A 57,671-nucleotide genomic window follows, 5' to 3' on the forward strand; every position below is an offset into this window, starting at 1 on the left:
ATCCGGAGATTTCAAAGCTGCGCATTAAATTAATGGTGGGCCAGGTACTTGTCATAGTAGAGTCCACCGATAACCCGCCGACTACCATAACTACTGTCAAAAAGTATAATACCCAAGGGATGCTGATTCCCACTACCATGGCCTTTATGGCTTTTTCAGGGTACTGCAAGAAAGCGACCAGTGTCATGACGACTTCACATCCAGTGAAAACAAGGACAGTCGACTTTAGCCCCTTAACTACTGGAAGAATACCGTTACTCAATACAGGACGAAGATGGTCAATTTCAAAGATCCTTAGGCTAAGGACAAAACAGATGAGTAAAAAGAAGAGACTGATCGGGAGTACAATCTGGTATAACCGCGCAATGGGATTAATACCTCCAAAAACCAGATAACTTCCCACCCAGATGAATGGAATCACAATCGCCCATATGGGTGTCCCTTCAAGCAAAAAATAAATCGTCACTTCAGCTAAAACACGAATCTCAAAGCCAGCGATGATGATAAAGTATATGATTAATAATAGACTTAAAAATCCTCCTGGAATGATACCGACGATTCTCCTGGAGTATTGATACACAGTGTTTCCGGGAAATTGTTGGCTTAATTTTACCATGAGCAACACCACTAATATGACAATACATCCGCCAAGCAGGACAGAGAGCCATGCATCCGGAGTCTTTACCGTTTCAGTTACACCTCTTGGCAGTGTCAAAATCCCTGCGCCCAATACCGTATTGGTCAGGAATACTGCCGCCTGTTTGGATGTAATCTTATCATCAGAACGTCTAAACACAATCCTTCCTCCTTCCTCCGGGTGCTATGATTTGCGCTTGCTTTGCTGAGTTTTCATCATAACGGGTCTTCGTTTCATCAGAGATATAGGGGCTCGAATGTACACATCCTTCCAGTCGCTTGGACGCATAGGGGAGAAGGGAGTCACATACGGTACGCCAAAGCTTTTTAATTTCGTCAGATGGATACAAATTAACAGAAAGAACAATACGGTTCCAAACATGCCCAGGATTGCTGCAAATAGCATGCCAACGAAACGCAAAAGACGCAAGGTAATGCCCGCACTATATGTCGGTATCGAAAACGAAGAGATGGCAGTAACCGAAACCACAATCACCAGGAACGGGCTAACAATGCCCGCATTGACAGCAGCATCGCCGATGACTAAGCCTCCCACAATGCCCATGGCAGGACCGATAGGTTTGGGCAATCGTATGCCGGCTTCCCGCAGGATTTCGATAGAGATTTCCAGAATCATAACTTCTATGACAGATGGAAAAGGAACGCCTTGACGGGTCTCGATGATGCTAATAATCAGCTTGGTTGGAATCAAACCGGGATGAAACGATATGAAAGAGATATATAAAGCAGGACCCATAAGCGCTATAAAAGCTCCGCAAAATCGTAACACGCGTAAAAGTGTCCCTGGAATCCAGCGCTCATAATAGTCCTCGGGAGATTGGAGTAGCATACTGAAGGTCACCGGAACAATAAGTGCAAAGGGAGTACCATCCAGCAGAATCGCTACTCTTCCTTCCAACAAGGCACTCATGACACGGTCGGGGCGCTCAGTGTTGTGAGCCTGCTGGAACGGACTTAAATAATTGTCTTCAATAAGTTGCTCCACATAACCGGATTCAGCTAAAAAGTCCATGTCTATTTTTGAAATTCTGCTGTTTACTTCTTCGAGGAGATCCGGATTCACAATATCCTTGATGTACGCGACAACCAGATCTTTTTTGATTCGGCTTCCCACTTGGAATTTCTTCATTTCCAGACTTTTGTTTATGCCTTGGCGTCGAAGCATCGAAGTATTTTCACTTAATACCTCCGTAAAACCGATCCTGGGACCCCGAAGTAATGCTTCAGAGGTTGGTTCATTGACGGAGCGAATGGCGCCATTAGGCGAGCCTACCAGCAGTGCTCCCTTCATTCCTTCAATTAATAAGGCAGTATGCCCTAAAAGTATAGACTCTTGCAGGTCCTCCATATCAGCAACTTCACTAATTTGCGTAAGCGGCATCAAGCTTTCTTTTATAAAAGAGCTATTTATACTTTCCTGCTGTTCCTGTGGGGCCTGCTGGCCGTCAAACATCAAGACCTCCAATACCTGCTTGCTCATTAGCTTTTCATCCTGCATACCATCTATGAAGACTAAAACGGACCGTGCATGATATTTCTTTACTACAAACTCACGAAAATGCACATCACTATTTTCGCCTATAGCTTCTTGGATCGACTTTAAGTCGGAATCGTAATTCCCTGTAATTTTGGAGCTTGGTTCATGCTGCTGATCAGCGTGGCCTTCGTTATGTTCGTCGGAAAGCGGATGATCAGAAGAATGTTTGGATTTTGACCCTTTACTGCCGACAAACGAATAAATCGATGTGTTTATATAAAAAATTCCTAAAGGAATAATCAACGCGAGGCCTGCTTGAAAGAGTGTACTCCAGCTTGGAATATAAGAAATTATTTTAGACCACATGATGATCACCTCCATACGATTAATTCATTTTTCCTTAAGATACAAGTTGTTCCTAAAGTATTCCTTATAAAGGTTGTATTTACTCATTAAATGGTATGTTGACTTGTGGTCTCTTCGTATTTTGGCGGAAAACTCTTTCTATGCTAGTGTGTCAGTTGACACCCATATTAGGATTATGTTAATCTCCAATCAGGAAAACGTTTACTCAATATAATTATTTGAGGGAAATAATATGAAAAAAAATCAAGTGTCCATAAAGGATATTGCCAGGTTAAGTGGAGTTTCTGTAGCTACGGTTTCCCGTGTGATTAACGAGAATGGTCGCTTCTCTGAGGAAACACGGCAGAAGGTTGTTGAAGTAATCCAAAAGTACCAATATGAGACTAACAGCATCGCCAAAAGCCTGCGGATGAGTAAATCACAGACGATTGGCGTTTTGGTGCCGGATATTAATAATGAATTTTTTTCAGTCATTGTACAAAAAGTGGAAAGCTTCTTTTTTAAACAAGGATATTCTACCATTATATGTAATACTGCTAAAGATGCGGAGAAGGAACGAGAATATTTGAAAACTTTGGATGGAAAAATGGTAGATGGTCTGATCTGCATTTCGGGTCAGGAGGAGCTTTCTGCGGAATTGCTTAAACGTCCCATTCCGATTGTATGTATTGACCGACGACCAAAGATTAATACGAACGTAGCTTTTATTGAGTCCAATCATTATGAGGGTGGATTTTTGGCGACAGAGGAGCTGATTAACAAAGGCTGCAAGGAAATTTTGCTGTTGACCAAGCAAAACAATCTATCCTCTGTTAATGAGCGTCTGTACGGGTATAAAGATGCTCTGCAAAAGCATGGACTGCATCCATCCGAGGACCACTTGGTTGCAGTTCGCAATGATGGGCCTACTCTGGAGACCGCACAGGCTGCTATTAAACATGTCTTGGAAAAAGGACTGCGGTTTGACGGTATTTTTGCAACTAATGACTGGTTGGCTTTGGGCGGATTACTGGCGTTACAGAAATTCGGAGTACAGGTCCCCGGTGAAGTCAAGATAGTGGGTTTTGATAATGACACAATTTCCCAATATTGTAATCCACCATTGACTACAATTGAACAGGATAAAGAAACACTTGCAGATAAAGCTTCCAGTATGCTGCTTCGTATGCTGAGTGGAGACAAGATGGAACAAGAGCAGCATTATTCCATCCCAGTACGATTGATACAACGCAGTACCACCTAGTTTCGTGGTCAGATATCATCTTGCATTAGCCAAGGGAGAGGTGAGCATAGGTACTGTTTTACCTCTCCAGAGTAAGATGGTCGAGCTGTGCTCTATTATGCTGTAAACTTTCCCGTTTAATATCCAACAAAAAAATGGTTTGACAACAATATCAGAAAATGATAACTTTAATTATGTTAAATGTAATCGTTTACCCAAGAGAGTTCAGAATCCATATGATGTGTGAGAAACCAACAAGTGATGGAGTTCGAGCCATGAACTGTTGTTATTTTTTTCAATGGGTAAACGTTTTCTCTACTGATTTATTCAATACCAAAGGGCATAAAGATCAACTGCTGCTTTTTGGAAAATCGAAAACAGATTATGTCGTTTGAGTAATCGTTTACTCTATTTTAGAAGAAGGGTGATTATGAATGAGTATGCTATTATGTCCTTCCATGATGTGCGCTAATTTCAGCTCCTTGGAACATGAAGTAAACGCGCTGGAAGAAGCCAATGTGGATATTTATCATATTGATATTATGGATGGTAGATTTGTCCCTAATTTCGGAATGGGGCTTCAGGATTTGGAGTTTATCCGTAAACAAACCCAAAAAACAATGGATGTACATCTGATGATAGACAACCCTTCCGCCTATATTGATTTATTTGCCGATAAGGGTGCAGACATCATTTATTTTCACCCGGAGGCCGATATGCACCCGACGCGCACCATTGACCGAATTGTTGGAAGAGGGGTAAAAGCGGGAATCGCTCTTAATCCGGGGACAGCCATTGCTGCAGTAGAACCTTTACTTGGCATGGTTGACTATGTGTTGGTCATGACCGTAAATCCGGGTTTTGCAGGGCAAAAATATTTACCCTTCGTGAACGACAAGATTAAAGCGCTGCAAGCTTTTAAACACGAAAAGGCATTGAATTATACAATCGTGGTTGATGGGGCTATCTCCGAAGAGAAGATCAACGAATTGGCACACTACGGGGTTGAAGGATTCGTACTGGGGACATCCACTTTGTTTGGTAAAGAAGAATCTTACAAAACCATCATTAACAGATTAAAAAATATCTAATTCGGGGAGGAATAAAGCCATGAAAATTGCCATCGGTAGCGACCATGTGGCTGTAGAGCTTAAAACGACGATTTCAACTTATCTTAATGAACTGGGTCATGAGGTCATGGACTATGGACCGCAAACTTCAGAAAGAACCGACTATCCGAAGTATGGAAAGCTCGTTGCAGAGGCTGTGGTCGGAAAGCAGGCTGACGCAGGCATTCTGATTTGCGGCACAGGCGTGGGAATATCCATCTCGGCCAACAAAGTCAAGGGAATTCGGGCTGTAGTATGCAGCGAGCCTTATTCTGCACAGTTGTCCAAGCAGCACAACAATACAAATGTTCTTGCATTCGGTGCACGTGTCGTCGGAAGCGAATTGGCGAAAATGATAGTGAAATCATGGTTGGAGGCTGAGTTTGAAGGAGGACGCCATGGCGACCGCATCAAGATGATATCCGACATCGAGGAACAGCATTTGTGCTGACGAACGACCACTTAAAACATAAATGACTTGGAGGAGATTACATTGGCAAAAAGATTAATAGCAAGCACGAAAACGGATATTTTGAAATTTAGCGCAGCAGATCTAAAAGAATCCATTCTGGCTTCTGAAGGGCGCGTCATTATGGGACAGCATCATGTGATGCTGAATTCCGGCCTGGTCGATGGCGTTACCAATGCGGAGATCCAAGCAGCTTACGGCGCAGATATGGTTATGCTGAATGGCTTTGATATGATCAAGGAAGAATCCAATATCGGATTGCGTGAAATGAAGCATGGCAAGCTGGCTGATAAGCCGTATAGCCTGAAGCAAATCAAGGAATGGGCCGGTGTTCCGCTCGGTATTTATTTTGAGTGTCCAAGCCCGGATGCTCAGGTTGCGGGAGAACAATATGTGGAGGCCAAAGAAGGAAGAATCGCTTCCAGAGAGAACTTCCTGCGTGCCTTAGAGATTGGAGCTGACTTTATCGTATTGGGAGGAAATCCTTCCGCAGGTACAACCTTTGAACGGATCATTGAGGCTACCAAGCTGGCAAAAGAAACACTGGGAGACAAAATCCTGATCTGCGCCGGAAAATGGGAAGACGGAACCATTGAGAAAGTATTGGGTGATCCACTGAGCGAGAGACCTTCCAATGAAATTATTAAGGACTTGATCGATTCTGGTGCTGACGTTATTACGTTGCCTGCACCTGGCTCCAGACATGGTATTACAGTGGAGCACGTCAGACAATGTGTAGAATTTGTCCATTCATATAAACCCGGAACGCTTGCTCTTTCTTTCCTGAACAGCTCAGTTGAAGGGGCAGATGTTCAAACGATTGCCTGGATCGCACTCATGATGAAACAGACGGGCGCGGATATTCATGCCATTGGAGATGGTGGTTATGCAGGAACACCTCTTCCTGAGAACGTATACCAGCTTGCGCTGTCCATTAAAGGACGCAGACATACAATCAAGAGAATGGTAGGAAGAAGCCGGTAACGATTGACCCCGTGTAATTCAGAGACTCTATATTCTTTTCGTACTCCTTGGAGTGCGCGTAGAGTCTTTGAATTACCACCATCCATGTAAACGTTTACTTTTATAGAAAAATGCCAAATGAGGATTAAAGGAGCGAGCAGTATGTCCAATGAAAAACTGGCAAAAGACATTTTAGCGTCCGTTGGCGGAGAAGGAAATGTCTCTAGCTTGGTGCATTGTGCCACTCGGTTAAGATTTAAATTAAATAGCAGGGATCAGGCCGACAAGAACCAAACACAAAATATTCCCGGGGTTATTACAGTTGTTGAAAACGGTGGACAATATCAAGTGGTCATTGGAAATACGGTAGGGGACGTATATAAAGACATTTTAAAGATCAGTAGCCTTGGAGATGACGACAAATCGAATGCATCCGCTGCTCCTGAAGGCAACTGGTTCAACAAAACGGTGGACATTATTTCCGGTATTTTTACACCATTTTTGGGGGCACTGGCAGCTTCGGGGATTTTGAAAGGGCTTTTATTAATGCTCGTCTCGTTAGGATGGCTCACCAAAACAGGTGGTGTCTATTCGATCTGGTTCGCTGCCGCAGACAGTATCTTTTATTTCCTGCCGATCGCGATTGCTGTGACCTCTTCGAAGAAATTTGGAGCCAATACCTTTGTTGCGCTTGCGGTAGCAGGGGCTTTGGTGTATCCGAATATTATTACTTTGTATAACGATAAAACGGATATTTCGTTCTTCAATATTCCTGTTGTTCTTATGAGTTATACTTCTTCGGTTATTCCAGTGATTATCGCAATTTGGTTGCTATCCATTCTGGAGAAATTCCTGAATAGAGTAATTCATGATAGCGTGAAAAATTTTATAACGCCACTTATCTGTCTGATGGTCATTGTTCCCTTGACTCTGATTGCGGTTGGACCAATTGGAATATATGCGAGCTTGGGGCTGGCTAAGGGTTACACTTTCTTATACAATTTGAGTCCGATTGTAGCGGGAGTCATTGTAGGTGCCGGGTGGCAGATGTTAGTTGTTATGGGGCTCCACTGGGCGTTTATTCCTATCATGTACAATAACATTGCGGTATACGGTCATGATACTTTGAAACCATTATTTGCGCCTTCTAACTTTGCACAAGCAGGTGCGGCACTGGGTGTATTCCTTAAAACCAGAAATCCAAAAGTGAGAGCGATTGCCGGGCCTGCAGCGATAACAGGTTTGTTTGGCATCACGGAACCGATCATCTACGGGATTAGTATCCGCTACAAAAAACCGTTCGTATGGGCTATTATCGGGGGCGCTATCGCCGGGGCAATCACAGGTGCGGCGGGTTCCGTGGCAATTGCTCCAGGTATACCGGGCTTGGCATCCCTGCCGATATTCTTCGGCACAGGATTTGCCGGATTCGTAATTGCCATTATCGTAGCTTATATATTCACAGCCATTACCACGTATTTCTTTGGATTTAATGATTCCATGGAAACAGAAATGATTGCAGTCCATGAAGAGAAGAAAGAAGCTGCAACCCCAGCTCCTGCGCTAACGAACGAGAATATTTCCAGCCCGCTGACGGGTACTGTCAAACCGTTATCCGAGATATCTGATGAAGTGTTCTCTACTGGAGCCATGGGTAAAGGCGTTGCTATTGTGCCTGAGGATGGCAAACTGCTCTCTCCATTCAACGGAACTATAGCTAATGCCTTCCGTACAGGCCATGCGATTGGTATTGTATCGGATGGAGGAACGGAGATCTTGGTTCACATCGGTATGGACACCGTCAAGTTGAAAGGACAGCATTTTAAAACGCATATCTCAGAAGGGGATCGGGTTACCAAAGGTCAACTGCTGGTCGAGTTTGATATTGGAGCAATTAAAGCTCTGGGCTATGACATGACTACACCGATTATTGTGACGAATACAGCCGAATACTCTGACGTTAAGGTGCTGGGAAATAACCGAGTGTACACAGGAGATTCATTGCTGGAGGTCAAGCTATGAAGACTACGGAAAGACTAAATCAAATCAATGCACCTTTGGTCATTTATGAGGTAATGAGCGAAGCATTCCGCCCGTATGGAAGGCTGCTGCCTCATTTTAATACCACAGAGCTTATCAAGTATGCAAAAGAAACGACCAGCGTACCCGATCAGGGAAACCATTATGTACCTTCGGTCGCAGAACTCGAAGACTTCGGTGTAATTCACCGGATTCAAGATGAGGTGTACGGCCAACTTCCAATTCAGGCTGGTTTTTGCGCAGGTCAGAATACGGGTCTGACCGGGCTGGAATATCATCAGGGCAGCGAGGTGGTGATTGCCGCTACAGACTGTATTCATCTTGTCGGCAGAGTACAGGACATTGAGGACAATTCCTATGACAGTGCAAATGTTCAGGTGTTTTTTCAGCCTAAAAACACGGTTGTCGAGATATATTCAACGACACTTCATTATGCTCCCTGTAAAGTTGACAGTGAAGGATATTTGACGATTGTGATCCTTCCGGCAGGAACGAATATGCCACTTGAAGCGGGAGAAGGTAGCCGGGGGAACCTACTGCTGACTAAGAAAAATAAATTTCTTATGGTTCATAGTACACAGATGGAAAAAATCGCGGCTGGCGTCCATCCCGGGCTGCACGGGAAGTTGCTGAATATTTCTCCCATTTGAGTCAAAGTCCATCATTCATAAATTAAACTAAGGGACCAGCTAGCTGGTCCTTTTTTTTAACTCAATTTCAGCTGCTTACCTTTATCCCTTGAAGCAGAATAGGGAAATCCCTAAATATTTTTAATTTGAACTACATTGTGATTCTAATCACATATAGCTCTATCTGCTGCATTAAAATAGAAGCATAAGCAATATTCATAGGAACGTAGGAGATGTCGTCGGATAGGAAGCATCGTCGAATGAATGGAGGAACCGGTATATGATAAACAGTAAACAAAAACTTGTGGTTATAGGGAACGGGATGGCTGGTATCAATACGGTCGAACAAATTTTGAAATTAACGGATAAGTATGAAATTACGGTCCTGGGAAATGAGCCGCATCCGAACTATAACAGGATCATGCTCTCTTATGTGTTGGAAGGTAGTAAAACGATTGATGATATCATACTGAACGATTTGCAATGGTACGCGGATCAAGGGATTACTTTATATACAGGAAAAATGGTGAAAAGCATTGACGGTGAGAACAAGAAGATTCGCACCGAAGACGGACTGGAAATTGATTACGATGTAGCTTTGGTAGCTACTGGTTCACAATCATTTATTCTGCCTATTCCGGGTAAAGAATTACCGGGTGTCATCGGTTTCAGAGATATCGCCGATTGCTCGGCAATGCTTGAGGCAGCAAAGACCTTTAAAAAGGCAGCTGTCATTGGTGGAGGCCTATTGGGGCTGGAAGCAGCTAAAGGCTTGGTCAACCTGGGTATGGATGTTACGGTCGTTCATTTAATGGAGGATTTGATGGAACGCCAGCTGGACCGGGAAGCCTCTGCGATGCTGAAAACAGAACTAGAACGCCAGGGAATCAAGTTTGCTATGCAAATGCAAACTGCGGAGGTGTACGGTCAAGATCGGGTACAAGGACTGCGGTTTTCAGACGGAAGCGAGCTGGAAGCGGATTTGGTCGTTATGGCCGTCGGGATCAAACCTAATATTCAGGTGGCTGTGCAAAGTGGTATGGAAACGAACCGTGGTATTGTAGTCGATGATTTGATGAGAACCTCCGTGCCGGATGTATATGCTGTAGGGGAATGTGTTGAACACCGCGGAACCTGTTACGGCTTGGTAGCTCCGCTGTTTGAACAGGGGAGTGTAATTGCCAAACATTTGGCAGGTGCGGATACTGAAGGTTATATGGGATCGGTGGTTTCCACCAAGCTCAAAATTTCAGGGGTGGATGTTTTCTCAGCTGGCGAATTCATAACCCAGCCTGAACATACGGTGATTGTGGCAAAGGATGAGTGGAAGCGCACATACAAAAAAGTGCTGCTTCGTGAAAATAAGATTGTTGGAACTGTACTGTTTGGCGATGTGAGCGAATCTGCTAGCCTTCAAAAATATGTGCGTCAGCAAACATTGATGACAGATGAGATATATGGACAGATCATGGGTACTGGATGCAGCAAGGACGGGGCGAAATCATTATCCGCTGAAACGATGGCTGATGACGAAATTGTCTGTGGCTGTAACGGTGTAACCAAAAAGACGATTGTGGATGCGATTAATGATAATGGACTGACCACAGTCGATGAAATTAAGGCATGTACCGGAGCAACGCGTTCCTGTGGAGGGTGTAAGCCGGTTGTAGAGCAAATTCTGCAGTACGTTCTTGGAGACAGCTTCAAGACGTCAGCCAAGCAAGGAATATGTGGCTGCACAACTTTGAGTCGGGACGAGATTGTGGAAGCGATCAAAACCAAAGGGCTGACAACAACGCGTGAAGTTATGAATGTACTGGGTTGGCATAATGATGAAGGATGCTCCAAATGTCGGCCAGCGCTGAATTACTATCTGGGAATGATTAACCCGGATACCTATGAAAATGAGGGAGATTCCCGTTTTGTAAATGAGCGATTGCACGCGAACATTCAAAAGGATGGAACGTTTACAGTTGTTCCTAGAATGTACGGTGGTGTAACGACCCCAGAAGATTTGAAGAAGATAGCAGATGTTTCTCTTAAATACAACGTTAAGGTCGTTAAAGTAACAGGAGGACAGCGGCTTGATTTGATCGGTGTCCGTAAAGAGGATCTGCCTAAAGTATGGGAAGAACTCGATATGCCGTCGGGATATGCCTACGCGAAGTCACTTCGTACAGTTAAAACCTGTGTTGGATCACAATTTTGCCGGTTTGGCACACAGGACTCGATGGGAATGGGAGAAGTGTTGGAACGGAAATTCGAACGACTGGATTTCCCGGCAAAATTCAAATTAGCGGTTAATGGATGTCCACGCAACTGTGCGGAATCATGTACCAAAGATATCGGAATCGTAGGTAATGATGGGGGCTGGGAGATCTTTATCGGTGGTAATGGCGGTATTAAAGCGCGGTTGGCTGATTCACTCTGTAAAGTAAAAACCGACGCCGAGTTGATTGATATTGTAGGAAGCGTAATGCAACTCTACCGGGAAACAGGACAATACCTGGAACGTACTTCGGAGTGGGTGGAACGGATCGGTCTGGAGGAGATTCAGAAGGCTGTCGTTCATGATACAGATCATCGACAAGCTTTAGTAGAACGCATCGAATTTGCATTACAACAGGTCGAAGACCCTTGGAAAAAGATCATCAATGATGAGGATTCACGCAAAAATTTATTCGAGGTTGTCACCCCGTCTATTGTGTAATTGTATCTAAAATGCCTGAGGAAGGGAGCGATCAAACAAATGATCAAAAATGCCGAATGGCTTGTCGTCGGTCATAGTAAGGATTTTCCGATCAGAATAGGGCGTACCATCCATATCAAAGGTACTGAAATTGCTGTTTTCCGCACTTCGGAGAATGAGCTTTATGCCGTTGAAAATAGCAGTCCTCATCCCAAAGGAGGTCCTCTTACAGAGGCTATAGTATCTGGTCATTATATCTATGATCCTTTATATGACTGGAAAATTGATCTGCAGACGGGCATCGTTCAAGAGCCTGATCACGGACAAATTAAAACGTTCGCCGTTTGTGAAGAGGGAGAAGAAGTAAAAATATCGTTCGAAACGGTTTAGTTCGTCTGTTGGAATACAAATAAAAAGGGCTCGACAGGAACAATCCTGCTGGGCCCTTTTTTCTTTTTGGATCAGGTAATGGTGACGCCTGCACTTGCATAACCTACGATAGTGTTTACGAGGGAAATACCTGTAGCTGTGGCAGAGAAGACAAGGAGCAGACGAGTCTGTGCGGTTACGGGGATAGCCAAACCAGTAGTAATGCCGCTAGAGGTCGTTCCCAAAGCAACAATGCCATTCAGTGGAGGGGCCAATATAACGATAGCTCCCGGAACTGCTGTGAAAGTGTTATTAGGTGTTGGGGAACTAAACAGCTGGGCAGTAATTGTCGCAGTTGAACCCACGAGAGTTAATGCAGCTGTTGTACTGAAGTAACCAGCAATAGATGTAATTACGCCATCCCGTGGTACGGAAAAAGCAAAGTTAATCAGAGGTCCTACAAGTGTACCTGTCAGGTCTATGACCCCGCCTACGAGGCTAATACCTGTTGCTGAGCTCCCAAAGCCGATCAAACTTGTGGTTCCTACCACTCCGCCAAGAACAGTTGTCAGTATAGCAGGTCCTCCTGAAGCAAACGGGATGATGGCTCCCGAGCCGGTGGCTCCGGTAATCCCTGTAACGCCCGTAACACCCGTGGCTCCAGCAGGCCCTATGGCCCCGGCTGGCCCGACCAATCCATCCGCGCCCGTAGCGCCCGTGGCGCCTGTCACACCCCCGGCAGGGCCCGCAGCACCTGTAGCGCCGACAGGTCCGGCCGGGCCTTCCGGTCCAGCGGCCCCGATAGGCCCGGCGGCGCCAACAGGTCCAGCCGCTCCAATGGGCCCCGCAGGCCCCACGGGCCCGGCAGGGCCAACAGGTCCGGGTGCTCCGATAGGTCCAGCGGCGCCGATAGGTCCGGGAGGCCCTTGTGGCCCTGGTCCACCTGCGGGTCCAGGCGCACCGCCGGGTCCCACAGGTCCAGGAGGTCCTTGTGCACCGGACTCCCCTGACAAGTATGTTTCACCTAATACGTTGCTAACCGTCGTTCCAGCGATTCTGATCGCGCTGATTAAGCTGTCTTTAAGAGCAGGATCAAGGGATTCTTGTAAAACGATGGACAATAGGGCATCCAGCAATTGTTGCAGTGCAGTACCTACGCCGATCGGAGAGAAAGGTGTAGCTTCTAACGCAACAATAGCAAGCTCCAGCGCTGCCAGCAAGTCTGCCTTAACCCCGCCTCTAAGTCTTAAGCTTTTCGCCAGAGACAACAAACGTCTTAAAATCTGTTGCAAGGAAGATACATTAGCCGCAGAGGGGTTTGCGAATACGACGGGGATGATCGCGGTCAATTCATTAATCAGTCTGAGAAGAGCTTCGATACTTTTATTTACTCTTGTTGGTTTACAGTCTTCGTCTTTTTTTGAAGCACCACTGAACCTGAACGGTTTTTTATGTTTCATGCTCAAATATCTCCTCCTTATCATTCTTCCTACTGTAGAGGTGATAGGTGGTTCATCGCCCCGCTTCGCAGATATTCATAATATATTTACTGAAGCGAAAAGGGTGAATAAACAAGCAAAAATGATTGTTGGAGGCTTGTACATAAAATATACATAAAAAAATACGGCCCCCGAAAAGCTTGGAGGCCGCGTTGTATTTGCTTATACTCATCTGATGTATGAAGCTTGAAAAGTCTTATTTAAGAATACGTACCAGCAGTTCAGCCATCTCACCTCTGCTGATGGCTGCTTTTGGCTTGAGTGTTCCATCTGGATAACCGCTGATCCAACCGGAGGATACTGCATTTTGAAATGCTGCGGAGGCCCATGCTGAAATCTGCTGCTCATCCTTGTAGGATTGCAGTGCAGTAGTACTGGAAATGGATATCTGATTCTGCATCGCGTGTGACAGGATCACCATCGCCTGCTCACGGGTAAGACTCTCATCAGGTCCGAAAGTTTGAGCGGTTAGCCCTTGAATCCATCCCTGACGATGAGCAGAATCCACGGCTGATCCAGCCCAGTGTCCCTGCATATCTGTAAATGAGGTAGAAGGGCTCTCATCTCCAGCAGTTCCCAATGCTCTGGTCAGTATGGCTACAAATTCTGCACGGCTTACAGCGCGCTCAGGGCGTATGTTGCCGTCTTTATAGCCTTGTATCCAGCCTTTGTCTGCAAGAGATTGCAGGGACTTCGCTGCCCAATGGCCTTGTACATCCGGCCATACCTGAGCTAGCTCTTGCGAATCTGACGAATTGATTTGGTCATTTTGCACACTGGCATTATTGGTTTGAGACTTTGCGTCTGTGGCGACGACAAAGGTACCTAACCCGGTCGTATTGACACTCACACCCGACAAAATCCCTTTTGAATCCATTACAGCAGTCCCTTTTAGAATCTCACGCTCGCCATTCTCATGAATAACAAGAATGGAGAACTGGGGCTCTGCATTGTGTAACTCACCTAAGGATTCGTTATCCAGCGGTAGAATGATCGACGAGGTTCCTGTCACATTGGCTTTGATGTCTGTAACCGGACCCATCAGCGTCAGGCTGGATTGTTGCTCAGCCCAATCACGGATCTGCTGTGCACGTTGTACATCTACCTGCTGGAATGACAATGTAACGTCCTGCTGGCCTGAGGCCATGCGGGTTAAGGTGTCACTGGATATCATCAGTGTTCCATATCGGGATATTACCGATGCACCAATCTTATCCCATTTATTCAGTAAAGAATGAGAAAGGATAACACGACTCAGTTGCTTCTCCTGCTCCAAACGAATGTCTGCGTATGCTTTGCCTTCGCGAAGTGCTTGCTGTATCTGCTCATCCAGGAATGCCGGCGAAGGAACAAAGAGGGAGAACTCTTTCCCTTGTTCGGAAATTCCGATCTGTGGTACGAAAGCAGATAGATCCTCATTCTTATCTTTGTTAGATTTGCCTGTGTTTGCAATTACCTTGGCAGGGACGGTGACTTCTATGGCTTGCGTCAACGCATGAGAACCATCGCTTACCCTTATAACATCCAGCATGATAGTTACAACGGAAGGAGTATCTGCTTGAACAATAGTTCCGTCTGTACGCACGATGTCTGGGTGGCTACTGCTGCTGATGGTCACACGGAAACCATCAGGTACAACAGGCAACCTGAGCAGTGTGTCACTTGTTGTAGGAGTTGTTATGCTTGTGATGGAATCCGCAACGCGCTGCGCGGTTAACCCTTGCGGATATACTAGCCCTGACGGGGCACTCTTCATACCATTTACGTTCTGTAGCACATAGTAGCTGGCTCCTTCAGGCACAGGTGTAAATGTATATTTTCCCTCTCCCGAAGCGATTCCTTCCGCTATAAGCTCCTGCTGGGCATTGTACAGTTCAAGCCGTGCGCCTGGTAAGGCACCTGTAACGACCACAGAGGCTATATCCCCATTGCCTGCTGCGGCTCTAACAGCACGGGGCAGCACGTTTATATGGCGCTCTGCTGGCTCCGCTGTCCAACCTCCATTGTCGCTATAAGCATAGTTCAATACATATACACCGGGTACATTTATATCGACATTCCCGTTACCTGAAAGCTCAGGGATCAGGATATTGCCGTATACGCTGTCCAGTACACTGGCTCCCGGATCAGTGAAGCTGTCACCGGCTTCCAGAACAATTGGATTACTGCCGTTCAATCGTACGTAAGGTGTATTCGGTAATGCCTTCAGCACTGTGATTGTGAATGTTCTTTGTACAGAAGCGGTACCTTTAGAAATAATGGCAATTAACTGTACATTCATATCACCGTCTGTATATTTAGGCCGATTCACCTGACCGCTATTGCTGAGGATATCTGGTTGATCCGAAGACCAGTCGATCTGGGTGTCAAATGCTCCTGTACGAGGCAGAGCGATGGAATCCTTAATCCCTTGCGGATAATCTAAATTCAGTGTATTAGCTGCCAAATTTACGGCTTCATCAGCGCTTACGGGCAGTGCAGGCACGAGCAGGCTGAATGTTTTTCGTAGCTCAACCCCGCCTCGTGACACAACTGCTTCCAGCGTGATGGTCTGATCGCCCTGCACATAGCTTGGGAATGTTACATGCCCAGTATGATCCAAGAACTGGGGCTGAGTCGATGACCATGACACCTGAACACCATGCAGAGCGTCTTTTGGCAAATATACGTCTCCGGTTACTGTAGTCATTGGCAGCTCAAGCGCCCTGTATGCTGCGTCTACGGCTTCAGTGTCGCTCATCGGCAGACGGAGTACGTGTGTAGTAAAATCCTTTGTTTTCGTTAAGCCTGCAAGTTGCAGGGTAGCCGTTAGGGTAACATCCGTATCTCCACTGTTATAGGAGGGTCTGGTGAGGGTTCCATCTGCTGCAATGACAAGAGGTTTGGACGAGGACCATTCGATCTGCGCTCCACCATAACCGGATAAAGGGAGAGAAATACTCTCTGTTACCGCAGACAAATTGCCAAGCGAGAGGGTGTCTGCTGCTTGATCCAATGTATCTTGTGCAGTTATCTTCGGTACGGTAACTTCGAAAGTTTGAGTATCCGAGGCGCTTCCCTTCGCAATCGTAGCTGTCAGTTTTACTTTTCGGTCACCCAGATCGTACCGCGGGCGTGTGACAGCCCCCTCGTTCGTAATGACGTCAGGAGTATCCGAACTCCAGCTCACCGTCGTATCATTCAATCCAGCGAGTGGCAGTGTCAGCTTTTGGGATACGGAATCAACTGTATCTCCAGATGCGAAGCCTAATGCAAGAGCAGCTTTGGCCTGTGCAACTCTCTCGGCATCGGTAAGTATGTTCACTTTAACTTCTGAGGGAGTGCTCTCCCCCTTAGCATTCACGGCCTGAACCGTGTAAAGGGCTTCACCTGGCGGCAATGCTGAAGTGTCTATGAATTGGGTTAAGTTACCTGAATAGAGCGTTACACTATCTCGTATGACTTTGTATGAAGTTGCATAAGGAACGGCATCCCAGCTTAACTCCACTGTATTTCCATTTTTGGTTCCTGTAAAATGCCCCGGAGCCTGTGGAACGGGCAATCGCTCCCCATAAGCTGCGAATTCCATGATGGAAGCCCACTGATTGTTTCTTGTATTTCCTTGATCAATATATAATCGCAAGTATCGTGTAGTTACAGGGGCAATGTTCTTTTCAACATTAGAGCTCTCATTATTCTGGACGGTATCAACAGTCACCCAATTACTTCCGTTGCTGCTTGTTTGCAATCGGAAACTGTATGGATCACGTTGATCCTGCCACCCGTTATGGATTCCCATACCTGTAACAACGTATCGATCTACGATATACCAGTCTCTCAGATCTACCTGAATCCATTTTTCACCGTTGCTGGCTTGATACCAGCGGCTTGTTGGTTCGATTGACCCATCCACAGCTCTGGAGGGATCATAGGGCTGGCTGTAGCCACTGGATGTGGCTGGCTTGTTAAGCACCACATTTTCCCAACCGGCAGCGTGAACCTCATTCGTCCCTATGAGCAGGAACGTACCGCCGATAAATGGCAGCAATGGAACCAGCAAGCGATAGGGTTTCAATTTGTTGCGTGTGAAGTTATTGCCTTCGAGCACGCCATCACCTCTTCTTCATTAATTAGCCCACCGATGAACACATTCATTAAGGGCGGGATGGGTAAACCCCTTCGGTTGCGATATAGTAGTTTACATTCGGCAACGGGGAAGCCCCGCGCAAGTCGGGTAATGCAAATGTGCTCATTCCATCGCCGCCAAAATTAGTGCCCAGCAGACTGAACAGTGCTGTATTTTGCGAAATAGATAAGAGCTGACCCTCGCATTTTAGCCAACCTTTAGGAGCGAACATGTACGGGTACACCGTAATTTCCCCAATATAAGGCTCATAACCTGCATGTGCCTGTTTGGGACTGATCGCCGTTCCCCCTAACAAAATGACCGCTAACAAACTCAACACAGCGGCTTTCTTCCAAAAATGATTCTTCATACCTACAACTCCTTTTTAGTTTCGAATAATGGCCCACGAATTCAACAAATTTGTGACATTAGTCATAGAATGAATAGATATTATCATGTAATTCCACTTTTGGCACTACAGTTCATCTATCAAATTCACCTTTTTATTCCTTTTGTGAGTAAAGAAATTTATTCCATTGCCCATGCATCTTTTTTCTAATCCAGGTAAATCTATATACAAATCCTATGGAAGTGAAGGAGGAAAGAGTGTGTGGCAGGTCATCGGAACTCATATGCCCAAATGGAACGTATGGATGGAAGCTTTCTTTTTGTTCCTCATCCCTTTGATTATTTTTCTGACGGTACGACAAATTAGAGCGATGGATGGTCGAGAGAGCAGACGTATGGAACGATTAAAGCTTTTAGAAGAAGAAGACCGTTCGCAGCATGCAGATCGTAATCCGACTGTAAGTGAGGCTGAGAAGGTAAAAGGGACCTTTACCGAAGATTATGAAGCCAATGTAGCAAAAATCAGACAAGCAGTTACGGATATGTCAGACGTGAACGAACGATCTATTTTTCTGGAAAAATTGAACGCTGTAGGCACACTTTTTTTTGTGGATGGATTAACGGACAAGGTTGGCATGGATCAGAATATTTTAAAGCCGTTGATGGATTGGGGCAGCTCCGGGCAAGAGGGGGAAGATCTCCCGAGAGGAGAAGAGCTTCGGGATATGTTTATTCGTCAGGTTATGCTGGTATCGGAGACAGAGTATACGTTAGAGGTGCAGTTCTCCTTGCAAAAGGTGCTGTTCGGTTCAGTCATACTCTTGATTCAGGGCATACCGGGTGCTTTCGTGCTGGGTACACCCAAAGGGAATACACGAGGGGTGGAAGACCCCATATCGGAATCGGTGCTGCGGGGACCGCGAGTCGGTTTTACAGAGATACTCAGCGATAATACAGCGATGCTGCGCAGGCATGGAGAAAGTACGGAACTAGCCATGTCGTCCTTTAAAGTCGGCAAAAGAGTGGAAAAGCAGCTGATGGTGGTGTATTTCAGAGACATTGCCGACGCGGAGCTTGTGGATGAGGTGAAGCGGCGGGTCAAAACCATTGATATGGATGAGGTGCTGGAGTCGGGCTATGTGGAGCAACTTATTGAGGATAATTTTCTTAGCCCCTTTCTGCAAATTCAAAATACGGAGAGACCGGATCGGGTCATGGCTGCATTGCTGGAGGGACGTGTGGCGATTCTGCTGGACGGTACACCTTTTGCGCTCCTTATGCCTGTGACGTACGGGATGATGCTCCAGTCTCCCGAAGATTACTATGAACGATGGATACCGGGGTCGCTTATTCGATTTCTTCGTTTTATGGCAACTACGATATCTCTGTTCGCCCCGGCGCTCTATATTTCCTTTATCTCGTTTCATCCCGGACTGATTCCAACCAAGTTGGTCATTTCCATTATCAGTGCGAGACAGGGAGTTCCGTTTTCGACGCTGATTGAGGCCCTGATTATGGAAATTTCCATCGAAATTTTACGCGAGGCAGGACTTCGGCTCCCCAAACCCATCGGTCCAGCGATGGGCATCGTCGGCGGTTTGATTATTGGACAGGCCGCTGTTGACGCCGGGATTGTGAGTCCGATTCTCGTTATTGTGGTAGCGGTCACGGCGATTTCTTCCTTTGCCTCACCTGTATACAGCGCCGGGATCTCTATGCGTGTTCTTCGTTTTGGGGCCATGTTCACGGCTGCTATCTTCGGTTTGTATGGAGTGATCATGTTTTTCCTGATGCTGAGCATTCATATGGCTAAATTACACAGCTTCGGCGTGCCATATCTTAGCTTAACGGCCCCCCGTTCATTGAAGGACTGGAAAGATTACTTTTTGCGAGCACCGTTACAATTTATGAAAAATAGACCCATTCTATTGAAGCATAAAGACCCTAAGCGACAAGGATGAGTTCAACAACACAGGAGGGAGCAAGATGGCCCGTGGGAAAAAAACGGATAAAATTACAACGTTACAGACGACGGAAATCGTGCTTTGCTTTATGCTGGCTGCCGGGTTGCTTACTCTTCCCAGAGTAGCCGTTGAAACTGCAAAAACACCGGATGTGTGGATGTCCGTCATTTTAGCAGGGGCTGCCACTTTCCTGTTCGGATGGATTATAGTCAAACTAAGTTCACGGTTTCCAGAAAGCACCTTTTACCAGTATGTTCAGCGGATAACTGGCAAAGCCATCGGCAAAGTGTTGGGCATCTTGTTCGTCATCTATTTTATTTGTATAGCTGCATACGAAATCCGAGCTGTGGAGGAAGTAACGTCGTTCTTTTTGCTTGAAGGAACTCCAGTATGGGCTATTTCAGCACCCTTTATGTGGATCTCTCTGTATCTCTGCTTGGGGGGGATAGGTACATTGGGTAAAATATGTCAAGTTATATTCCCGATTACGGCAGCTATCTTTTTATTGATATGTTTGCTGAGTTTGAATATTTTCGAATTGAATAATTTGCGTCCTGTTTTGTCCGAGGGTGTGATGCCAGTGATTAAAGCGCTCAAGACTACAACCCTGACCCTAACGGGGACAGAGTGCCTGCTGTTTATTCTTTGTCGGATGGAAAAACCGGAGAAAGCAACTAAGGCGGTCGGACTGGCAATCGGGATCTCGACCATTTTTTATACAGCTACGCTGATCTTATGCATTGGCGCCTTTTCGGTGGAAGGAGTTATGACCAGAACCTGGCCTTTTTTAGACTTGGCCCGCTCCTTTGAAGTGGAGTATCTGTTATTGGAACGGTTCGAATCCCTATTGTTGTCCATTTGGATCATGCAAATTTTTGCTACATTCAGTATTGCTTTTTATTGCGCTTCGCTCGGAGTTTCTCAAATTTTGAATAGCTCTTATTCCAAGGCGCTGTTTATTTTGCTCCCGTTCATCTACGTCCTGTCCCAAATTCCCAAAAATCTGAATGAGTTATTTTCTTTTGGAACGATGATCGGGAATGCAGCTTTCGTTCTATTCGCTCTGCTTCCACTCCCTCTGCTGCTTATTTCTCATTGGAGAGGGGTGCGGTCATGAAGAGAGTCCAGTCAGGATTACTCGGAATGGTGGCTCTCCTGACATGCTGTACACTTTCAGGCTGCTGGAGCAGCTCTCCGGTGGAGGATCTAAATCTGGAGACGGGCATTGCTATGGATGTAGTGTCACAATCTTCACAAGAAGAACAAATTAAACGGAAAGGAGGAGACTATCCGAAAAAAGAGTTAATCACCGGAACCTTTCAATTTATCATCCCAGAGGAAAGCGGCGGCTCCAACAGCTCCTCCCCACAAGCTAAAAAGTTTTTTAATATTACGGAAACGGGGGATTCCGTTTTTGAAATGTTAAGAGAAATTTCATTGCGAACCAACCGACCGCCTATCGGACAACATTTGAAAACGATTATTATCAGCTCCAGTCTGCTTCGCAAAATTCCATTGTATGAGCTGCTGGACTTTTTCTTGGGGGATAATGACATTCGGCCCAGCGTCCAGCTGCTGATTAGTACAGACAAGGCGGGCAATGCGCTTCAGGAAAAAATTCCTGGTCAAATTCCTGCCTATATCTTAAAGGATATTTTCGAAAATCGTAAACGGAACGCGCGGTTGATAAAGCCCGTGGCTTTGGTTAAAGTGGTCGGGCCCATGAAGGGGAAAAGAAGCTTTATATTGCCCAATGTCATTACGGCGGAGAATGAAATCAAGCTCGCAGGTGCGGGAATCATCAAGGGAAAGACACAAACCTACGGTGGTTTTCTGAATGAGTCAGAGGTCGAGGGCCTCATGTGGATCAAAGGCCAATTGGTTGGAGGCGTGCTGAAAAGTAGTGATCCCCAAACCGGTAAAAATATAGCCTATGAGATCAAAGCGGTGAAAAGCAGGATCAAGGCCATCGTTCAGGGGGGCGACATTTCCTTCCAAGTAAAAATGACCTCAGAGGGACGCGTTTCCGAGGTTTTTAACAAGAAAGAAAATTTGCGTAGCAATGATGTGCTCGGACAAGAAGAGAGTATCTTTCAAGAGAGAGTGAATTCATTAACTGAACAAACTGTAGCCAAAATGCAAAAGCTGCAGGTTGATGTTGGAGGTTTCGGAGAAGCGTTGAGGATTCAGCATCCTAAAGTTTGGCGTAAGGTTAAAGAGGATTGGGATAACATTTTTAGTACCATTCCTGTACGTTTTAGCACAGATATCCATATTGAAGATTACGGCTCTTCGATTACGACGGCAGACTAGTTTGCACCTATTTAGAAAAACCTTCAATACCACGAATCTACGTGGCGTTGAAGGTTTTTTAGGCTATTCAAACAGGGACAGTGTTTCTTCCAGCCACGTAATATAGCTTTCTTCCCGATTAATGGCACGGCTCAGCACCAGATAATGCCCAAATTGATTAGAACCGGGGGCTTGGAGGTTTTCGTCCAGCTGTTGGAGGGATTTTTTACTTTCGTACAGATACTCCAGCTTCTCTTTACGTTTGGTTATCTGGTTCTCGAACAATCGCTTGTTCTCTTCCTTGGGGATGGCTGCTGAGAAATACAGCATGAGCATAAACTCATCCTTTTCCGTTTCCGGTAACTCTTTGGCGCTCAACAGCCATTCGGTCAGCTCTTGGGTTCCTTTGGGGGTGATGCAGTACAGCTTCTTTTCCAGCTTGGCTCCTGTAATGGAGGTGCGATATTCAATAAGCTCCTCTTCGGTCAGCCTTTTTAACTCAGGATAAATCTGACTGTGTTTGGCGCTCCAAAATTGTCCGATTTCCTTCTTGAATTGACTCGTAATATCGTAGCCGCTCATTTCCTCTTTATGAACCAGGCCCAAAATGGCGTATTTTAATGTGCGCTTCAACGTAGTTCTCCTTGTCAAACATTATTTGACACTAGTATACCATAGTGCTACAATTTATATGTACTTAACAACATGTTTAACATTACATGTTTTGAATTGAATATTTTTATTTTTGGTCTCCTATTCAATTCATGAAAACTTATAATTTAGGAAAGAAGGATGCAAGATGGACAAGTTTATCGGCAGCCACATGATCTACACTTATGAGAATGGTTGGGAGTACGAAATATATATTAAAAATGAAGATACGATCGATTATCGCATTCATAGTGGTATGGTAGGCGGCCGCTGGGTACGTGATCAGAAGGTCAATCTGGTGAAGCTGGTGGAAAATGTGTATAAAGTATCGTGGACCGAACCGACAGGCACTGACGTGTCTCTGAATTTTATGCCTGAGGAAAAACGTATGCACGGCATTATTTTCTTTCCTAAATGGGTTCATGAGCATCCGGAAATCACTGTGCGGTATCAAAACGATTTTATTCCGCTGATGGAGGAATCGCGTGAAAAGTATGAAACATATCCGAAGTATGTGGTTCCTGAATTTGCAGATATTACATTCATCGAAAATGCAGGTGTGAACAACGAACAATTAATTTCCCAAGCACCTTATGCAGGAATGACAGACGATATTCGTGCAGGTAAACTGCAAGTGTAATCAACTCTGTGCTGAAAGTGTAAAAGCCTGGCCTGTGATAAACAGTCTCAGGCTTTTTTACGTGAACTGGAAAGTGGATTGCTAATGGAGTTGTGGACGATATTTAGAATGAATAGTAGACCAGACCATGCTCGATAAGATATGAACGACTAATCCGAGGGGGGAGTATGGTCGCTGATGGGGAGAGAATGTGCAGGTTCGCATGGGTAGTCAGATCGGATAAGGCAGATAGAGCTAGCTCTGTTTTATCAGGCCCCCAGTGATCAGCATGGTGCTGAATATATTGCTCAGCCTCGGTTAAGGACAGACCCTTGAGCGAGGTAAACACGGAAGCCCAGCGGACGAGGTCAAAGGCACCTTTAATTTCAGGCAGCTCATATTCCGCCAGACCTTGAGCGCCGTTACACGACATAGTAAGCAAGCCACAGCAATGGTGTTGATAAGGTTTTGAGTCAGGAAATTGACGATAGTCGTATTGAATCATTTCCATGGAACCAATGCTTAATTGGGTCGCTTGGGATGTTGTGGGCTGGGCAAGCGTCATGCTCATGCTAGAACGGCCTCCTTCTCGGATTCACTGTAAATAGGGATGGAAGAATCATACGTCACAGCGGATGTAATGTAAATCACGAATACAAGTGTAAAATGAGGATATGTAGCGGAAAATGAGCTTTAATGCCAATGGAAACGGATACTTGCATCCATTTCTTTTATTATCTTGGGGAACGTCTTTATATCACAAAAAAACAACCCCAGATCTCCCCAGGGTCGTCTCTACAAAAATATAGTTCAGCATTTTGCAAAATGCTTGTTTTGCGATCACACGGGTGTGACATCCTGAATCGCTTCTTCTTCTTTCCAGATCACGTTCTCGCGATAGTTTGATCCCCAATCGTACATTGCTCTCAGTACCGGAATCAGGCTTTCGCCATGCTCCGTCAGTGAATATTCCACATGTGGAGGGACGACGGGATAGACTTTACGAAGAATGAGTTTATCTTCCTCCAGCTCGCGCAATTGGTTGGTCAGCATTTTTTGCGTAATATGGGGGATTAGCTTCTTCAATTCACCAAACCGCTTGGTGCCTTCCATACCGAGATGCCACAAAATAATCAGCTTCCATTTTCCACCGATGACCGCGAGAGTCAATTCCTTATCACAATTAATCAGCTTCAAATCAATCCGGTCTTTTACAGTAGTGATATTCATCGACCTCCTGTCCATAGTTATTCCAAGTATACTATTTATAGCTACTATACGCAAAAGGATATACATCCATTTTGGAAACTATACATATGCTTGGACACTTATAGACCGGACAGGGATACCTAATGATGTGTGCAAGCTGGAAGAGTCCAGAAATCTGTGGCGTTAAGAAGGAATCACGATAGTATTAAAGGACTCCGGCTCCAGCTTCAAGCGGTGTGTTGTTTCACCGAGAGACAGATTCAGCACACGCGATTCCTTGAACGGATTGGCGATGACTACCACCCTTTGCCCGTCTGTATTTTGAAAAGCAACTGCATTTCCAGTCCATGATCCACGAAGTCCGATGCGTCGGGCACCTGGTAATACAAAATGAGAAAAATGCTTCATAACGTAATATTCCGGGTTCAGGACAGGTTTTCGATCCGCGGGATCAACGGTAATCATCGAATTTTGCTCCCAGCCCCATGTGCTCTTGCCTTTCGGTTCCAAAACCATATTCCAGTAAATATAAGCATTCACACCATTGCTGAAGTAGTGCTGGTACAGATTATATACATATTTGGCGTAGTCCCATGAATTTTCTCCGTTGCCGCATTCATTTTCTGTTTGCATGTAACGAAGCTCAGGATAACTGGCAACGGTGCGCTGAATGGCATTTTTGCCTGCCCACTGGTAGCCTACGCCTTTAATATATTTGTAGGCCTCGGGGTCACTCAATACGGTATGGGCATACTCATCGAATCCGGTAGAAGTCTTCTTCATTAATTCCTCCCACGGATCGGGAGCGTTAATGGTCCCCAGCCAAATTTCCGTATCTAGTCCGTGTTCCTCAAAAGCAGGGCCCAAATAGTCCCGAATAAATTCACGCAGTTGCTCCCCGGTCCATACACAGGAAGGGAACTTCTGATCGGCAATGACTTCATTTTGAACATGAATCTGATGGATCGTAATACCTGCCTCGCGGTAAGCCTGAACAAATTTGACAAAGTACAATGCATACGCTTTCAAAATATCCTTTTCCCAGCGCAGAGTGCCGTAATTGTAGGCTTTCGGTGATTTCATCCATGTCGGCGGGCTCCAGGGTGAAGCGAACAACTTCAGGTTAGGATTGAGTTGTAACGCTTCCCGAATAAAAGGAATGAGATATTGCTGATCACGCTCAATGGAAAAGTGCTTCATCTCCACGTCGCCGTCTGTTTCATTGTGGCTGTACCACTCCAGCGCGTAGTCACTCGCTCCAATAGGAAGTCGGCATATTGCAAATTTGTGCTCGCCCTCTGGATGAAAGAGAGAATGAAGCACCCGATCTCGTTCGTCCTTTTCCAAATGGTTCAGGGCTACATAACCCAATTCATTAAAACAGCCACCAAAACCTTCGACAAGCTGATGTGTTTCTCCCGTAAGGGTTAGGTTGGCACTATCTTGGGTATCGGTAAGATGATGAGCTTGGGATTGCCAAGCTTTAGCTTTAGAAGTGGAAAACCACTGAATGGTTTGGTTACTCATGTATTACCCTCCTGTTCAGGCTTTTTGTATCTCTTCTTATTATAGGGTAGGATCACAGGAGATGAGATGGTCTGAGCCAAGACAAATTTGCCCTAATCCAAGGTCGAATTTGCTGATGAGAAGTTCTGCTGATAAGAGGTATCAAGAACACATAAAGTACACATGTCTTTGATATGCTGGTGTCCTAGAATGACGAAAGAGGGAAGTCGATTGAAGAAAAGGGTTCTTCTCGTGGAGGATGAAATACGTATTCGTGAAGTTATTGCTGATTATTTTAAACAAAATAATTGGGAAGTCTATGAAGCAGGTAATGGAAAAGATGCACTAATCTGGTTTGATTCGGTGCAGCCGGACCTGATTATACTCGATATTATGATGCCGGAGCTGGATGGTTGGGAGGTGTGCCGCCAGGTACGCAGCCGTTCAGGTGTGCCGATCATTTTGTTGACAGCCAAATCCGGTGATGATGATAAAATATTAGGCTTTGAACTGGGAGCCGATGATTATGTCACCAAACCTTTCAGCCCCAAGGTGTTGATCGCCCGCGCAAACGCGCTGATGAAGCGAGTGGAAGGACATGTGCAGCCGGAGTTGCATATTTTGCGATTCGGCACTGCCATTCTCAATACGATGGCTCATCGACTTGAGGTGGATCAGGCGGAAGTCGAGCTGACGCCCAAGGAGTATGAGTTGCTGCGGCTGCTTATACATAATAAAGGCATAGTCATTTCACGGGATGTGATACTGAACCGGGTGTGGGGCATCGACTTTGAAGGAGACACACGGGTTGTCGATACTCATATCAAAAAGCTGAGAAGTAAGCTAGGCCGTGAATCACGCCATATCCGCACGGTTTTTGGTACAGGCTACAGGTTTGAGGAGGAAGAATGAACAAACGGGGAGTTACCTTTAAGTTGTTCATTATGACGGTTGTGTTTTTCCTGTGTTTTTACGGTATGGTGATTTTAAGTCAATTTCTGTTTTTTGAAAATTTTTATCAGCAACAGAAGATTGGTCGTGTGGAAAGCCGTTTGAAAAGCTTCGGTCAAAGTTATGTCCAGGAGGCTTGGGGATCGGGCAGGGTTTCGCGAGAGGCAGCTCGCTTTATGCTTCAAAATAAGAACCAGTTGGCGATTGTTACGCTGGACGGCAAAGTAAAGCTGGATGATGCGTTTCATATCAGTCTCAGAACAGCAGATGGTAAAGTTGTTAAGATATCGCTGTCTCTGTTTATGAGCGAGTACGGAGATGAGTTGAGAGCTGCCCGGATTCAGCCCGGTGATACGGTAACGGTTGAAGGTGAGGTATTGGGGACTGACGGCATCACTTCCCCCAACTTAATTTATCCATTAGGCATTCAGAAGCCTGGTTTCAAAAATATAGGAACGACATCGCAAGCGGCTGGCACAGATGACAGTGTAAGGTTATCCGGTACGGTGACAGAGATTGCACTACCAGATCTGAAAACATGGAGTCAGCGACAAGGATTACTGTTTGGTGCGCTGGAGGAATGGTTCCCTTTATCACAGGCGCATCTGGAGAAACTTAAGAATTTCGAAGTGTTGGAGGAAGATTGGACGGAACCTTGGACAGGGGTACGTAATGCAGTCATAGTCCATCCTGTTCGTCAGGACACAGGCGAGATCGACCTCCTGTTCACAGTGACATCGTTGCAGGAAATTAGTGAGACGAATGAAGCTCTGCGCTGGTTTTATCTGTACCTAGGGATCGGGGGATTTGCACTCATTCTGATTTTGTCCCTGTTCTATTCCCGGATGGTGACCCGTCCGCTCATTGCTTTGAATAATACCGCCAAGCGAATGGCTAAGCTCGATTTTACTGCCCATACACCAATCCGGCAGAATGATGAACTAGGCAGCCTGTCCTACAGCATGTATACCCTGTCCCAGAACCTGGACACGGCTTTGCGCGAGCTTCAGGAGGTCAATCAACAATTGGTCGAGGACATGGAACAGAAACAGAGGATGGAGGCTGTGCAACAAGACTTTTTTGCCAACGCTTCTCATGAACTGAAAACCCCGCTGAGTATCATTAAAGGCTTCGCAGAAGGACTACAAGATGGAGTTAGCGCCGGGAAGCAGGATCATTATATGAAAGTCATTGTAGAGGAAGCGGACAAAATGGAGCGATTGGTCAAAGATATGCTGGACCTCGCCAAATTGGAATCGGGTACTCTCAAGCTCCGCAAGACGACCTTTATCTTGAGTGAGCTGGTGGAGGAAGTCGTGGACAAGCTATTCCATCTGTTGAAGGAGAAAAAGCTGGAAGTGGTCATTATCCCCGCCAATGAGATGCCGATTCATGCCGATGTAGGATGGATGGAACAGGTGATTATCAACTTTGTTGTCAATGCCATACGGCATGCTGAGGAAGGAAGCTCAATCACGATTCGTATCGAAGGCGCTGAGGAAATCCGTTTTTTTTCCATTGAAAATAAAGGTGAGACCATTCCTGACGATCAACTGGAGCAGATATGGGACCGTTTTTACCGGGCCGAGCTGTCACGTAGCCGCCAGACGGGTGGGACAGGACTGGGGCTGTCGATCGTCAAACGAATTTTAGATTTGCACGAATTCCGCTATAAGGTGGAGAATACCAAGGACGGCGTCCGTTTTGTTGTTATATTCGGAGGCTAAGCTACGGCAAAGGAGTTAAGGAGTATGAAATGGAATTGGTTGCCCTCACTATTCACGATTGCAAACCTGGGGGCAGGGGTCTTATCCCTGTATTTTACGATTCATGAGCAATACATGACCGCTTTTATTCTCGTGGTGGTGGCTGCTTTATGGGATGTATTAGACGGTTTGCTGGCAAGGCTGTTGCATTGCTCCAGTGATTTTGGCAAACAGCTCGACTCGCTGGCGGATGTTGTCTCATTTGGGGTTGCCCCTGCTTTCTTGATCTTGTTATACAAACTGGGAGATACCCATTGGATAGGACCGCTTGTGGCTGTTTTGTTTGTCATATGCGGTGCGGTAAGATTGGCAAGATTCAACCTAATGGCTTTTAGCAAAGGCTTTGTAGGTATGCCGATTACGGCGGCGGGTGTGATTTTGTCCTTTATGTTTTTATGGAGTGAGCATTTGAAGCCGGGGTTGTTGCTTGCATTAATGGTAGTGCTGTCGTTCCTGATGGTTAGCCGTATTCCCTTTCCGTCCTTCAAAAAATAATCGGTCAGGAGGTGGCTCTCCTATGGAATGGGTCATCAGCATGATTACACAATACGGATATATCGCTATTTTTGCTCTTCTTGCTCTTGGGATTATCGGTCTACCGGTTCCGGATGAAATTATTATGGTTTTTGTCGGCTATTTATCCTCTATCATGGTACTGAATTATTCGGTGTCTATATTAGTCAGCTTCATCGGTGCAATGACAGGGATGATGATCAGCTACACGCTAGGCAAAAAGCTGGGTCAGCCGCTGGTGGATAAGCACGGCAAGTGGGTTGGATTGACACCGAAGCGATTTGCAAGAGTTAAGGGGTGGTTTGCGCGTTTTGGGTTATGGACCATTTTGTTTGGTTATTTTATCCCAGGAGTCAGACATGCGACAAGCTATTTGTCGGGCATTAGTGCGATGCCTGTCCGAAAATATATGCTGGTGGCAAGCGCAGGTTCTCTGATATGGACGCTTATCTTTATCTCCATTGGTTATATTGCAGGGGCGAATATAAACTTTCATTAAGGTGACCTCAAAAGTAATGTAGCATTTTTCACGTATACCACCGATAATATAAATAAAGATACTGTACAACCAGTGAGGGGATCTGTATTGAATGCATTAATGAAGTATATTGAGAAGTTACCTAGTTTTCTGCAAATGATCTTGAATATCTCGCTGTTTCTGGTCGGGCTGATTTTAAGCTTCTTACTTCTAAAAGAAACATGGTCCATTTTTTCTTATGTTTTTTTGTACACAGAGGCCGACAAAAATTACTATGAATTCACGGAAGAGTTGCTTGTGTTTTTCTTGTATTTTGAATTCATAGCATTAATAGTTAAGTACTTTAAAACCAATTTTCATTTTCCATTACGTTATTTTATCTATATTGGGATCACGGCTGTCATCAGGCTCATTATTGTAGATCATGATGATGCTAAAAATACATTCTGGTGGTCTATTGCTATCCTAGTCATGGTAGGTTCTCTATTGATCGCTAACAGTAAATTGATAAAAAGAGAAAATTGATGCTCAGGAAGATTGCAAAGTTGACAGTCAAGTGGGAAAGAGGGAATAAAGACGAATGGTAAGAAACTGGATGAATCATGCGGGCGTCAGGCGGGTAGCCGTCCTTGCGATAATCGTTTTACTGTTGTTTATGTTAAGAAGCATGATGAATATTATGTTGTTAACACTGCTGCTTACGATCTTGATTGGTAGTATATATAACGGAGTGAATAAGCTGGTCAAGCGGTTCGTCAATGTGCCGTCGATGATCGTGCTGCTACTGGTGTATGGGTTGCTAATTCTGATTATGGTGTGGGGCGTTTACAGAATGGTGCCGCTAATCGTTGTACAGGTCAAGCAGGTGTATCTCATGATTCAGCAAGCGTATATGTATCCTGATCGTAATCAATGGAACGAAACGATTATCGAATTTATGGACACGCTGAATGTTCAGCGGCTATTTGAGCCTGGCCTGAGTGCAGTGATGAAGGTCAGTCAATTGGGAACACAGCTTCTGGTGTCGATTATTTTGAGCTTGTTCTTCCTGATGGAAAAATCATATATTACACGTTTTACAGCTACGTTTGTAGATAGCAAGCTGGGTTGGTTTTTCAAGGAAGTGGGTCATTTTGGCCGTATGTTTCTGGATACGTTCGGGAAGGTATTGGAGGCTCAACTACTGATTTCACTTATTAACTGTATATTGACCACGATTGCGCTCTGGATTATGGGCTTCCCTAATCTGCTCGGTCTTGCGCTCATCATTTTCGTACTTGGATTGGTTCCAGTGGCAGGTGTGTTTATCTCACTGGCACCGCTCGGCCTGATCGCTTTCAGTGTCGGCGGCATTCAATATGTGATTTATCTAGTTATTCTGATTGTGGTGATTCATGCGATTGAGGCCTATTTCTTAAATCCGAAGCTGATGTCATCCAAAACGAATTTACCGATCTTCTTTACCTTTGTCGTACTTATTTTCTCTGAGCATCTGATTGGAATTTGGGGCTTGATTGTAGGTATTCCGTTGTTTGTTTTCTTCCTTGATCTGATTGGGATAAAACGCAAGCAAGAGAAGGATACTTGATTCAGCACTACAGATTCCACCCTTGTATAGTGACTATTGATTCATCACGAATGCCTGCGAAGCCGCAGGCATTTTTTTATTGCCCTTTTGTTCATAGGAAAAAATCGCTGACGCTCATCATCATGCAGAAGGTGTCCAACGGCATTATCAATGCACTCTCACTTACTTTTTAATTCTCTTGTTAGCTATAGTACACTGAATATGCAAGATTAGATCAAGTTAAAAGAAATGAGATGATCGGATGGAACAGAAAATTAAGGTATTGGCTATATCGGGTAGCCTTCGTCAAAAGTCCTCCAATACAGCGCTTATGAAGGCTACTATTGGGCTGGCTTCTGAAAATATGATATTCACAGTCTATGATGGATTGGGGGATCTCCCGCATTTTAACCCTGACTTGGATGTAGATGAGGGGTCAGCTTCCGTAAAAGAGCTACGGGAGCAATTGAAACAAGTGGATGGAGTACTGATCTGTACACCGGAATATGGGAATGGTGTGCCGGGTGCTTTGAAAAATGCCTTGGATTGGCTCGTATCTTCAGGTGAATTTGTAAATAAACCTACAGCGGTCATTAGCGCGTCACCGTCTCCTATGGGCGGCCATCTTGCGCATGCCTCGCTGCTGCTCACATTGCAAATGATCAATGCACAGATTGTGGAGAATGGAAAGGTCATTATTCCGCATATCACCTTGAAGCTAAATCAGGAAGGTGAAATTACAAACGCTGAAACTAGGCAGGAGCTAGAAGCATTACTTCAAGGGCTTGAGCAAGCATGCTCAAGCACAGGAACTCTTTAGATTTTTGAAGTTTAATAAAGGAAAAGCAGCGGCAGTCTAAGATTTCATTTTCACCTTCGAAGCTGCCGCTTCCTCTTTTAATTGATTTTAAAGTTTGAATTTTAGACAGTGTCCAATAAGCTCTCGTATACCTTTAATCGGGCATATACCGTTTCGAGTATGGGGTAAACAGTATTACTGGTTGCAGCCAATGCAAGCAGTGAACCATGTAGATGACTGGCTTCAACCGGAAGCTTTTTAAGCATATCGCGTTGCATGGATGACATCATCTCTGGTCGTAAGGATTCCATCGTTTTCAGTGTATGAGCTTCCATCTCTGAATCAATCGGCATCCCCGCGTTGCGAGCAAGTGTGACAATCTCATGCAGCAGCTTTTCGTAAATAGCACGTGACTCTGCCGTGGCAAGTATAGTTCCGACCGAGGCATCCATCAGTGTTGTAATTGCACTCAAGCTGGCAACGAATATATATTTCTGCCAAACTTCACGCTGGATATCGTGGCTTCGTGCCACTGTGAAGCCTGCATGATCAAGATGATTCAGCAGCAATTGTGTACGCTCTGAGTGCACTCCGTTCCATTCACCGAAGACGATACGGTGGAACGGACTTGTCTGAACAACAGAACCATCATGATCCAGCGTAGTTTCAATATAACAAAGTCCGCCCAGCACTTTTTCAGAACCGAATTGCTTGCGCAAAAAGTCAAAATGTTCGTAACCATTAAGTAACGGAAGAATCATGGTATGATCACCGATATAAGGCTCAAGATCGAACTGCAATTGGGGAAGATGATACGCTTTGACCGAAATGATAATACAGTCGAACGGATCGGCGGCTTCACCATTTGTAATAGCACGGATTGGCGTCTGGAAATCTCCATGAACACTTCTAACAATCAGACCGACTTCTGCCAACTGAGATTTTTTTGAAGGGCGTACGAAGAAGGTCACGTCTTCTCCTTTTTGAACAAGAAGTCCCCCGAAATAGCCTCCAATCGCCCCTGCACCTACAATCAGAAATCGCATTATAGGGTCCCTGCCTTTACTTTTGCATTTCCGTATAATCCTTCTACTACGTTCTCATCTGCCTTAAAAACATGCTCCTCGCCTGGAAAAGAATGATTCTTCACGTCTTCGACATATTGCCCGATGCTGTTGCGAATCAAAGCACCTATATCCGAATAGGTTTTTACGAACTTTTTCTCCCGGTAAGGAGCTGAGTATTGTAACATGTCATGATACACCAAAACCTGGCCATCACAGTATCTCCCTGCACCGATGCCTATGACCGGAATAGATATTTCTCGGGTGATGCTCTTCGCCACTTCCTCTGTCACCAGCTCCAACACGATGGCAAAAGCTCCCGCTTGCTCCAGGGCCCGGGCATCATTTAGAAGGCGCTCAGCGGCCTGTGAGTTTTTACCTTGAATGAAGTATCCGCCGATTTGATGCACAGACTGTGGTGTAAGTCCGATATGCCCCAGTAGTGGGACGCCGGATTGAACAATTCGCTTCACGGTGTCGCAAATTTCCATGCCCCCTTCTAATTTCACGGCATGGGCATGTCCCTCTTGCATGAGCCTGCGCACATTAGTAAGGGCTTCTTCACTACTCCCGTGGTACGTCATAAATGGCATATCCGCAACAATAAAAGTATGTTCCGCACCGCGCACGACAGACCGTGTATGATAGACCATATCATCCATAGTGACGGGCAGTGTGGAGTTATAATTAGATAACACATTACCTACGGAATCACCGACAAGGATGATATCGATCCCGGCTTCCTCAGCCAAACGAGCAGATGGATAGTCATACGCCGTAATCATACTTATAGGTGAACCTTCTCGTTTCATTTTCTTCAATTGCAAAATATTAAGTGCTTTCGAGGTTGCCATGGTTGCATTCAAATCCTTTCCTACCTTTATTTTAGATCACAAAAAAAACCTTTCAGCACATGGCTGAAAAGGTCCGAAAGGCAAAAAAAGAGTCAATTTGCGACCGTTCTTTTGTCTCGGTCCTTGCGGATCAGAGCAAAATCCAACGAGTTCACCTCCATAGGCTCACACATCTACATATTGAATTACAGTAACTAGAGTACCGTTCGAATGTATCGATACAGCCTCTCACGGAAGTATACCAAAATATAGGGCTGTTGCATAACATTCTCTACTATATGAACAAAACAAGCCCCTCCAACTTCCTATTCGGAAGTGAAGGGCTGTCAGCTTGCAGATACAGTATGTGAAATATCGCTAAATCTTTAGGACGTGTATGAGGTCACGGACGGTCGATAAATTCATATAGAAAGGATTGACCCTCCCGATAGAATTCTAATTGTAACATGGGACTATTGTATGTGGAGAGCGTGATATAATAGGGCACAAATCGTTTTATAGATGATGACTCAAGCAGAGGAGTGAAGGCTGGTGTATGAACAAATTGTAGCGTATGGTCTGAGCCAAAAAGAGGCTGTTAAGGATTATCCATTCGGTGCTGAAACGCTAGTACTGAAAGTTGGAGGCAAGATGTTTGCTCTATTATCTGAAAAGGACGGCATTAGCCATCTATCCTTGAAATGTGATCCGATCATTGCGGTAAATCTGCGTGAACAAAACAAGGCAATTAAGCCAGGCTATCATTTAAATAAAAAGCATTGGAATACGATTGAGGTTGATGCTACCTTCCCACTGGAGGATTTGTACAGCATGATCGACCATTCGTATGAGCTAGTCTTCAAGAGCTTAACCAAAGCGCAACGCGAAGCGATTACGATGAGAATACGGGCAACGGATTTGTAAAGGGCTGGTGAAGCCCTTAGGTTGTATCCAAAAATACTTACTAACATTATTATAGTTTTACTTGACAGAAAACACGAATAGATATATTCTTAATTTAAAGATAATTCATTTGAAAATAATATCAAGGAGTGGAACTTAACATGAGCGAACTGGTGAATATTATTCAAGAGAGAAGATCAGCTTCTAAATTTATTCCTGATGTTACTATAGATGCAAAAGAACTAGAAGAAATATTTCAGTTGGTGAAGTTTGCTCCATCGGCTTTTAATTTACAGCATACGCGCTATATCGTAGTGCAGGATGCTGATACCAAACAAAGACTGCATGATGAGGCAAGTAAGCAGTATAAAATATTAACGGCTTCGGCGACCATTGTAGTGCTGGGGGATACAGAAGCTTATACCAAGGTAGCTGACCTCAACGAAGGATTCCTGAATTTAGGTGTCCTAAGCAAGCAGGAATATGATAGTACGGTGGAATCGGTAACTCAGTTTTATCGCGAGCGGGGACCTGTCTTCCAGAGAGAAGAAGCGATCCGTAATGCCAGTCTGTCGGCTATGCAATTGATGTTGATTGCCAAGGACAAAGGCTGGGATACTTGCCCGATGATCGGTTTTGATCCGGCGAAGGTGCAGGAAGTACTGAATATTCCAGAGCAATTTGTACCCGTGATGATGATTACCTTGGGTAAAGAGGACGAATCGGGTCAGCGGGCACGGGGATACCGCAAGCCGGTTGGACAATTTGTCAGCTACAATGGATTTTGAAATTTGTAAATCATTTGTGTAAATAAATCATCATGTTAATGAAGGAGTGATAAAGATGTCATTGAAAACCGCTGGAATTCACCATATCACGTCCTTTGCAGGAGACCCGCAGGGCAACGTTGATTTTTACGCAGGCGTACTTGGTTTGCGATTGATTAAAAAGACGATCAACTTTGATGCTCCAGAAGTATACCATTTGTACTTTGGTAATGAAGAGGGCAGCCCGGGAACGATCATTACCTTTTTTCCAGCTCCGGGTACACGCAAGGGTAAGATTGGAGGTGGACAGGTCGGGATTACGACGTATGTCGTGCCGTCCGGTGCTTTGGAATACTGGGAAAACCGTCTGCACAGCTTGAAGGTGTCTTTCACGAAGGCCTCTCGTTTTGGCGAGTCATTCATCCAGTTCCGAGACAACGAGGGCTTGCATCTGGAGCTGGTGGAGCGGGAAGATGGCCCGGTGAACACGTGGACAGCTGGCGGCGTGCCTACGGATAAAGCTATCAAGGGCTTTGGCGGGGCGGTACTGTACAGTGCGGATTCCAAGCATACGCAAGAGGTGTTGGAGAACGTCCTGGGGATGACTCCCATCGGAGAAGACGCAAATGCAGGCTACATCCGCTATCAGGCGACAGGTGATTTGGGCAACCTGATCGACATTCCGGTCAAAGATGTCCCGTGGGGGAATGGCGGCGCCGGTACGGTTCACCATATTGCCTGGCGCGCGCAGGACGATACGGAGCATCAGGCGTGGAACGAATGGGTTCATCAGCATGGTTTTGGGACCAGTGGTATTGTAGATCGCCAATACTTTAATGCCGTATACTTCCGCGAGCGGGGCGGTATTTTATTCGAGATCGCAACCGATCCACCCGGATTTACCGTGGATGAGGAATTGAATGAGTTAGGGCACAAGCTGATGCTGCCTGAATGGTATGAGCCTCAGCGCACCCAGATTGAGTCTAACCTGGTTCCCATTGAACCTAGAGTATTAAAACAGGATTAATCTGCTCGATCCAAACAATCATATTTAGAAGCAAAAAGGTCCAATGCGGGAAGATTTCTACCGTGATTGGACCTTTTTTTGCATGTGGAATTGTCATACTAACGTATAAATAAGCGTGGAAGAGTTGGCTAGATCATGAGCAGTTCACGAATCTCCAGCTCGGTCAGTGCCGAAAGGGTTTCTTGCCCCGGTTGAATGACCTGGTCGATCATGTTTTTCTTTTTTTGTTGCAGCTCATACATTTTATCCTCTACCGTGCCTTGGGCGACGAGACGAATAACCTGTACGACTTTTTTCTGACCCATTCGGTGTGCGCGGTTGGTAGCCTGCTCCTCTACAGCGGGATTCCACCATAGGTCATACAGAATGACTGTATCTGCGCCGGTGAGGTTCAGGCCAGTGCCTCCTGCCTTTAGGGAAATCAGGAACAGCTCGCGTTCTCCTTCGTTGAAGCGACTGCACAGCTCGACTCGTTCCGGAGCGGGAGTCTGCCCATCCAGGTAAAAGTAGGACACCCCTTCTCGAGCAAGCTCGCGTCCGATCATTTGAAGCATCGTAGTGAACTGTGAAAAAATGAGCATCCGTTTCCCGGAGCTGAGACATTCCGTAATGATCTCCAACAGCTGTTCAAATTTGGCGGAGCTTCCCGTATACCCTTCGATGAACAAGCCCGGATGACAGCAGAGCTGACGAAGTCGGGTCAGACCTGCGAGAATTTTGATTCGATTTTTCTGAAATCCTTCCTCGTTGAGATGCTTCAACGTTTCATGCTGGAGCTTGGCCAGATAGGCTGTATACAACTTTTTTTGATCTGGCAGAAGCCGGGATACCTGCACGGATTCGATTTTCTCCGGCAGCTCCTTGAGGACATCGCTCTTAAGACGGCGCAACAGAAACGGACGAACCCGCTTGGCAATCACATTTCGAGGCAGGTTGTGAAACACTCTTTTCCCACCGGGAAATAGCGCAGGAAATACAACGTCGAATATGGACCATAACTCTTCCAATGTATTTTCTATAGGCGTTCCTGTCAGGGCAAAACGGTAACGGGCTTTTACATCCTTAACAGCTTGTGCCGTCTGGGTGGCATGGTTCTTGAAAGCCTGCGCCTCGTCCAGTATGAGCGTATGAAACGATGGCTTGCTGTACACATCTGCATCGCGCCGTAGCAACGGGTAGGACGTAATGACGACGTCATAACTGGCGGCATCCCGTATGATCCGGCCGCGTTCTTCTGGGCTGCCATCTGCGATAGTGACGCGGACGTGTGGAGCAAATTTCTCCAGCTCATTCCGCCAGTTGTACACCAGTGATGCAGGGGACACGATCATGGCTGGAAGCTGCTGGCTGCGAATCTCCGGCAATACTGAGACGAGAAAGGCGATACTTTGCAGCGTTTTACCCAGCCCCATATCATCTGCCAAAATGCCCCCAAAACGGTAATGCGCCAATGTCTTAAGCCATTGAAAGCCGTAAACCTGATAATCTCTCAAGATTGGAGCAAGCACGTCTGGAACTGGAAAGTCGAGATGGTCTGGGTTACGTATATTTTCCAGCAGCTGGCGAAAGGTTTTACCCAAAGTCAGGTTTTTCCCATGATCGTGAGGATCAATTAAATACAGTCCTTGTGTGACGGGAACACGAATTTGCGCTGCATCCAGATCACTTTTACGGATACCTGTTTCATTCATGAACCGAATCAATTCCTTGTACTCCTCTGTTTCCAGCGGCAGCAAGGCACCATTAGGCAGACGGTGATATCTCTGTTTTTCCTCTAACGATTTGAGCAGTTTGCGAATTTCTGGTTCCGGAATGCCCTCCATATCAAATTTAAATTCAAGCCAATCCGTACGTTCATCCCATTCCGCCCGTATCCTTGGGGTAGGCAGAGTATTGTTTATTTTCGCTTTGACTGCACCTGTAGCATAGACGTCCAGCAGCTTTTCCAGTTGAGGAACAGTATGGTACAAAAAATCATACTCTGCATCTTCATCTTCCATAAAATATCCGCTGTCTGTTCTGGCAAAGGAGCTATGCTCCATCAGTTCCAAAATACGCTGCTCCTGTTCCCCATCACGTATCAGAATTCGGTCGTTACCAGGCGTTCGTGCATCTGTTTCCAGCGGGTTGATGATGATATCCCCATATTGGAACTCCAGCCCTGCCAGTAGCTTGTCTCTTACCCGGTCCAGATATAGCTTTGCCTTCAATGGCTGCTGTGTGACCCGATCTGAGACGGACCGAGTCATATGAACACGTCCGAGCTTCATTAACCCGGGTACAACCTTGTCCATAAAAGATTCCATCTGCTCTGGCGCAATCAGAACTTTTCGCCTGTGGTGTACCTCTACCATCCGTTTTAGCTCGGACAAACGCCGTAAGGGATCGGCCTTCTGTTTGACAAGCTTGCCATCGGCAATGACGACACCATAGTCCTCCATGATGGTCAAGTCATCCAATCCTTGTATGCTTAGCTGGTAGCCTTCGGTTATGGCCCCGGCCTCATCAAATTCAAATTGCAGTGGAAGCATCAGGTCGGACTGGGGAATACCCTCACTCATGTTTCCGTGAATTTCAAAGTAGACGCCCTGTGCTGTTGTCAGCAAGGGGAGCAGCTTTTCCCAAGCCGCAGGCGGAATGAGGAGCATTCGCTCGCCGCTCATATGGCTACTGGAAGATGAATACGTGCCTGAGGTTTCCCGAATCATACGCTCATGGTGGCACACCTGGGATAATTGCTGGAGAATAGCGTCATGTTCAGGTCGGAAGCGGTACAACTCAGGCTCGTACGAGAAGCTTTTCGTGAACATGTAGCTACCCCCACGGTCAATACTATCCAGAAACGGACGAATTTTCTGGACGATATATAATCGTTTGGGGCCAGCCTTCATTTCTACACCAAACATATATTTTTGGTAACCGTAGGCAAAAGGCCGGATGACGAATTGAAAATCCAAGACCGCACGAGTATCCAGCAGGGTAGGCGTGCTGCGAAGCGGTCGCTTGCGGTCAAATAGTTTTAACATACTGTCGGTCAGCTGGAGATCCCCTTGTGTGATGTCAGAGGATCGTGCCGTTTTAGCAGTGTAATCATACGGAGCATCTGTAGATGTGTACATCCCGTCTGAATCCATGCTTCCTGCTGTATCTGGGGTAGTACCGGGATGAAGTCTGGAGGCGTAGGAGCGTACAGACAGACTTTTTCCACGGCGTATATCATGGGCGTTAAGGAGAACAGCAGCGATATGTTTGCAATATCGTCCGGTGTTCTGAAATGTGCTACAGGTGCACTCTGCTCGGATACTTCCATTGGATCGGATCATCGCCGCAACAGCATAAAAGCTGCTTCCTTTGACCGTAGCTTCGTATACCCCTTCATCATGATCTATTTGTGTAAAGGCCACTCTTTTGGCCCGGTAATAGGCATCCCCGTCGTCATAAGCAGCTTGACTGCATAGTTGTCTGATGGCTCGCCGGGTAAGTTCAAAACTCATGATTCGTAATCCTTTCCTGAGTTATTCCGTTTTCTTACATGATAACAGAACAGACAGGAGGATGGACACTTGGGCGCGAAACGTAACTTTACAAAAAAAGGAGAGCAGAAAAAAACAGGCCTTGGTCCGTCATTGAACCAAAGCCTGCCAGGTGGCTACAGCTATATTATATGTCGGGCAGTCCTTCTTCTTGCTCATGGACACCCAGCGCGTTACGTGCCATCTCCATATATTCATCTAGCCCGGATTTGAGGGCGAATTCGGCGATAAGCACAGGGTAAGCCGCGGTCAGTTCAACGATATGTTCGATCATACGCGGCCATACACGTCCGCCTGCTGCCTCGTAAAGCTTCAATAAACGAGTAAGCTCTACTTCTCCGAACAAAGTATAGTAACTCGTAAAATCAATCGCCGGATCAGCTACTTCGGCCTCGGTCCAGTCCAGCATTCCAGTAACCTCTGTATTCGAAGAGACTAAAATATGGCCTGGGTGCAAATCGCCGTGTACAAGTGCGGAATATTCCGGCCAGTAGCTATCGTCTGCCAGCCAGGTTTGCCATCGTTGCCATAGCTCGCCAGATACACCAAAGACGCTCCTTATTTCCTTCATCCGCTGGGCCATCAATTGCCGAACTTCGTCGTGCTGCTTTACGCGGACATCGAAATCTGCTGCCTGTTGGTGATCCATCCGGTGCAACGCGGCTAAGGCTTTAGCGAGCGAAGCAACGAATCTTTCCGTCAGAGCCTCAGGATTGATGAACCATACGTAGCTTTTTGTTTCCATATCAATGGTAGCGGCAGGAGTGCCCTCCAGTTGAGGGTAGGCGATGAACTCTGGACGATACACTTGCCAATCCGGTACCGCTACAGGAAGAGTATTCCGAATCAACTGAAGCACTTTGTGCTCGTAAGCGGCTGATTGGACCACATCTGTTCGTCGCGGTGTACGTAGAACCCAAGGGGTACCCTGAATGTCTTTGGCGAATAGTGCCCGAAAATCTAGCCCGGACTCGTTGATCTCTAATCCTTCATGTAGTATGTGAAGCCCGTTGCTTTTGGCAAGGGCCAATATATCACTAACGTCTTTTGAGTTAGTCAAGGAACGCTTTTCAGTCATATGAAACACACCTCATTGTTCAGATTTAGTTTAAAAAAAGGTAACTTAAACAAGCCTCAACCTTCCATATAAAAAAACGGGTTGAGCTTCATTGAAAAGCCTATCCTTTTATCTGAGACGCATGTAGTGAGTACACATGAAAGAGCAAACCTCCTTTACAAAATAGGGCATCTAACCCAGCACCAATATAACATCCTACATTGGAGGATGTCTACAATACGAAGAATAATATAAATGGCTACCCCAGTTCGCTTATCTGTGGGTTAGAGAAGTTTTTACAAGCTGCACATAGCAGGATACAATGGAAGTGTTAAAGAAAGGAGGCGGATACTTTTGCAAAATGAAGAGAAAAAGAACGATTCCAAATCCGGCTCATCCAAATGGTACCTTGGTAGTGCAGCAGCATTGCTTCTTCTGAAAGGTAAGTCGTTACTTGCCCTTTTAAAATTCAGTAAATTTGGCGGTGCGCTGATATCTATGGCGATAACGATTGGCACATATGCGATCATTTACCCGTGGGGATTTGCGGTCGGATTCGTGTTGCTGTTGTTTGTGCATGAGCTGGGGCATGTATTGGCCGCCAAGCGCAAGGGGCTTCCCGTATCAGCACCGTTATTTATTCCTTTTCTCGGTGCGCTGATCACAATGAAACGGCAACCTTTGGATGCGCAGACAGAGGCTTATGTAGCCATGGGCGGCCCGTTACTGGGGACGGTTGGGGCTATGGCGGTATACGCAGGAGCCTATGCAACAGACAGTCCCCTGTTGTATGCGCTCTCGTATGTCGGATTTTTCCTGAACCTGATCAACCTGCTGCCGATTCATCCGCTCGACGGAGGACGGATTTCCACGGCAGTGACGCGTTGGCTGTGGCTGGTGGGCCTATTGGGTGGAATTGTAGTCGTAGTATATTTAAAATCCTTTTTATTTTTCTTGATATGGGCGTTCTTTGCCTACGATTTGTACAAAAAATATGTTAAACGCAATAAAGAGGAGGTTAAGGTCCAATCCTTTTTGCAAAAGCCGCTGGTGAACGTACAGCATCTGTATGAGCAAGGATATCCGCTGCCCGGACCGGAGCACACGCGCAGATTATCTTTTAATACCTACTCGGATTTGGAGGGGCAGCAATATGTGACGGTGTATATGGAAAGTCTGGATGTGGAACAGACGCTTCTGCTGCCACAGCAGTGTCTTGTCCAGCATGTATGGCTGAACGGTGTGGAACATATACCGACGCCGGATGCGTACCAGCTCAGATTGCTGTGTGGGATTGATTACATTCCGTTTGAAAATGATAAATATTACGAAGTACCCGCATCATCGCGCTGGAAATTCGGCATCGGTTACTTGGCTTTGGCCGTATTCCTGATGGGGATGATGTATGTGGTGCACCAGCATATAGGGGATATTAGGCTGTGATTCGAGTAATGAGAGCTTAGTCAAGATTTTAGATCATTAAGGCAACGGTAGAGCTTATAGAAAATAGAGTCAAAAGAGCGCGACAACCGCAATATTCGGTGTCACGCTCTTTTTTTTGTATGAATAGCAGGGTGGAGCCCTTGCTATCCGTCCTTATATCTTAAATCCTTTGTGCATCAGTAATCGGCTTTAACGTCTGACGGTATTTAAGTGGGCTGGTACCTGTCCAGCGCTTGAACTGTCTGCTGAAATGAGCCAGACTGGAGTATCCGAGCAGGGAAGCTACCTTGTTGAGTGGCAGATTGGGCTGCTGGATCAGCACCTTAGCCTCATGCAGCTTGGTCTCCGATAGATAGTGACGTGGAGAATAGCCGTATACCTTGCGGAACACTTCCTGGGCATAGCCAGGACTGATCCCGAGGGAAGCCGCCACATCTTCAAGGCGGAACGCTTGCTCGCCAGATTCATCTTCCCGATAAGGCTTAAACCTTGATTGAATGGCTTCCATGATGGCCTTGGCATATTGAACGGATGAAGGCGCAATTCTGGGCTCCAAACCGGTAGATATCATTTGCGAGAATATCCCGAATAGCTCAAATAAGGCAATTTGCATACGAAAACGGTCTGCTGTCGTATATTCTCCGCTTTCTTGCACCATGCCAATCCAGCTATGGACGACCTTTTGCAGCTTGGTATTCGTTTCAGTACCCGCTGGGAAAAAGAGCTGATTGCTCTTAATCATTTCCTGACGGAACAATGGATCATCGACATTAAAATGAGAGCTAAAATAGTACATGCCGTTTGGGGAAACACACTGACTCGCATGTTTGAAACCCGGCGGAATGATTAAAATATCACCCTCCCCAACCGAATATACGTTATTTTCCATAATCGTTTCCTGACGGCCTTCTAAAATGAGTGCAATTTCAAAACCGATATGAGATTCCTCAGGCATGCACCAATCCGCTTTGACTCGGTGAATATGGGCGCCAAAAAATTTCACATTCCAGTCAATAATGGGCAGCCATCGGCAATCGTGGAATAGAGCTGGATCAACATCAGGATTTAATATCATCAGATCACCTTCGATTAGGGCAAATTTTACACCGCTTAGACAATCTCATTGTATCTAACATTTAACTATAATAAAAGAGCGTTTACAAATGCTATAGTATAAGCTTTTACATAAAAGAAAGCGCTTATATGTAGATTTTTTGAAAGCGATGCCATATTGTAATCAGGAGGAGCTATGGAAACAACATCGAAAGAACGTGTATCGTATTACGTTTACTTTTGGGGAGCAACGCAATTCTCTGTCTGGTCGCCTCTTTTGCGATGCTATTTTATACGGATTATGTTGGCATATCTGTTTCTATTATCGGTACTTTATTCGTACTAGCCCGTATATGGGATGCACTTAGTGCTCCGATCTTCGGCGTGATCATTGACCGGGCCAATCTGAAGGGCGGCTTGTTCAAACCGTGGACGAATCTGGCTTCCATCATTTTGCCGATCCTTACTGTACTTATTTTTCTCGTTCCTAATGGTGCGTCGCTTACCGCCAAGGTGATTTATATCGCCGTCACGTATCTGGCATGGGAAATGTGTTATACGATCAGTGATGCGCCTGGCTTTGGGTTGGCTACACTGATGACGAAAAATACGCATGAACGTGATCTGTTAATGTCCAGAGGCCGGACGATGGTCTTCTTGGGTTTTATGGTCATCTCCTCATCTTCGGTAGCTGTGGCCAATCAGATATCATGGCCAATTTTGGCACTGATTGTTGCCATAGCGGGTTTGATACTCATGAACTTTACTCGCTTTAATGTCAAAGAACGGTATTCCAACAAGGCGGAGAAGGTTACGCTCAAGCAAATTATGACGTATCCATTGCAAAACAAGCAGCTTTTATTTTACCTGATGTCGTTTATGATGCTGTCTATGACCAATCTGCAAGGGATTGTCGTCAGTTACTTTGCCTTATACAACTTGAAAAATCCTATTTATATTTCCATTCTCATGTTCATTTCCTTGGGTGTGCAGCTGCTCACTGCGTTGATTTTACCACCAATTATTAAAAGATTCGGCAAGTGGAAAGTGAATGTCGTCAGCTTGATTGGATTGTTTACTACGGGCTTGTCCTTATTTGTAATCGGTTACAGTAACCCTGTTGTCGTATGTGTATTTGCGGTTCTTTTCGGTTTGTTCAGCTCTGCACCACAGCTCATGGTACCGATGTTTACGGCCGATTGTGTGGAATATGGCGCATTCAAAAAAGGCGTACGTGCCAGTGGTACCGCTTTTGCTACCCAAACGTTTGCAGGAAAACTGGGGGGAGCGGCAGCCAGTGGAATCGTCGCTTATGCGCTTGCCTTTGCAGGCTATATCCCGAATGTACCGCAGACCGGACAGGTTCTCACATGGATATTCGCGCTCTATGCAGTAGTACCTGGAGTGGGGGCCTTAATTACGGCAGGTCTGTTTGCATGGCTGTACAAGATTAAAGAAAAAGACGTAGAGGGCTGGCTGGCAAGTGCGAAAAAAAATCTACAACAGGCAGATTCTGCGAAGCAGGGTGTAGCCGACAAGACGATATCCGTTCCATCCCTGAAAAAACCGCATAACAGCCACGGTGTTTGAAAATAACCTTATATAGCTCCACATACCCTAACGAACCTAATTGGAGGACGACTTGATGAAAAAGCTACTGTACGGTGTTGCCTATTATGATGAGTATATGCCATATGACCGTTTGGGCCAGGACATCCAAATGATGAAGGATGCGGGCATCAACGTGGTGCGGATTGCCGAATCCACTTGGAGTACGCATGAACCGCAAAACGGCGTGTTTGATTTTACCTCTGTGGATCGGGTGCTGGACGCCATGCATAAGGCGGGCATCGAAGTCATTGTGGGGACGCCCACCTATGCCGTACCCACATGGCTGGTGAAGGAGCATCCTGATGTATTGGCAACAACGCCTCAAGGTCCGGGCAAATATGGAGCTCGCCAGATTATGGACATAACGAACCCGGTGTACCTGTTCCATGCCGAGCGAATCATACGCAAGCTGATCGGACGGGTGAGTCAGCATCCGGCGGTCATTGGCTTTCAGACGGATAATGAGACCAAGCATTACCACACGAGTGGGCCCAATGTGCAATTGCAATTTGTAAAGTATTTGCGGGAGCGGTTCGAATCGCTGGAGGAGCTAAACCGCAAATTTGGTCTGGACTACTGGAGTAATCGCATCAATAGCTGGGAGGACTTTCCTTCGGTGGTCGGAACGATTAATGGAAGTTTGGGCGCAGCCTTTTCCCAATTCCAGCGCAAGCTGGTGACGGATTTCCTGGCATGGCAGGTCGCGCTGGTGAATGAATATAAGCGGGAAGACCAATTTGTTACGCAAAACTTTGATTTTGAATGGAGAGGTCATTCCTTTGGTGTTCAGCCAGACGTGGATCACTTTGCGGCATCGCAAGCCTTTGATGTGACTGGGGTGGATATTTACCATCCATCACAGGATGATCTGACCGGAATTGAAATTTCCTTCGGTGGCGATGTAGCGCGTTCGACGAAAAATAACAACTATCTAGTGCTGGAAACGGAAGCGCAGGCTTTTACCCACTGGGTTCCCTATCCGGGGCAATTGCGTCTGCAAGCGTTCAGCCATCTGGCTTCTGGAGCCAATATGGTGGCATACTGGCACTGGCATTCCATCCATAATTCCTTCGAAACCTACTGGAAGGGTCTGCTCAGCCATGATTTTGAATCGAATCCTGTGTATGAGGAAGCACAGACCATAGGGAAGGATTTTGCAAGATTGTCTCCGCATTTGGTCAACTTGAAAAAGAAAAATAAAACGGCGATTCTGGTCAGCAACGAAGCATTGACGTCGATTGACTGGTTTAAATTTAATATGAGCAGCCCGTTGAATTACAATGACATCGTACGCCGTTTGTATGACGAGTTGTATAAACTGAATATCGGGACGGATATTGTTCATCCAGGTACAGAATCGTTTGACGACTATGATCTCTTGATCGTCCCGGTCATCTATTCTGCCCCAGACGCACTACTGGAGAAGCTGAACCGATATGTGGAGAGAGGTGGTCATATAGTATACACATTCCGAAGCGGATTTACTGACGAGCATGTGCAGGTGAGAACGTCCCGGCAGCCGGGCGTGATTAGCGAAGCCTGCGGCATTCATTACAGCTTGTTCGTGGAGCCGAAGAAGGTGACGCTCAAAAATAATCCTTTTGAGGTGGCACCAGAGGACAATCAGGTAGATACGTGGATGGAGCTGATTACCCCGACGACCGCCGAAGTGTTGGCCTATTACGATCACCCGCATTGGGGAAAATATGCCGCGATTACGCAAAACCGCTATGGTCAGGGAACAGCGACCTACATCGGCTGTATCGTCAGCCCGGCGGTCATCCGCGAACTATTCAGCTCTGTAGCCAAAAAGGCGGGAGTATGGGGAGTGGATCAGGAAACGTCTTATCCGATCATTGTTAAATCTGGCACAAATGAGCTGGGACGGACAATCCGGTACTATTTTAACTATTCCGAACAAGCAGGCTCGGTGGTATATCCACATGGAGACGGCAAGGAGTTAATCGGGGGGCGTACAGTTATCCAAGGACAAACGCTTCCATTAGAGCCTTGGGGTGTTATAATTATCGAAGAAGCGTAAATGATGAATAATGAGCTGAAACCAACTTACGAATAATATCATATAGGTATTCTCCGGGAGTATCCGGTAAATGAAGCGCCCCTGCGAATTGCGGGGCGTTTTCGCATATGGCTGAGTAGAGGAGTGCATCGCTATGCCAACCCGAGCAGTCCGCTGGTTCCGGGCGCTGACGGCCCCGTATCGACGCAGCATTCAGCTTAAGCTGATCTTGACGATGATTGTTCTATCTGTGCTGCCGGTCATTGCTGTCACGGTGCTGGCTGCGGAAAAAAGTAGAGCTTCCATGGAAACTGAAGTGGCAGAGACGAACATGTCCAATATGAAATGGACGGGGATCTATATCAGCGACCAGCTAGATCGTCTGAATCATCTGATTTACAGCATTCAGATCAGCCCTGATCTGAGCGATTATTTGAATGAGCGCGAGCCTGACAATCTTTCGAGCCAATTTAATGCCCAGCGAAAAATGCTGAATACGATGGCGAATGTGTATTATTCAGCCGGAAGTCATGTGATCGGCATCCAGCTTTATTTGAAGCAATCGCAAACCCTGTTTACCTTTAATAGCATGCAAAATGAAATTACGACAGTGAGCGGTATTCCCCCACAGTATGCCGAGATGTGGCAAGCGAATAAGGATTATTCGATTCGTCCAAGCTCTGCTGACCCGGATCGCTTTACTTTGACGCGCAGTATTCGGCGTTTCGAAGATCAGAAGCAGACGGGAGCTATTTCATTGGATGTATTGTGGTCGCAATTCGATCAGACGCTGGGCCTGCTGGGACGAGGGGATCAGCATCAGGTGCTTATTACAGATGCGGATGGCAGGGTCATGTATCCAGCACAGGCTCGGCAGTCGCCTCCACCTGCAGGTGTGCTGACAGCTCTTCGTGACGTTAAGCCGGGCCCTGGAGTGATTCAAACTGCTGAACATTATGTGTTCTATAATGATCTGGATGTAGTTGGGCTAAAGCTGGTCAAAATCGTACCCACTTCCTCCATTAACCACAGTGCCTTTTCAACCATGCTGTATGGTATTATCGTAGGCGTGATTTCAATTCTGGTTTCCATCTGCATTGCCGTTTTCATCGCATGGCGGACTGCACGTCCGATTGTTCATTTGGCGCGTTCCGTACAGGAGCTGGATATGATCAAAGGACCGATTGGACAGCCAAGTACACGCCCGGATGAGATTGGGCTGCTGGAAAGAAGTCTGCATGGGATGGCAGGCCGAATTCGCGAGCATATTCAGGCGGAATACAGTATAAATTTGCAAAAAAAGACGGCTGAATTGAAAGCGCTCCAAGCGCAGATTCATCCACATTTTCTGCAAAATACGCTGCAAATGATCGGAAGTATGGTATTTTCTCAAAAGCCGGAGGACACCTATGAAGTCATTCGGTCGCTGAGTGAGATGTTCCGTTACGTGGTACGGGAACCTCAGAATTTGGCCTCTTTACGCGCAGAGCTTGACCATGTGGGACACTATATGCGCATCCAGCAACGGAGATTTCCACAAAGATTGGTATTTCAGGTGGAGTCGGAAGAACAGGCGATGGATATTCGACTGCCTAAGCTATCGCTTCAGCCATTGTTGGAAAACGCGTTTCAGCACGGTCTTGATCGAAAGGCGGGAGCATGGCAAATGGGGATTCGGGTGGAGATTATGAAACAAGATGTGTGTATTACGGTTTGCGATAATGGAAACGGCATGGCCCCGGACAAGCTGGAAAAACTACGGGCAAAGCTGGAAAACGCGTCGGAGGAACCGATCTGGGCGCAGGGTAGCCATATCGGATTGAGCAATGTGTCTTCACGCATACGGATGAATTTTGGAGTGCACTATGGAGTGACGATAGATAGTGAGCAGGGAGTCGGTACACGTGTCACCATCCGCATTCCATTCACCTCAGCAGAGGAGGGAAAAGTATGATCAGAGTATTAATTGTGGACGATGAGCCGTGGAACCGTGATATTCTGAAGACATTTGGCACATGGGAAAAACTTGGAATGTTGGTAGTGGGTGAGGCTGAAGACGGGGACGAGGCGTTCAGGCTGGTCGGAGAGTTAGCCCCCCATATTGTGATTACTGATATGCGCATGCCGGGTGCGGACGGAGTGGAGCTGCTGCAAGCACTAAATAACCATTGTCCTGATGTGAAAATCATTGTCGTGAGTGGATATGATGACTTTGCGTATGCCAAACATGCCATCCGTTATAAGGCCGTCGATTATTTGTTAAAGCCAGTCAATCCTGCAGAGCTGAATGCAGTGCTACTCAAATGCAAAAACGATCTGGAGGTCAAGGTGGCTGAACAGCAGCAAGAAGCGACAGAGCTGGATTATGAGTTTTTTCACAGGTTGACCCGGTATAAGCAACTGCTGCGTCTTTATTTTAATGAGCTGAACTGTGACGGGGTGAACTTAACCTGCAGGCAGGTTATGCAGGAGCTAGAGAGTTATGGAGCACCAAGTCCACATATGCTGGGCAGGCTGGTGCAGGAGCTTCTTTCCCTGCTGAAAGAGCTCGCAGCGGATAACGGGCTGGATACTTCTACGGCAAAGGCAGGATTTCCACTGCCCCAGGATGCCGTGTCCTCTGTAGAACATGCGCTGGAATTCGTATCGTCGTGCTATGTTCAGGAACTGGATCAGCTCATTCGGCAGCGAAAATACAAAAACAAACTGAATTTAGAAGAGGTACGGCGATATATCGACGGTCACTTTGCTGGGCCGATTACACTGGAGCAGTTGGCGAAAAACTTTTTTGTGAGCAAAGAGTATATGAGCAAGGTATTTAAGCAGGAGTATGGTCAAAATGTAACGGACTATATTGTAGAGCGAAGAATGGAAAAGGCGCGGGAATGGCTGGCCAATAAACAGATTTCAATTAAAGCAGTTGCGGAGATGGCAGGATATGAGGATGTGTCTTATTTCTATCGGGTATTTAAAAAGCATTTTGGCATGGCACCCGGTGAAATGAGGAAGGAAGTTTAAAAAAGTCCAATTCAATAAGCTAAGGGTGTCCAATGGCAGAAGTGACCTCCCATCCTATAATGAAAGCGTATACAAAACAAGCAGTACAAAGGAATTTGGCCTTTATGAAGTCCGCACAGAGCTGAATAGAGGTTGAAGACCGGCGGCATAGCTGCTTTGAATAACAGCTGATTTGCCGATGGGTAACAGTTATTTTCAAAATAGGGGAGGTCATTTTTCATGAAAGTGTGGAAAGGTGTATTGAGCACGATGCTGGTTGGCACGTTATTGGCCGGGTGTGGAGCGAATTCTTCAGGCAGTGACAGCAGCGGTTCCGGTGGAGACGGCAAAACGGTGAATCTCAAAATGTTTATTGCTCAGCCCCGTTTGAAGGAGCACTACGATAAATACATTAATGCGTTCGTAGCGAAAGAGAAGAAAGATAAAAATATCGACGTTACGGTCCAACTGGAGATGCCGCCTGCTGACAACGCCGCACAAATTTTGAAGACAAGACTCGCATCCAACGATGCGCCGGACGTATTTGCATTGCACGCGGTGAATGAAATTCCTCCGTTTTATAAAGCGGGCTATTTGGAGGATTTGTCCGGTCAGCCTTTTGTTAACAAATTGATGGATAGTGTGAAGCCTTCGGTGACAACCAAAGACGGAAAGGTCGTAGCGGTTCCTTTGGAGACGATCTCATGGGGCTACTTGTACAATAAAAAGATATTTAAGGATTTGGATTTGCAGCCGCCGGGAACGTTGACCGAAATGAAGGCTGTGGTCGAGAAGCTGAAAGCGAATAATGTGAAACCGTTCCTGTTGTCCTACAAGGAATCCTGGATTCCACAGCTGTTTGTGCCACTTACGGCAGGTGCAATGATGAACACACAGAATAAGGATTTTATCGACCGGATGAATCAGGATAAAGGCTCTTTTTCCGAAATGAAGAGCATGTTCGATATTATTGATCTGGTGAATAGCAACGGTACTGACAAGGCGCTGGAAATCGGCGGGGATGATGGATCGGCTGCGTTTGCCTCGGGTAAAGCGGCGATGTGGATTCAAGGGCCGTGGTTTGCGGAAACGATTTTAAAATCGGATCCGAAGATGGATTTTGGGGTAGCACCGCTGCCGATCAATGACGATTCCAATGCGACATTGATTAATTTGTCCACTTCGACTTCGCTGGCTGTATCCTCTACAAGCAAGAATAAGGAAGTTGCGCTCGATTTTGTTAACTATGTGCTGGATGACAAGGATTCTAGCGCGTTCTATGAAGCATTGAAATTTAACCCGATCTCCAAAGTGCATACGTTTAAAAGCTATCCTTGGGTTAATGACGCTACCGAATACGTGAAAGCAGGCAAGTCGTACCAAGATCCATCTATCCCGCAAGCGGTCAAGGACGAGGCAGGAAAATCGCTACAATCCTACTATGCAGGCCAACTCACGCAGGATGATGTCATTAAGGCGCTGGATAAGGCATGGAAATCGTATAACAAAGTGAACAAGTAACGGTAACCTATAGAATTACACCAGGAGGGAGAGACTCCATGCCTTTTAAAATCTATAAAAAATACGCCATGCTACTGGCGTTTACGGCTCCGGCGCTGATCTTTTATGCTATCTTCCTGCTCATTCCAACGATCAGCGGCATGTACTACAGCTTTACAGACTGGAACGGCTTGAATCCCAATTACAGCTTTATCGGCTTGGGGAACTTTGTGGAATCGTTGAAGGAAGACCCCGATTTTCTTAATTCCCTTTGGTTTACTCTTAAATACGTATTAGTGATGATTGTGCTGCAAAATGTACTGGCACTGGCATTGGCAGTGTTGATTGAGTCGCGTACACGTACCAAAGGATTTTTCCGGACAATATTTTTCATGCCCAATATGATCAGTACCATTATTAGCGCATTTATGTGGACCTTCGTTTTTTCTTCCGTGCTGCCACAGATCGCCGAAAAGACGGCTATCGCCTTTCTGGGCCAATCGTGGCTGGGCGATCCGAAAGTATCTTTCTTCTCTATCATTATTGTGTCGCTCTGGAATGGTGTCGGCTATATGATGATCATCTATCTGGCTGCGCTTCAAGGTGTACCACAAAGCTTGAAGGAGGCTGCTATTATTGACGGGGCGAACGCATTTCAGACATTGCGAAGCGTAACGATGCCGATGATTACTCATGCGATTACGATCTGTTTCTTCCTGACGCTGAATGGTGCCTTCAAGGTGTATGAGGTCGTATACGGATTGACTGGCGGGGGGCCGGGGCGCAGTACACAGGTGATTACGATGAACATTTATGAGGAGGCCTTCTCCAACAACTTCCGTTATGGTTATGCGAGTGCCAAATCCGTTATTTTGTTCGCGATCGTTCTAATCTTCACCCTGATTCAGCTGCGTGTCATGAAGAAGAGGGAGGTGGAGGCATGAGGCTGAAGAAAGCCAATTCCTTGCTGGTTACGCTGATTCTGTGCGTGGGCGCTGTCGTGTCCTTCTTCCCAATCTACATGGCGGTAATTAACTCGTTTAAAACACAGGGTGAGATGTTTGCATCCTTTACGACGCTGCCGACGAAGCTTCACTTTGAAAATTACAGTCAGGCTTTTCATCAGACTCATTTGCTGAACAGCGCCCTTAATTCCACCATTATTTCTTTTATCGGCATTGGTGGCATTGTGATCTGTTCGGCACTGGCAGGCTACAAGCTGTCTCGTACACAGGGGAAACTGAGCGGTGCGATTTTCTTCCTGTTTGTCGCATCGATGCTGGTACCGTTTCACTCTATTATGATACCGCTTACGCGAATGGCAAAAGATTTGTCCGTTCAAGGCAGTACGTACGGCTTGGCCCTGATCTATATCGGCTTGGGTGTGAATATGGCGATCTTTTTGTATCATGGATTCGTCAAATCCATCCCGCGTGAGCTGGAAGAATCCGCACAAATGGACGGCTGTAATGAGTTTCAAACGTTCTTTCGCATTATATTTCCTTTGCTGCTGCCAATCACAGTTACCATCGCGATTTTGGATTTTCTGTGGATTTGGAATGACTTTTTGCTTCCATTGTTAATGCTGACGGATGTGAACCATTACACCCTGATTCTCTCGACCAATATGCTGTTTGGAGAGTACAACAAGGATTGGTCGCTTATTCTGGCCGCACTTGTGCTGACCTCCATCCCGGTTATCCTGATCTACGCCTTCTTTCAGAAATTCATCATGGAGGGCATTGCGGAGGGAGCGGTTAAGGGATAAGGTGGAAAGCCTTCCTATCAACAAGGAAGGCTTTTTCTCTGATTCAGCTTTTTTCGCGCCAACGTTTCAATAAAAAGATAGGAAGGGTTACAAACAAAATTGCAAAGGCTACAATGATCCACCACTGAGGGTCAATGATATACAACACGACTCCGATCAGCAGAACTGTTGTTATTATGGAAATTCTCACTTTCAACATTATTCTCTTACTCACCCTAGCTTCTAATTTTGGCAGCGTTATGAGGGTGATTGCAGTTAACGCAGCAAAAAATATGGAGGTAAATGAATTATAGATAATATCAGCTCCCTTGATTATTATGCATACCTCATATTCCACTGGGCTTAAAATGTTGAGAGTTTACTTGTAATAAGATATGCTTCTCATTTGAAGTTAGCCACAATTCCTTTACTTTTGAGTATATTGCAAACGCAACTCTTTATGGAAAGGAACGTTTATGTGAATTGTAAATGAACATCAAACAAAATCGATATAACTTGTTTAATCTATTGAGAGGGCACATGGAGATTGTTTGCCGCCCATAAAGTTAACAAGTAAAAGAAGAACAGGATGCCTATTATAACTCCAATTACGATAAAAAATTTCTTTTTCATCACTCTCTCCTCTTCATTACAATGAATAGGTCTTCCATTTGCAACAAGGGCTTTAATTTACGAATACCGTGACATAGTTTGTCTCATATACTATCTTTTCCTTTATCCAACTATAAAGGATGTGACCAATAACAAGCGCAGAACCAAGTACAAGGACTGTAGTGTGCCAAGTCCACTCTTGTATTCCACTAAGAAAGACAGGAGCGATACCTATGAGAACTCCGATCACTAAACCAACAATTATCACTACATCAGGTGTTTTGCTACCTTCACCTTTATTTTTTTGGAAAAATTAAATAAAGCGCCTTGGATTTAACTCCAAGACGCTCCCCTGCTTGTAATAACGGTTAGTTAATGTCTGATGGGTACTGACCAGTAGTAGCCCAAGCCTCGCCATCAACTTTGTTTCCGTCGGCTCTGAATTGAATTACGTATTTCCCTGAAGGCATCCCATTAGGGAATGAATTAAGACTATTCCACGTTAATGAGCCTCCTTTGCCAACAGTTTTATAGACATATTCTTTCCCGTTACCCTGCAAGCTCCAAGAGATAGTTGATGTTCCTTGATTCCGAACTTTAATCTTTACATGTCCATAACCTTTATCAACAGTTAAGTCCATCGTCGGACTTGTCCCACCAAGAACCTCATGTACCTCTTGACCAGTTTGTTGGATAACTATACCTCCATGATCCTTCGATACTTTAATCCCCGTAACTGGTGCGGCAGTAGCAGCCAGCGGAGCTACTGCCGTAAGAGCCAATACACCTGTAAGAATGATTACTGTGTTTTTAAACTTCATCAAAAATCGCCCTCTCGATTGGTATAATTTGTACTACTGACCAAGTATATCATTAAAAAAGGAATATAGTGTATATTTTTGTTAACAAAATGGTAAAAAGCATTAATATTCGAAAATATATATTTTATTCGAATATTGCATGACATATATTTCAAAGCTTATTGACAACTGTTAAATTATGGACAAAAATAGAATGCAATAATAAAAAGTTTTGGAATTTCTGTGTGGAAGGTGGATATGACATGAAGCATACACCTACGATTAGAGCAGAATTAGATAGTTACCTACAACAAAAGGGTTTGAGCTTAGCGCAATTCGGACAACTTGCAGGCATGAATAGGGGAATAGTAAGTGCTATTGTGACAGGGAATAAGTCAATGTCTGTTAACCAGCTTGACCTAATCACTGAGGCTATGGATTTACCAGAAGGGTATTTTTACGATCTGTTTATAGAAAACTACATCATCGACACCCCCCCGAATATGAGGCGAATCGAGCCATTTCTATTTCGTTGTGCGGAGTTGGACAAGTTGGATGCGATTAGTCGAGTGGTGGGAGCCATCATGGACAATCTACTGTATTCGCCCAAGCTATTTGAAATTGCAGAAGAATTGTTGAAGCAGGGAAGACATGCGGCTGCACTACTGCTCTATGAGGGTGTGGCTGAAGCGGAGAAGTATCAACATTCTGAACGATTGGCAGTCTGCCAATATCGTATATTCACGATTCAAGTTGGAAATGATCAAAGCCGGAATCTCAAGGCAGCAACGCTATTTGAATCCTTCGTGGAACGTCTGGATGAAATAGAACAGCTTGACGCGCTGAAGGATTTAGCAAACGTGTACAGGTCTTTGCGTAAATGGGACAAGGTTGAGGAAGTAGCTAGAACAATGAGAGCTAAAGCTGAAATCCAATATACTTTGGAACATCAACAGCAGAGTCGAATGCGTGATGAGTCTTCCAAGAAACTAAGTCGTCCACTGTTTGTGTACATCGCTTATGCTGATTTGTTGTGTTCAGGTTCTTGCGAAGCTAAAGGCGATTACCACCAAGCCCTACAGTATACATACGCCTACACTAATTTAGATTGGGTTTTGGAGAAGGACGAGGACACCCAATACTGGATGGGCTTGTTCCAAAACTGGGCAGAAGGTAACACGTACGTATATAAGCTTTTATCTGGAGATGTAAGCGTGCTAAACGATTATGTTCAATATATTATTGCATCAAGTGATAAAGTCGATAAGGAAATGATCGTAAAGCTTTTGAACGTAATGTTTGCAGCTAACCGATTTCAGTTAGACGTGAATGATATACTTAAACGGTTTGAAATGATTATTGATTCTTTTGTACAACAGCCATCATCGGATATGTATACCTATCAGGTAGTACCAGAGCAAACAACACGTTTTAAATATGAACTTGCTAAATACTACTTGAACAGAGGCAATTACTCTTATGGCTTCAGATACCTGCTAGACGTTTTATCTAAATCATTAGCCAATAACAAAGAATCCTTCTTCATTAGATGCATAAGATTATTTGAGCAGTTTAAACAATTTGCTGACGTTAGAACTTTTATAAAGTATGAAAGTTTAGTTAGTGTAGGGCAAAGAGAAAGATTATTTTACTATTAATATTTATGCCCTCTATTTTAGAATGAATGGTTAGACAATGTTAAAAAAATGGTACTGCTAATGATTGCAGCTAGTTTTTTGTTTATTGTTACTGTACCTGCCCAGACGCATGATATACAGCCTCATGTACAGCATGGAGGTGCTTAAGCGTAAGCAAACAAATCACCGCCATCCAGTGGTTGGCGGTGATTTGTTATTTTGGAGGAATTAACACATCAATCACCGAATACCTATCTTGAGGTGATCAGCATGAACCATACATATTGTATTTACAAATTTATCCAAACCAATCGTATTGATAAAACGAATACGGAAGTACTGTTGTGCAATCCGAAAGCATCGGTGACACCCTACTGGCTAAGCTGGTGGGGTGTTTTTATATTCATTTTTCAATCGATATCAAAATAAACAGTTGAAAAGCCGATATCATAATTACCAACTAATGAATACTTAGGAGGATTATAGATGGTCTTTTGGATTCTTTTACTTATAGTCGTGGGACTTATTCTTTCAGCGTTTATAGGCGGTTCTCGGATTGCGAGCAATAATCGTAAACAACCGAGAATAGAACGTATAGGTGAGGTGGTTGATAAGCGGGTAGATTGGACTGAAGGATCGTCTTCAAAAACATTTTATATAACTTGCGAGTTCGAAAGCAATGAGCGCAAAGAAATTTCAGTTAGTAACGATAAATATGGCCTTTTTGTCGTAGGGGATAAAATCAAAGTAACAAGCCAAGGTACTTGGAACTGGGTAGAACGTGTCATAATATGAGGGGATCAGCTTAAT

The 57,671-nt window shown here is 45.5% G+C and carries 47 protein-coding genes (1 of these 47 running past the window's edge); 32 read left to right on the forward strand and 15 right to left on the reverse strand.

Annotation, left to right across the window (positions count from 1 at the left end; genetic code table 11):
* Positions 1-796 carry the 5' portion of a GerAB/ArcD/ProY family transporter gene (locus BM358_RS15970; RefSeq protein WP_028541074.1) on the reverse strand. The gene continues 308 nt to the left of window position 1, outside the view, so only the first 796 of its 1,104 coding nucleotides appear in the window; its start codon is at positions 794-796; the stop codon falls past the left edge of the window.
* 24 nt (positions 797-820) lie between these two features.
* On the reverse strand, positions 821-2,500 hold the full coding sequence (locus tag BM358_RS15975; protein ID WP_028541073.1) for a spore germination protein: 1,680 nt from the start codon (positions 2,498-2,500) through the stop codon (positions 821-823).
* A gap of 232 nt (positions 2,501-2,732) precedes the next feature.
* Here BM358_RS15975 and BM358_RS15980 point away from each other — a divergent pair, with 232 nt between their 5' ends.
* The 8 genes from BM358_RS15980 (at position 2,733) to nirD (ending at position 12,011) form a co-directional block, all read left to right on the forward strand.
* Positions 2,733-3,743: a LacI family DNA-binding transcriptional regulator gene (locus tag BM358_RS15980; protein WP_028541072.1), complete on the forward strand. Its 1,011-nt coding sequence runs from the start codon at positions 2,733-2,735 to the stop codon at positions 3,741-3,743.
* 413 nt (positions 3,744-4,156) lie between these two features.
* A complete protein-coding gene (gene rpe / locus BM358_RS15985) occupies positions 4,157-4,813 on the forward strand; it encodes a ribulose-phosphate 3-epimerase (protein WP_028541071.1) in 657 nt (218 codons plus the stop codon).
* Between the two features lie 19 nt (positions 4,814-4,832).
* Positions 4,833-5,282 carry a ribose 5-phosphate isomerase B gene (rpiB, locus tag BM358_RS15990; protein WP_023986894.1) on the forward strand — a complete coding sequence of 150 codons (450 nt, stop codon included), beginning with the start codon at positions 4,833-4,835 and terminating at the stop codon, positions 5,280-5,282.
* Positions 5,283-5,324: 42 nt separating this feature from the next.
* Complete coding sequence (locus BM358_RS15995) at positions 5,325-6,284, forward strand: DUF7916 family protein (RefSeq protein WP_023986895.1); 960 nt, start codon at positions 5,325-5,327, stop codon at positions 6,282-6,284.
* A gap of 141 nt (positions 6,285-6,425) precedes the next feature.
* Complete coding sequence (locus BM358_RS16000; RefSeq protein ID WP_028541069.1) at positions 6,426-8,285, forward strand: beta-glucoside-specific PTS transporter subunit IIABC; 1,860 nt, start codon at positions 6,426-6,428, stop codon at positions 8,283-8,285.
* The gene (locus BM358_RS16005) at positions 8,282-8,953 is read left to right on the forward strand and encodes a DUF4867 family protein (protein ID WP_023986897.1); all 672 of its coding nucleotides are present in this window, start codon (positions 8,282-8,284) and stop codon (positions 8,951-8,953) included. Before BM358_RS16000 ends, BM358_RS16005 begins: the two co-directional genes overlap by 4 nt.
* A gap of 259 nt (positions 8,954-9,212) precedes the next feature.
* Positions 9,213-11,642 (forward strand): nitrite reductase large subunit NirB, encoded by a 2,430-nt coding sequence (gene nirB / locus BM358_RS16010; protein WP_023986898.1) that lies wholly within the window; start codon positions 9,213-9,215, stop codon positions 11,640-11,642.
* 39 nt (positions 11,643-11,681) lie between these two features.
* Positions 11,682-12,011 (forward strand): nitrite reductase small subunit NirD, encoded by a 330-nt coding sequence (gene nirD, locus BM358_RS16015; RefSeq protein WP_023986899.1) that lies wholly within the window; start codon positions 11,682-11,684, stop codon positions 12,009-12,011.
* A gap of 71 nt (positions 12,012-12,082) precedes the next feature.
* Here nirD and BM358_RS16020 read toward each other — a convergent pair whose 3' ends face one another.
* From BM358_RS16020 to BM358_RS16030, 3 genes are all read right to left on the reverse strand, one after another.
* Positions 12,083-13,450, reverse strand: coding sequence for an exosporium glycoprotein BclB-related protein (locus BM358_RS16020; protein WP_028541068.1), 1,368 nt, complete (start codon positions 13,448-13,450; stop codon positions 12,083-12,085).
* Between the two features lie 235 nt (positions 13,451-13,685).
* Positions 13,686-17,576, reverse strand: coding sequence for an immunoglobulin-like domain-containing protein (locus tag BM358_RS16025; protein WP_028541067.1), 3,891 nt, complete (start codon positions 17,574-17,576; stop codon positions 13,686-13,688).
* 46 nt (positions 17,577-17,622) lie between these two features.
* A complete protein-coding gene (locus BM358_RS16030; protein ID WP_023986902.1) occupies positions 17,623-17,964 on the reverse strand; it encodes a phage tail protein in 342 nt (113 codons plus the stop codon).
* 238 nt (positions 17,965-18,202) lie between these two features.
* Here BM358_RS16030 and BM358_RS16035 point away from each other — a divergent pair, with 238 nt between their 5' ends.
* From BM358_RS16035 to BM358_RS16045, 3 genes are read left to right on the forward strand one after another with little or no spacing between them, the layout of a single operon-like run.
* Positions 18,203-19,903, forward strand: a complete 1,701-nt coding sequence (locus tag BM358_RS16035; protein ID WP_028541066.1) for a spore germination protein — start codon at positions 18,203-18,205, stop codon at positions 19,901-19,903.
* Between the two features lie 25 nt (positions 19,904-19,928).
* Positions 19,929-21,023, forward strand: a complete 1,095-nt coding sequence (locus tag BM358_RS16040) for a GerAB/ArcD/ProY family transporter (protein ID WP_028541065.1) — start codon at positions 19,929-19,931, stop codon at positions 21,021-21,023.
* The gene (locus BM358_RS16045; protein WP_028541064.1) at positions 21,020-22,219 is read left to right on the forward strand and encodes a Ger(x)C family spore germination protein; all 1,200 of its coding nucleotides are present in this window, start codon (positions 21,020-21,022) and stop codon (positions 22,217-22,219) included. Before BM358_RS16040 ends, BM358_RS16045 begins: the two co-directional genes overlap by 4 nt.
* Before the next feature lie 63 nt (positions 22,220-22,282).
* Here BM358_RS16045 and BM358_RS16050 read toward each other — a convergent pair whose 3' ends face one another.
* On the reverse strand, positions 22,283-22,831 hold the full coding sequence (locus BM358_RS16050) for a PadR family transcriptional regulator (protein WP_028541063.1): 549 nt from the start codon (positions 22,829-22,831) through the stop codon (positions 22,283-22,285).
* 166 nt (positions 22,832-22,997) lie between these two features.
* On the opposite strand from BM358_RS16050, the gene BM358_RS16055 reads away from it, so the two are divergent.
* Positions 22,998-23,489, forward strand: a complete 492-nt coding sequence (locus BM358_RS16055) for a phenolic acid decarboxylase (RefSeq protein ID WP_013308656.1) — start codon at positions 22,998-23,000, stop codon at positions 23,487-23,489.
* A gap of 103 nt (positions 23,490-23,592) precedes the next feature.
* Here BM358_RS16055 and BM358_RS16060 read toward each other — a convergent pair whose 3' ends face one another.
* The 3 genes from BM358_RS16060 to BM358_RS16070 form a co-directional block, all read right to left on the reverse strand.
* Complete coding sequence (locus BM358_RS16060) at positions 23,593-24,039, reverse strand: hypothetical protein (RefSeq protein ID WP_028541062.1); 447 nt, start codon at positions 24,037-24,039, stop codon at positions 23,593-23,595.
* Positions 24,040-24,308: 269 nt separating this feature from the next.
* Positions 24,309-24,698 carry a winged helix-turn-helix transcriptional regulator gene (locus BM358_RS16065; protein WP_023986908.1) on the reverse strand — a complete coding sequence of 130 codons (390 nt, stop codon included), beginning with the start codon at positions 24,696-24,698 and terminating at the stop codon, positions 24,309-24,311.
* A gap of 162 nt (positions 24,699-24,860) precedes the next feature.
* Positions 24,861-26,204 carry a glycoside hydrolase family 30 protein gene (locus BM358_RS16070; protein WP_028541061.1) on the reverse strand — a complete coding sequence of 448 codons (1,344 nt, stop codon included), beginning with the start codon at positions 26,202-26,204 and terminating at the stop codon, positions 24,861-24,863.
* 210 nt (positions 26,205-26,414) lie between these two features.
* Between BM358_RS16070 and BM358_RS16075 the strand changes: the two genes are divergently transcribed.
* The 7 genes from BM358_RS16075 (at position 26,415) to BM358_RS16105 (ending at position 32,278) form a co-directional block, all read left to right on the forward strand.
* Positions 26,415-27,095: a response regulator transcription factor gene (locus BM358_RS16075; RefSeq protein WP_028541060.1), complete on the forward strand. Its 681-nt coding sequence runs from the start codon at positions 26,415-26,417 to the stop codon at positions 27,093-27,095.
* Complete coding sequence (locus BM358_RS16080; RefSeq protein ID WP_028541059.1) at positions 27,092-28,861, forward strand: sensor histidine kinase; 1,770 nt, start codon at positions 27,092-27,094, stop codon at positions 28,859-28,861. The genes BM358_RS16075 and BM358_RS16080 overlap by 4 nt, the downstream gene beginning before the upstream one ends.
* 24 nt (positions 28,862-28,885) lie before the next feature.
* Positions 28,886-29,395 (forward strand): CDP-diacylglycerol--serine O-phosphatidyltransferase, encoded by a 510-nt coding sequence (pssA, locus tag BM358_RS16085; RefSeq protein WP_023986912.1) that lies wholly within the window; start codon positions 28,886-28,888, stop codon positions 29,393-29,395.
* Positions 29,396-29,417: 22 nt separating this feature from the next.
* Positions 29,418-29,912 (forward strand): DedA family protein, encoded by a 495-nt coding sequence (locus BM358_RS16090; RefSeq protein ID WP_013308662.1) that lies wholly within the window; start codon positions 29,418-29,420, stop codon positions 29,910-29,912.
* Positions 29,913-29,999: 87 nt separating this feature from the next.
* Positions 30,000-30,416 (forward strand): phosphate-starvation-inducible protein PsiE, encoded by a 417-nt coding sequence (psiE, locus tag BM358_RS16095; RefSeq protein WP_025723919.1) that lies wholly within the window; start codon positions 30,000-30,002, stop codon positions 30,414-30,416.
* Positions 30,417-30,471: 55 nt separating this feature from the next.
* Entirely contained in the window at positions 30,472-31,479 is a 1,008-nt protein-coding gene (locus BM358_RS16100; RefSeq protein WP_023986914.1) for an AI-2E family transporter, read from the forward strand.
* A 241-nt stretch (positions 31,480-31,720) separates the two neighbouring features.
* Complete coding sequence (locus BM358_RS16105) at positions 31,721-32,278, forward strand: NADPH-dependent FMN reductase (RefSeq protein WP_028541058.1); 558 nt, start codon at positions 31,721-31,723, stop codon at positions 32,276-32,278.
* Positions 32,279-32,379: 101 nt separating this feature from the next.
* On the opposite strand, the gene BM358_RS16110 is transcribed toward BM358_RS16105, so the two are convergent.
* Together BM358_RS16110 and panB are read right to left on the reverse strand one after the other, a co-directional pair.
* Complete coding sequence (locus BM358_RS16110; RefSeq protein ID WP_028541057.1) at positions 32,380-33,303, reverse strand: ketopantoate reductase family protein; 924 nt, start codon at positions 33,301-33,303, stop codon at positions 32,380-32,382.
* A complete protein-coding gene (gene panB, locus BM358_RS16115) occupies positions 33,303-34,175 on the reverse strand; it encodes a 3-methyl-2-oxobutanoate hydroxymethyltransferase (protein ID WP_028541056.1) in 873 nt (290 codons plus the stop codon). The genes BM358_RS16110 and panB overlap by 1 nt, the downstream gene beginning before the upstream one ends.
* Positions 34,176-34,706: 531 nt before the next feature.
* Between panB and BM358_RS16120 the strand changes: the two genes are divergently transcribed.
* The 3 genes from BM358_RS16120 (at position 34,707) to BM358_RS16130 (ending at position 36,851) form a co-directional block, all read left to right on the forward strand.
* Positions 34,707-35,078 carry an MmcQ/YjbR family DNA-binding protein gene (locus tag BM358_RS16120; RefSeq protein WP_023986918.1) on the forward strand — a complete coding sequence of 124 codons (372 nt, stop codon included), beginning with the start codon at positions 34,707-34,709 and terminating at the stop codon, positions 35,076-35,078.
* Positions 35,079-35,218: 140 nt separating this feature from the next.
* Positions 35,219-35,845, forward strand: a complete 627-nt coding sequence (locus BM358_RS16125) for a nitroreductase family protein (protein ID WP_023986919.1) — start codon at positions 35,219-35,221, stop codon at positions 35,843-35,845.
* Positions 35,846-35,900: 55 nt separating this feature from the next.
* Entirely contained in the window at positions 35,901-36,851 is a 951-nt protein-coding gene (locus BM358_RS16130) for a ring-cleaving dioxygenase (RefSeq protein ID WP_023986920.1), read from the forward strand.
* Between the two features lie 128 nt (positions 36,852-36,979).
* On the opposite strand, the gene BM358_RS16135 is transcribed toward BM358_RS16130, so the two are convergent.
* Positions 36,980-40,345, reverse strand: coding sequence for a DEAD/DEAH box helicase (locus BM358_RS16135; protein ID WP_028541055.1), 3,366 nt, complete (start codon positions 40,343-40,345; stop codon positions 36,980-36,982).
* A gap of 166 nt (positions 40,346-40,511) precedes the next feature.
* Positions 40,512-41,462: a macrolide 2'-phosphotransferase gene (locus tag BM358_RS16140; protein ID WP_049828370.1), complete on the reverse strand. Its 951-nt coding sequence runs from the start codon at positions 41,460-41,462 to the stop codon at positions 40,512-40,514.
* A 333-nt stretch (positions 41,463-41,795) separates the two neighbouring features.
* On the opposite strand from BM358_RS16140, the gene BM358_RS16145 reads away from it, so the two are divergent.
* Positions 41,796-42,884, forward strand: coding sequence for a site-2 protease family protein (locus BM358_RS16145; protein WP_028541053.1), 1,089 nt, complete (start codon positions 41,796-41,798; stop codon positions 42,882-42,884).
* A 160-nt stretch (positions 42,885-43,044) separates the two neighbouring features.
* On the opposite strand, the gene BM358_RS16150 is transcribed toward BM358_RS16145, so the two are convergent.
* Positions 43,045-43,959 (reverse strand): AraC family transcriptional regulator, encoded by a 915-nt coding sequence (locus tag BM358_RS16150; RefSeq protein ID WP_028541052.1) that lies wholly within the window; start codon positions 43,957-43,959, stop codon positions 43,045-43,047.
* Positions 43,960-44,219: 260 nt separating this feature from the next.
* Between BM358_RS16150 and BM358_RS16155 the strand changes: the two genes are divergently transcribed.
* The 7 genes from BM358_RS16155 (at position 44,220) to BM358_RS16185 (ending at position 53,833) form a co-directional block, all read left to right on the forward strand.
* On the forward strand, positions 44,220-45,527 hold the full coding sequence (locus BM358_RS16155; protein ID WP_256253371.1) for a glycoside-pentoside-hexuronide (GPH):cation symporter: 1,308 nt from the start codon (positions 44,220-44,222) through the stop codon (positions 45,525-45,527).
* Between the two features lie 55 nt (positions 45,528-45,582).
* Positions 45,583-47,589, forward strand: a complete 2,007-nt coding sequence (locus tag BM358_RS16160) for a beta-galactosidase (protein WP_028541051.1) — start codon at positions 45,583-45,585, stop codon at positions 47,587-47,589.
* A 133-nt stretch (positions 47,590-47,722) separates the two neighbouring features.
* On the forward strand, positions 47,723-49,522 hold the full coding sequence (locus BM358_RS16165) for a sensor histidine kinase (RefSeq protein ID WP_028541050.1): 1,800 nt from the start codon (positions 47,723-47,725) through the stop codon (positions 49,520-49,522).
* Entirely contained in the window at positions 49,519-50,586 is a 1,068-nt protein-coding gene (locus tag BM358_RS16170) for a response regulator transcription factor (protein ID WP_023986928.1), read from the forward strand. The genes BM358_RS16165 and BM358_RS16170 overlap by 4 nt, the downstream gene beginning before the upstream one ends.
* 219 nt (positions 50,587-50,805) lie before the next feature.
* A complete protein-coding gene (locus BM358_RS16175; protein ID WP_028541049.1) occupies positions 50,806-52,086 on the forward strand; it encodes an ABC transporter substrate-binding protein in 1,281 nt (426 codons plus the stop codon).
* 38 nt (positions 52,087-52,124) lie between these two features.
* Positions 52,125-53,009 (forward strand): carbohydrate ABC transporter permease, encoded by an 885-nt coding sequence (locus tag BM358_RS16180; RefSeq protein ID WP_028541048.1) that lies wholly within the window; start codon positions 52,125-52,127, stop codon positions 53,007-53,009.
* A complete protein-coding gene (locus BM358_RS16185; RefSeq protein ID WP_028541047.1) occupies positions 53,006-53,833 on the forward strand; it encodes a carbohydrate ABC transporter permease in 828 nt (275 codons plus the stop codon). Before BM358_RS16180 ends, BM358_RS16185 begins: the two co-directional genes overlap by 4 nt.
* A 959-nt stretch (positions 53,834-54,792) precedes the next feature.
* On the opposite strand, the gene BM358_RS16195 is transcribed toward BM358_RS16185, so the two are convergent.
* Entirely contained in the window at positions 54,793-55,245 is a 453-nt protein-coding gene (locus BM358_RS16195; RefSeq protein WP_028541046.1) for a hypothetical protein, read from the reverse strand.
* 242 nt (positions 55,246-55,487) lie between these two features.
* On the opposite strand from BM358_RS16195, the gene BM358_RS16200 reads away from it, so the two are divergent.
* Both BM358_RS16200 and BM358_RS16210 read left to right on the forward strand, forming a co-directional pair.
* A complete protein-coding gene (locus BM358_RS16200; RefSeq protein WP_049828369.1) occupies positions 55,488-56,882 on the forward strand; it encodes a helix-turn-helix domain-containing protein in 1,395 nt (464 codons plus the stop codon).
* A 465-nt stretch (positions 56,883-57,347) separates the two neighbouring features.
* Positions 57,348-57,656: a DUF2500 family protein gene (locus BM358_RS16210; RefSeq protein ID WP_028541043.1), complete on the forward strand. Its 309-nt coding sequence runs from the start codon at positions 57,348-57,350 to the stop codon at positions 57,654-57,656.
* Positions 57,657-57,671: the final 15 nt, after the last annotated feature.

The organism is Paenibacillus sp. cl130, assembly GCF_900116035.1.
GTDB classification, from domain to species: domain Bacteria; phylum Bacillota; class Bacilli; order Paenibacillales; family Paenibacillaceae; genus Paenibacillus; species Paenibacillus polymyxa_B.

Bases quoted from the DNA above. Each gene is read 5' to 3' on its own strand.
- BM358_RS15975 (WP_028541073.1), bottom strand. From the start codon at position 2,500: ATGTGGTCTAAAATAATTTCTTATATTCCAAGCTGGAGTACACTCTTT.
- BM358_RS15980 (WP_028541072.1), top strand. From the start codon at position 2,733: ATGAAAAAAAATCAAGTGTCCATAAAGGATATTGCCAGGTTAAGTGGA.
- rpe (WP_028541071.1), top strand. From the start codon at position 4,157: ATGAGTATGCTATTATGTCCTTCCATGATGTGCGCTAATTTCAGCTCC.
- rpiB (WP_023986894.1), top strand. From the start codon at position 4,833: ATGAAAATTGCCATCGGTAGCGACCATGTGGCTGTAGAGCTTAAAACG.
- BM358_RS16000 (WP_028541069.1), top strand. From the start codon at position 6,426: ATGTCCAATGAAAAACTGGCAAAAGACATTTTAGCGTCCGTTGGCGGA.
- BM358_RS16005 (WP_023986897.1), top strand. From the start codon at position 8,282: ATGAAGACTACGGAAAGACTAAATCAAATCAATGCACCTTTGGTCATT.
- nirB (WP_023986898.1), top strand. From the start codon at position 9,213: ATGATAAACAGTAAACAAAAACTTGTGGTTATAGGGAACGGGATGGCT.
- nirD (WP_023986899.1), top strand. From the start codon at position 11,682: ATGATCAAAAATGCCGAATGGCTTGTCGTCGGTCATAGTAAGGATTTT.
- BM358_RS16020 (WP_028541068.1), bottom strand. From the start codon at position 13,450: ATGAAACATAAAAAACCGTTCAGGTTCAGTGGTGCTTCAAAAAAAGAC.
- BM358_RS16030 (WP_023986902.1), bottom strand. From the start codon at position 17,964: ATGAAGAATCATTTTTGGAAGAAAGCCGCTGTGTTGAGTTTGTTAGCG.
- BM358_RS16040 (WP_028541065.1), top strand. From the start codon at position 19,929: ATGGCCCGTGGGAAAAAAACGGATAAAATTACAACGTTACAGACGACG.
- BM358_RS16045 (WP_028541064.1), top strand. From the start codon at position 21,020: ATGAAGAGAGTCCAGTCAGGATTACTCGGAATGGTGGCTCTCCTGACA.
- BM358_RS16055 (WP_013308656.1), top strand. From the start codon at position 22,998: ATGGACAAGTTTATCGGCAGCCACATGATCTACACTTATGAGAATGGT.
- BM358_RS16060 (WP_028541062.1), bottom strand. From the start codon at position 24,039: ATGAGCATGACGCTTGCCCAGCCCACAACATCCCAAGCGACCCAATTA.
- BM358_RS16065 (WP_023986908.1), bottom strand. From the start codon at position 24,698: ATGAATATCACTACTGTAAAAGACCGGATTGATTTGAAGCTGATTAAT.
- BM358_RS16070 (WP_028541061.1), bottom strand. From the start codon at position 26,204: ATGAGTAACCAAACCATTCAGTGGTTTTCCACTTCTAAAGCTAAAGCT.
- BM358_RS16080 (WP_028541059.1), top strand. From the start codon at position 27,092: ATGAACAAACGGGGAGTTACCTTTAAGTTGTTCATTATGACGGTTGTG.
- pssA (WP_023986912.1), top strand. From the start codon at position 28,886: ATGAAATGGAATTGGTTGCCCTCACTATTCACGATTGCAAACCTGGGG.
- BM358_RS16090 (WP_013308662.1), top strand. From the start codon at position 29,418: ATGGAATGGGTCATCAGCATGATTACACAATACGGATATATCGCTATT.
- BM358_RS16100 (WP_023986914.1), top strand. From the start codon at position 30,472: ATGGTAAGAAACTGGATGAATCATGCGGGCGTCAGGCGGGTAGCCGTC.
- BM358_RS16105 (WP_028541058.1), top strand. From the start codon at position 31,721: ATGGAACAGAAAATTAAGGTATTGGCTATATCGGGTAGCCTTCGTCAA.
- BM358_RS16110 (WP_028541057.1), bottom strand. From the start codon at position 33,303: ATGCGATTTCTGATTGTAGGTGCAGGGGCGATTGGAGGCTATTTCGGG.
- panB (WP_028541056.1), bottom strand. From the start codon at position 34,175: ATGGCAACCTCGAAAGCACTTAATATTTTGCAATTGAAGAAAATGAAA.
- BM358_RS16125 (WP_023986919.1), top strand. From the start codon at position 35,219: ATGAGCGAACTGGTGAATATTATTCAAGAGAGAAGATCAGCTTCTAAA.
- BM358_RS16130 (WP_023986920.1), top strand. From the start codon at position 35,901: ATGTCATTGAAAACCGCTGGAATTCACCATATCACGTCCTTTGCAGGA.
- BM358_RS16135 (WP_028541055.1), bottom strand. From the start codon at position 40,345: ATGAGTTTTGAACTTACCCGGCGAGCCATCAGACAACTATGCAGTCAA.
- BM358_RS16140 (WP_049828370.1), bottom strand. From the start codon at position 41,462: ATGACTGAAAAGCGTTCCTTGACTAACTCAAAAGACGTTAGTGATATA.
- BM358_RS16150 (WP_028541052.1), bottom strand. From the start codon at position 43,959: ATGATATTAAATCCTGATGTTGATCCAGCTCTATTCCACGATTGCCGA.
- BM358_RS16155 (WP_256253371.1), top strand. From the start codon at position 44,220: ATGCTATTTTATACGGATTATGTTGGCATATCTGTTTCTATTATCGGT.
- BM358_RS16160 (WP_028541051.1), top strand. From the start codon at position 45,583: ATGAAAAAGCTACTGTACGGTGTTGCCTATTATGATGAGTATATGCCA.
- BM358_RS16165 (WP_028541050.1), top strand. From the start codon at position 47,723: ATGCCAACCCGAGCAGTCCGCTGGTTCCGGGCGCTGACGGCCCCGTAT.
- BM358_RS16170 (WP_023986928.1), top strand. From the start codon at position 49,519: ATGATCAGAGTATTAATTGTGGACGATGAGCCGTGGAACCGTGATATT.
- BM358_RS16175 (WP_028541049.1), top strand. From the start codon at position 50,806: ATGAAAGTGTGGAAAGGTGTATTGAGCACGATGCTGGTTGGCACGTTA.
- BM358_RS16180 (WP_028541048.1), top strand. From the start codon at position 52,125: ATGCCTTTTAAAATCTATAAAAAATACGCCATGCTACTGGCGTTTACG.
- BM358_RS16185 (WP_028541047.1), top strand. From the start codon at position 53,006: ATGAGGCTGAAGAAAGCCAATTCCTTGCTGGTTACGCTGATTCTGTGC.
- BM358_RS16195 (WP_028541046.1), bottom strand. From the start codon at position 55,245: ATGAAGTTTAAAAACACAGTAATCATTCTTACAGGTGTATTGGCTCTT.
- BM358_RS16200 (WP_049828369.1), top strand. From the start codon at position 55,488: ATGAAGCATACACCTACGATTAGAGCAGAATTAGATAGTTACCTACAA.
- BM358_RS16210 (WP_028541043.1), top strand. From the start codon at position 57,348: ATGGTCTTTTGGATTCTTTTACTTATAGTCGTGGGACTTATTCTTTCA.